Source organism: Paraburkholderia jirisanensis (genome assembly GCF_054782355.1).
On record NZ_BAAGSQ010000005.1, the window covers coordinates 62,005 to 118,813 of the forward strand.

The 56,809-nt window shown below is 64.1% G+C and carries 54 protein-coding genes and 1 pseudogene (1 of these 55 cut by a window edge); 42 read left to right on the forward strand and 13 right to left on the reverse strand.

The annotated features are described in order from the left end of the window. Positions 1 to 79 precede the first annotated feature (79 nt). A complete protein-coding gene (locus ACYVNQ_RS03585) occupies positions 80 to 661 on the reverse strand; it encodes a thioredoxin family protein (RefSeq protein ID WP_460900897.1) in 582 nt (193 codons plus the stop codon). Between the two features lie 205 nt (positions 662 to 866). Here ACYVNQ_RS03585 and ACYVNQ_RS03590 point away from each other — a divergent pair, with 205 nt between their 5' ends. From ACYVNQ_RS03590 to ACYVNQ_RS03650, 13 genes are all read left to right on the forward strand, one after another. Further along, positions 867 to 1,451, forward strand: coding sequence for a BON domain-containing protein (locus tag ACYVNQ_RS03590; protein WP_460900898.1), 585 nt, complete (start codon positions 867 to 869; stop codon positions 1,449 to 1,451). 64 nt (positions 1,452 to 1,515) lie between these two features. Then, on the forward strand, positions 1,516 to 1,800 hold the full coding sequence (locus ACYVNQ_RS03595) for a hypothetical protein (protein WP_460900899.1): 285 nt from the start codon (positions 1,516 to 1,518) through the stop codon (positions 1,798 to 1,800). 440 nt (positions 1,801 to 2,240) lie between these two features. After that, positions 2,241 to 2,447 (forward strand): hypothetical protein, encoded by a 207-nt coding sequence (locus ACYVNQ_RS03600; protein ID WP_460900900.1) that lies wholly within the window; start codon positions 2,241 to 2,243, stop codon positions 2,445 to 2,447. A gap of 107 nt (positions 2,448 to 2,554) precedes the next feature. Next, entirely contained in the window at positions 2,555 to 2,845 is a 291-nt protein-coding gene (locus ACYVNQ_RS03605) for an H-NS histone family protein (protein WP_460900901.1), read from the forward strand. Between the two features lie 523 nt (positions 2,846 to 3,368). Next, on the forward strand, positions 3,369 to 3,935 hold the full coding sequence (locus tag ACYVNQ_RS03610) for a fimbrial protein (RefSeq protein ID WP_460900902.1): 567 nt from the start codon (positions 3,369 to 3,371) through the stop codon (positions 3,933 to 3,935). Positions 3,936 to 4,238: 303 nt separating this feature from the next. Next, complete coding sequence (locus tag ACYVNQ_RS03615) at positions 4,239 to 4,805, forward strand: fimbrial protein (protein WP_460900903.1); 567 nt, start codon at positions 4,239 to 4,241, stop codon at positions 4,803 to 4,805. A gap of 199 nt (positions 4,806 to 5,004) precedes the next feature. Continuing rightward, entirely contained in the window at positions 5,005 to 5,751 is a 747-nt protein-coding gene (locus tag ACYVNQ_RS03620; protein WP_460900904.1) for a fimbrial biogenesis chaperone, read from the forward strand. Between the two features lie 311 nt (positions 5,752 to 6,062). Further along, on the forward strand, positions 6,063 to 8,615 hold the full coding sequence (locus tag ACYVNQ_RS03625) for a fimbria/pilus outer membrane usher protein (protein ID WP_460900905.1): 2,553 nt from the start codon (positions 6,063 to 6,065) through the stop codon (positions 8,613 to 8,615). Positions 8,616 to 8,808: 193 nt separating this feature from the next. After that, positions 8,809 to 10,410, forward strand: coding sequence for a peptide chain release factor 3 (locus ACYVNQ_RS03630; protein ID WP_460900906.1), 1,602 nt, complete (start codon positions 8,809 to 8,811; stop codon positions 10,408 to 10,410). A 605-nt stretch (positions 10,411 to 11,015) separates the two neighbouring features. Then, a complete protein-coding gene (locus ACYVNQ_RS03635) occupies positions 11,016 to 11,729 on the forward strand; it encodes a fimbrial protein (protein WP_460900907.1) in 714 nt (237 codons plus the stop codon). A gap of 122 nt (positions 11,730 to 11,851) precedes the next feature. Beyond that, entirely contained in the window at positions 11,852 to 14,218 is a 2,367-nt protein-coding gene (locus ACYVNQ_RS03640; RefSeq protein ID WP_460900908.1) for a bifunctional acetate--CoA ligase family protein/GNAT family N-acetyltransferase, read from the forward strand. A 220-nt stretch (positions 14,219 to 14,438) separates the two neighbouring features. Further along, a complete protein-coding gene (locus tag ACYVNQ_RS03645) occupies positions 14,439 to 15,014 on the forward strand; it encodes a sigma-70 family RNA polymerase sigma factor (RefSeq protein ID WP_460900909.1) in 576 nt (191 codons plus the stop codon). Then, positions 15,011 to 15,652, forward strand: coding sequence for a DUF1109 domain-containing protein (locus tag ACYVNQ_RS03650; RefSeq protein WP_460900910.1), 642 nt, complete (start codon positions 15,011 to 15,013; stop codon positions 15,650 to 15,652). The genes ACYVNQ_RS03645 and ACYVNQ_RS03650 overlap by 4 nt, the downstream gene beginning before the upstream one ends. Before the next feature lie 126 nt (positions 15,653 to 15,778). On the opposite strand, the gene ACYVNQ_RS03655 is transcribed toward ACYVNQ_RS03650, so the two are convergent. The 6 genes from ACYVNQ_RS03655 to ACYVNQ_RS03680 all read right to left on the reverse strand — a co-directional run bounded on the left by ACYVNQ_RS03655 (position 15,779) and on the right by ACYVNQ_RS03680 (position 19,581). Then, positions 15,779 to 16,288 carry an RNA polymerase sigma factor gene (locus ACYVNQ_RS03655; RefSeq protein ID WP_460900911.1) on the reverse strand — a complete coding sequence of 170 codons (510 nt, stop codon included), beginning with the start codon at positions 16,286 to 16,288 and terminating at the stop codon, positions 15,779 to 15,781. A gap of 188 nt (positions 16,289 to 16,476) precedes the next feature. Next, positions 16,477 to 16,989, reverse strand: coding sequence for a DoxX family protein (locus ACYVNQ_RS03660; RefSeq protein ID WP_460900912.1), 513 nt, complete (start codon positions 16,987 to 16,989; stop codon positions 16,477 to 16,479). 152 nt (positions 16,990 to 17,141) lie between these two features. After that, positions 17,142 to 17,384, reverse strand: coding sequence for a hypothetical protein (locus ACYVNQ_RS03665; protein ID WP_460900913.1), 243 nt, complete (start codon positions 17,382 to 17,384; stop codon positions 17,142 to 17,144). Between the two features lie 10 nt (positions 17,385 to 17,394). Then, complete coding sequence (locus ACYVNQ_RS03670) at positions 17,395 to 17,661, reverse strand: DUF4148 domain-containing protein (RefSeq protein WP_460900914.1); 267 nt, start codon at positions 17,659 to 17,661, stop codon at positions 17,395 to 17,397. A 423-nt stretch (positions 17,662 to 18,084) separates the two neighbouring features. Then, a complete protein-coding gene (locus ACYVNQ_RS03675) occupies positions 18,085 to 18,630 on the reverse strand; it encodes a hypothetical protein (protein WP_460900915.1) in 546 nt (181 codons plus the stop codon). Positions 18,631 to 18,738: 108 nt separating this feature from the next. Next, positions 18,739 to 19,581 carry an IclR family transcriptional regulator gene (locus ACYVNQ_RS03680; RefSeq protein WP_460900916.1) on the reverse strand — a complete coding sequence of 281 codons (843 nt, stop codon included), beginning with the start codon at positions 19,579 to 19,581 and terminating at the stop codon, positions 18,739 to 18,741. 277 nt (positions 19,582 to 19,858) lie between these two features. Here ACYVNQ_RS03680 and ACYVNQ_RS03685 point away from each other — a divergent pair, with 277 nt between their 5' ends. From ACYVNQ_RS03685 to ACYVNQ_RS03725, 9 genes are all read left to right on the forward strand, one after another. After that, positions 19,859 to 20,926: a sugar ABC transporter substrate-binding protein gene (locus tag ACYVNQ_RS03685; protein ID WP_460900917.1), complete on the forward strand. Its 1,068-nt coding sequence runs from the start codon at positions 19,859 to 19,861 to the stop codon at positions 20,924 to 20,926. After that, positions 20,923 to 22,479 (forward strand): sugar ABC transporter ATP-binding protein, encoded by a 1,557-nt coding sequence (locus ACYVNQ_RS03690; protein ID WP_460900918.1) that lies wholly within the window; start codon positions 20,923 to 20,925, stop codon positions 22,477 to 22,479. Before ACYVNQ_RS03685 ends, ACYVNQ_RS03690 begins: the two co-directional genes overlap by 4 nt. Beyond that, positions 22,469 to 23,509, forward strand: coding sequence for an ABC transporter permease (locus tag ACYVNQ_RS03695; protein ID WP_460900919.1), 1,041 nt, complete (start codon positions 22,469 to 22,471; stop codon positions 23,507 to 23,509). Before ACYVNQ_RS03690 ends, ACYVNQ_RS03695 begins: the two co-directional genes overlap by 11 nt. A gap of 96 nt (positions 23,510 to 23,605) precedes the next feature. Beyond that, entirely contained in the window at positions 23,606 to 23,914 is a 309-nt protein-coding gene (locus tag ACYVNQ_RS03700; protein ID WP_460900920.1) for a UxaA family hydrolase, read from the forward strand. Between the two features lie 33 nt (positions 23,915 to 23,947). Beyond that, complete coding sequence (locus ACYVNQ_RS03705) at positions 23,948 to 25,297, forward strand: UxaA family hydrolase (protein ID WP_460900921.1); 1,350 nt, start codon at positions 23,948 to 23,950, stop codon at positions 25,295 to 25,297. An 81-nt stretch (positions 25,298 to 25,378) separates the two neighbouring features. Continuing rightward, positions 25,379 to 26,419 carry an aldo/keto reductase gene (locus ACYVNQ_RS03710; protein WP_460900922.1) on the forward strand — a complete coding sequence of 347 codons (1,041 nt, stop codon included), beginning with the start codon at positions 25,379 to 25,381 and terminating at the stop codon, positions 26,417 to 26,419. A 1-nt stretch (position 26,420) separates the two neighbouring features. Next, the gene (locus tag ACYVNQ_RS03715) at positions 26,421 to 27,266 is read left to right on the forward strand and encodes an amidohydrolase family protein (protein ID WP_460900923.1); all 846 of its coding nucleotides are present in this window, start codon (positions 26,421 to 26,423) and stop codon (positions 27,264 to 27,266) included. 13 nt (positions 27,267 to 27,279) lie between these two features. Beyond that, positions 27,280 to 28,023, forward strand: coding sequence for an SDR family oxidoreductase (locus ACYVNQ_RS03720; RefSeq protein WP_460900924.1), 744 nt, complete (start codon positions 27,280 to 27,282; stop codon positions 28,021 to 28,023). Between the two features lie 67 nt (positions 28,024 to 28,090). After that, positions 28,091 to 28,939 carry an ureidoglycolate lyase gene (locus ACYVNQ_RS03725; protein WP_460900925.1) on the forward strand — a complete coding sequence of 283 codons (849 nt, stop codon included), beginning with the start codon at positions 28,091 to 28,093 and terminating at the stop codon, positions 28,937 to 28,939. A gap of 127 nt (positions 28,940 to 29,066) precedes the next feature. On the opposite strand, the gene ACYVNQ_RS03730 is transcribed toward ACYVNQ_RS03725, so the two are convergent. Next, on the reverse strand, positions 29,067 to 29,507 hold the full coding sequence (locus tag ACYVNQ_RS03730) for a PaaI family thioesterase (RefSeq protein ID WP_460900926.1): 441 nt from the start codon (positions 29,505 to 29,507) through the stop codon (positions 29,067 to 29,069). Positions 29,508 to 29,768: 261 nt separating this feature from the next. On the opposite strand from ACYVNQ_RS03730, the gene ACYVNQ_RS03735 reads away from it, so the two are divergent. Next, positions 29,769 to 30,629: an MBL fold metallo-hydrolase gene (locus ACYVNQ_RS03735; protein WP_460900927.1), complete on the forward strand. Its 861-nt coding sequence runs from the start codon at positions 29,769 to 29,771 to the stop codon at positions 30,627 to 30,629. Between the two features lie 30 nt (positions 30,630 to 30,659). Here the strand turns inward: ACYVNQ_RS03735 and ACYVNQ_RS03740 are convergent, their stop codons facing one another. Further along, positions 30,660 to 31,784, reverse strand: coding sequence for an AGE family epimerase/isomerase (locus ACYVNQ_RS03740; RefSeq protein WP_460900928.1), 1,125 nt, complete (start codon positions 31,782 to 31,784; stop codon positions 30,660 to 30,662). A gap of 179 nt (positions 31,785 to 31,963) precedes the next feature. Between ACYVNQ_RS03740 and ACYVNQ_RS03745 the strand changes: the two are divergent. Next, a pseudogene (locus ACYVNQ_RS03745) lies at positions 31,964 to 32,035 on the forward strand (MgtC/SapB family protein); the annotation flags it as partial. On the opposite strand, the gene ACYVNQ_RS03750 reads toward ACYVNQ_RS03745, so the two are convergent. Further along, positions 32,036 to 32,653 carry a hypothetical protein gene (locus tag ACYVNQ_RS03750; protein ID WP_460901030.1) on the reverse strand — a complete coding sequence of 206 codons (618 nt, stop codon included), beginning with the start codon at positions 32,651 to 32,653 and terminating at the stop codon, positions 32,036 to 32,038. Between the two features lie 196 nt (positions 32,654 to 32,849). On the opposite strand from ACYVNQ_RS03750, the gene ACYVNQ_RS03755 reads away from it, so the two are divergent. The 18 genes from ACYVNQ_RS03755 to ACYVNQ_RS03840 all read left to right on the forward strand — a co-directional run bounded on the left by ACYVNQ_RS03755 (position 32,850) and on the right by ACYVNQ_RS03840 (position 51,154). Next, complete coding sequence (locus ACYVNQ_RS03755; RefSeq protein WP_460900929.1) at positions 32,850 to 33,983, forward strand: TIGR03032 family protein; 1,134 nt, start codon at positions 32,850 to 32,852, stop codon at positions 33,981 to 33,983. A gap of 529 nt (positions 33,984 to 34,512) precedes the next feature. Beyond that, positions 34,513 to 36,174 (forward strand): ShlB/FhaC/HecB family hemolysin secretion/activation protein, encoded by a 1,662-nt coding sequence (locus tag ACYVNQ_RS03760; RefSeq protein ID WP_460900930.1) that lies wholly within the window; start codon positions 34,513 to 34,515, stop codon positions 36,172 to 36,174. Between the two features lie 112 nt (positions 36,175 to 36,286). Beyond that, on the forward strand, positions 36,287 to 38,041 hold the full coding sequence (locus tag ACYVNQ_RS03765; protein ID WP_460900931.1) for a DUF2341 domain-containing protein: 1,755 nt from the start codon (positions 36,287 to 36,289) through the stop codon (positions 38,039 to 38,041). A 48-nt stretch (positions 38,042 to 38,089) separates the two neighbouring features. Further along, positions 38,090 to 38,494 (forward strand): ExbD/TolR family protein, encoded by a 405-nt coding sequence (locus ACYVNQ_RS03770; RefSeq protein WP_175112243.1) that lies wholly within the window; start codon positions 38,090 to 38,092, stop codon positions 38,492 to 38,494. Positions 38,495 to 38,531: 37 nt separating this feature from the next. After that, on the forward strand, positions 38,532 to 39,257 hold the full coding sequence (locus ACYVNQ_RS03775) for a TonB family protein (protein WP_460900932.1): 726 nt from the start codon (positions 38,532 to 38,534) through the stop codon (positions 39,255 to 39,257). Between the two features lie 71 nt (positions 39,258 to 39,328). Next, a complete protein-coding gene (locus ACYVNQ_RS03780) occupies positions 39,329 to 41,140 on the forward strand; it encodes a putative porin (protein WP_460900933.1) in 1,812 nt (603 codons plus the stop codon). 8 nt (positions 41,141 to 41,148) lie between these two features. Next, complete coding sequence (locus tag ACYVNQ_RS03785; protein ID WP_460900934.1) at positions 41,149 to 41,841, forward strand: hypothetical protein; 693 nt, start codon at positions 41,149 to 41,151, stop codon at positions 41,839 to 41,841. Positions 41,842 to 41,905: 64 nt separating this feature from the next. Continuing rightward, the gene (locus tag ACYVNQ_RS03790) at positions 41,906 to 42,457 is read left to right on the forward strand and encodes a YbjN domain-containing protein (RefSeq protein WP_460900935.1); all 552 of its coding nucleotides are present in this window, start codon (positions 41,906 to 41,908) and stop codon (positions 42,455 to 42,457) included. Next, entirely contained in the window at positions 42,454 to 42,942 is a 489-nt protein-coding gene (locus ACYVNQ_RS03795; RefSeq protein ID WP_460900936.1) for a hypothetical protein, read from the forward strand. Before ACYVNQ_RS03790 ends, ACYVNQ_RS03795 begins: the two co-directional genes overlap by 4 nt. A gap of 105 nt (positions 42,943 to 43,047) precedes the next feature. After that, a complete protein-coding gene (locus tag ACYVNQ_RS03800; RefSeq protein WP_460900937.1) occupies positions 43,048 to 43,941 on the forward strand; it encodes a peptidylprolyl isomerase in 894 nt (297 codons plus the stop codon). Between the two features lie 81 nt (positions 43,942 to 44,022). Next, on the forward strand, positions 44,023 to 44,796 hold the full coding sequence (locus tag ACYVNQ_RS03805; protein ID WP_460900938.1) for a hypothetical protein: 774 nt from the start codon (positions 44,023 to 44,025) through the stop codon (positions 44,794 to 44,796). A gap of 14 nt (positions 44,797 to 44,810) precedes the next feature. Continuing rightward, the gene (locus tag ACYVNQ_RS03810) at positions 44,811 to 45,230 is read left to right on the forward strand and encodes a hypothetical protein (protein ID WP_460900939.1); all 420 of its coding nucleotides are present in this window, start codon (positions 44,811 to 44,813) and stop codon (positions 45,228 to 45,230) included. 85 nt (positions 45,231 to 45,315) lie between these two features. Continuing rightward, on the forward strand, positions 45,316 to 46,809 hold the full coding sequence (locus ACYVNQ_RS03815; RefSeq protein ID WP_460900940.1) for a Do family serine endopeptidase: 1,494 nt from the start codon (positions 45,316 to 45,318) through the stop codon (positions 46,807 to 46,809). Positions 46,810 to 46,889: 80 nt separating this feature from the next. Continuing rightward, a complete protein-coding gene (locus ACYVNQ_RS03820; protein ID WP_460900941.1) occupies positions 46,890 to 47,378 on the forward strand; it encodes a YbaB/EbfC family DNA-binding protein in 489 nt (162 codons plus the stop codon). A gap of 137 nt (positions 47,379 to 47,515) precedes the next feature. Further along, on the forward strand, positions 47,516 to 49,171 hold the full coding sequence (locus ACYVNQ_RS03825) for a hypothetical protein (protein ID WP_460900942.1): 1,656 nt from the start codon (positions 47,516 to 47,518) through the stop codon (positions 49,169 to 49,171). A 275-nt stretch (positions 49,172 to 49,446) separates the two neighbouring features. Further along, positions 49,447 to 49,605, forward strand: coding sequence for a hypothetical protein (locus tag ACYVNQ_RS03830; protein ID WP_460900943.1), 159 nt, complete (start codon positions 49,447 to 49,449; stop codon positions 49,603 to 49,605). 499 nt (positions 49,606 to 50,104) lie between these two features. Next, the gene (locus tag ACYVNQ_RS03835; RefSeq protein WP_460900944.1) at positions 50,105 to 50,380 is read left to right on the forward strand and encodes a hypothetical protein; all 276 of its coding nucleotides are present in this window, start codon (positions 50,105 to 50,107) and stop codon (positions 50,378 to 50,380) included. Between the two features lie 153 nt (positions 50,381 to 50,533). Continuing rightward, positions 50,534 to 51,154, forward strand: a complete 621-nt coding sequence (locus ACYVNQ_RS03840; RefSeq protein ID WP_460900945.1) for a flavin reductase family protein — start codon at positions 50,534 to 50,536, stop codon at positions 51,152 to 51,154. Positions 51,155 to 51,350: 196 nt separating this feature from the next. On the opposite strand, the gene ACYVNQ_RS03845 is transcribed toward ACYVNQ_RS03840, so the two are convergent. The 3 genes from ACYVNQ_RS03845 to ACYVNQ_RS03855 form a co-directional block, all read right to left on the reverse strand. After that, entirely contained in the window at positions 51,351 to 53,312 is a 1,962-nt protein-coding gene (locus tag ACYVNQ_RS03845) for a methyl-accepting chemotaxis protein (RefSeq protein WP_460900946.1), read from the reverse strand. Between the two features lie 312 nt (positions 53,313 to 53,624). Then, positions 53,625 to 56,345, reverse strand: coding sequence for a heavy metal translocating P-type ATPase (locus tag ACYVNQ_RS03850; RefSeq protein WP_460900947.1), 2,721 nt, complete (start codon positions 56,343 to 56,345; stop codon positions 53,625 to 53,627). A 171-nt stretch (positions 56,346 to 56,516) separates the two neighbouring features. Continuing rightward, positions 56,517 to 56,809, reverse strand: partial view of an FMN-binding negative transcriptional regulator gene (locus ACYVNQ_RS03855; RefSeq protein ID WP_460900948.1) — the 3' portion only. Its footprint extends 352 nt past the window's final position; 293 of the gene's 645 nt are visible here — the last part of the coding sequence; the start codon falls outside the window, past its right edge; the stop codon is at positions 56,517 to 56,519.

Sequence of the window (56,809 nt, forward strand, 5' to 3'; positions counted from 1 at the left end):
ACGGCTGTAATGCGGCGCGCGGCCGCACCGGCCGCGCTAGTCCTGCATGTTAGCCCTGCATGTTAGTTAGCCCCGCATATTAGCCCTGCTGATGCGAAAGGCCGAGCAGGCCGCGAATCGCCTGTTCGGTCTGCGCATAGCTGCCCTCGCCGTAGTGGCTGTACACCAGTTTGCCGTTCTGATCGATCAGATAGAGTGCGGGCCAGTACTCGTTGCCGTACGCTTTCCACGTCGCGTACTGGTTGTCCTGCGCAACCGGGTACTCGATTCCGAATCGTTTGATCGCCTTTTTCAGGTTGCCTGTGTCGTGCTCGAACGCGAATTCCGGCGTATGCACGCCGACTACGACGAGCCCCTTGTCGTGGTAGCGCGCGTGCCAGTCCTTCACGTAAGGCAGCGTATGCGCGCAGTTGATGCAGTCGAAAGTCCAGAAGTCGACCAGCACGACCTTGCCGCGCAGTTGCGTCAGGTCGAGCGGCGCGCTATTGAGCCACGTATCGATGCCGGTGAAGTTGGGTGCGCTGGCGCCGCGCTGCAGCGCAGCCGCGGAAGTGCCTGGCCCGATGCCTGAACCGCTGCCGGAGGCGAACGCGGCAAACCCCGCGACCGCGATGACAACGGCAGCCAACATGGCAGTCCTGAGACTGGGACGATTGAACATGGCAATTCTCCTTTAAAGGTCTTCCAGAGCATTAGAGAACGCGTTTGTATCGGCGCCTTGTCTTCGGTCCGCTTTATGTGAATCGATTTGTATATGAGTGCATGTCGGGTATTTGTCATAGGAAATGCATCGAATGCGTGAGCAGCGCATCCCATTGCGCTATAAATGCGGTTGGCCGATTTAAATCGGGATGCGAGGAGGTGCCATGGCACGCCGGATCGACCGACATACTGTGGGGGTATGCGTGGCAGCCGCGCTGTTCGCCGCCGCGAGCGGACCGTTGCGTGCGCAACCGGCCGCGGCGTCAACTGCATCGTCGGCATCGGCCACGCAAGCGCGCCAGAACTGGTTCAACGACCCCTTCTTCGCATTGTCGAACACCTTTGCGGATTGTCCGGTTCCGCTCGGCCCGCTGATGACGCACGCACAAATGGAGGACGACGCGCACTATCGCGTCGAGCGCGGCACCACCTGCTGGCTCGCGCACAAATGCACGAAGCCGAATTCCTACCTGTACGACGCGCCGATTGCCGCGGCAATCCACGCGCATTTCGCCGACCCGCATACGTTCGACGGCACCAGCCTGTGGATTACCGTACAGCGCCGCTTTGTCTACGCCGAAGGCTGCGCGCCGGCGTCGTTCGACCGGCAGGCGTTGCGCCGCCAGCTCGAAGCGATTCCGGACGTCGAGCAGGTGTTCGTGCGGCTTGGCCGCGACGCGCGCGGCCCGCTTCCCTACAAGACGCTTGCCGCACCCGATCGGCCCGTCGCGCCAGGCGAAGCGCAATGACGCAATGCAACGCGCACATGGCACAATCGCGTGGTCGAATAACAAGGGGTCAATCGGGGTTTCTATGAAACGAGGTCATCACTTCGCACCGCGCCCAGTTCGCGTGTGGTTGCATGCGGCCGGCTCGGCCGCCGCACTGGCGGCGCTTGCCGCACTGGCGGGCTGCGGCAGCAGCGCACCGCTGTTCGCGTCGGATGGCAGCCCGACCACGCTGGTGCAATGTCCGAACGGCTCGGACTCTTGCGAACAGCAGGCGTCGGCCGCCTGCGGCGGCGGCGCCTATGAAGTAGTCCGCCAGACCGTGGAAAACGGCACGCGCAACCTGCTCTACGCCTGCCGGCGGAAATAAAGCGGCCATACACCTTACGCCGGCCATCGCGGGTCCGATCGAGCCGGCGCACGGATTTGCGCGATTGCCGTTTTTATCGCGATTCGCCGATGCAATTGCTTGCCGTCGCTAAACCCGCAGTCAAACGGTTGATCCGGCGTGCATAAGACGAAGCACGGCTCTTTTCAATTTCGTTATTCGTTCCTTTCTTACCGGTTGCGTGCGGCCGCGGGCCGTCGCTTTCCGTGCGGCGGCCCACCGACGGCTTTCCCGGCTGCCTCTATATTGCTTGCTAACGACGCCGCCCGCGAAATCGAGCCGACCGTTCTTTCGCGCTATTTCGGAAGAGTCTGCAACAAGAAATGAATAATTCCCTTGAAATGGCGTAGCCGGTCTATTCGCGGGCATCGCTCGTGCGCTTATAGGAATCGGCGGCACGCCGGATAAAGACGGGGATAGCGATGAATCACGACCAGATCGAAAAGGACATTGCCCATCTCGAGCAGATCATTGCGCGAGTTGCACCGGGTGACAGCATTCCTCTGTCTTATTGGCGAAACCGGATCAATTCGGTGTCCAGCGAGGTTCTGGTGCCGGCACAGATCGACCGCGTGAGGAAGCTCAGTGCGGCATTGAACGCCCTCGAAGCGAGGCAAAACAAGCGCTGAGCCGTCATCGCGCGTGTTGCATGTTGGGGGAAGCGAGGCTACCCGGCACTTTTTGGGTCTGTTACGGTCACAATGCCGTACCAAACACCGAAAGGAGAAGATGCCCGATGGCCACCTATAAGCAACTCACTGCGCAACTCGAAAAACTTCATAAGGAAATGGCTTCCGCTCGCGATAAAGAAGTGGCTCAGGCCATTGCTGAGATCAAGGAGAAGATCGCTGACTACGGCATCACTGCCGAGGAACTCGGCTTTTCCAGCAAGCGTCCGGTCGCGCGCAAGCAGGCGCTGCCGCCGAAGTACCGCAATCCGAAGACCGGCGAAACATGGAGCGGCCGCGGCCGTGCGCCGGGCTGGCTAGCCGGCAAGAATCGCGAACGCTTTCTGATCGAAGAATGAGCCGCCGGCAATTTTAAAGCGGGCCGCATTTTGGCCCGACTGTTCCACGGGTCCCGAAAGTCCTCACCTTTCTCTTTGTTTTAGCTTCGACAACGCCGCATCGGTCAACGATGCGGCGTTTTCTTTTGGTGGCGTCATAGGGCGCTGCTGCGCGTTATAGCGCCTGAATAGCGGGTTGCGGCAGCAGGTTTGCTTATGTTGCTACGGTCGGCCGCAGCGGCTCGTCAGTGGCCGCGCGAGGCGTTCGCTGCACGGCTCCCGAAAACGCTCACCTATCGACGGCACTGGTTCCTGACAATCCGTTGCCGAGGCAAGCGTCTCAATTTTTAAGAGTCGTCTTACAGATTCTTATCCCTGATGTTTTTAAGATTCTCTTCAACCTGATCACTGCTCCAACGCTTCAAGAACGCCACGGCAACGTGGCGCAACGATGGGACCGGTCAGGGTTGGTGGCGTCAGATGACGTGCGCCGACGTGCCGCCGATTTCCGGCTTCATTTGTTCGATTCTTTGGAGTGTCAAATATGAAACTGCGTAATTCCTCTCTCGCTCTCGTCGCTGCTGGTTTCGTTAGCCTGGTTTCGTTCAGCGCGCATGCCGCGGACGGCACGATTCTGATCAATGGTTCGGTATCGGATACGACCTGTTCGATCAATGGCGCTTCAAGCGGCTCACCGGCGGACATTTCGGTCTCGCTGCCGAAGGTGCAAGCCGGTTCGCTTGCTGAGGCGGGCGCGGTCGCCGGCACTTCTAACCCGAGTGACATCCGCATGACGCTGAGCGGCTGTTCCGGCGCGGCGACCAAGGCCGTGGCCCGCTTCGAAAACGGTACGACAGTGGACCAGACCACGGGCAATCTGAAAAACACGATTATCACCAGCCCTGCACAAAACGTCCAAGTGCGTCTGTTGAATGCGAACATGCAGCCGATCAACATCGTGACCGGCGCGAACAACGACCTTGCCAGCAACGGCGCCGCGATCACCGGTGGGGCGGCTGTGCTGCAGTACTACGCCCAGTATTACGCGACCGGCAAGGCACAGGCGGGCGGCGTGAATGCCTCGGTGCAATACACGATGCAATACCAGTAACGCACTCTTTGCAACTTCGATCTCTATTGCGTGGCCTTCGGGCTGCGCTATCGCGATCGCAACGGTTCATTTACATCCGTTGCCAAGGCAACCGTCTCAAATTTAAGAGTCGTCTTACAGATTCTTATATGGGTGATGTCTAAGATTCTGTTCAACCCGATCACTGCTCCGACGCTTCAAGCAACGCCGCGGTAACGCGGCCTGAACGATGAGATCAGCTGGGGCCAGTGGCGTCAGATGACGCAAACCGATACGTCGCCGATTTTTCCGGCATCAATTATTCGATTCTTTGGAGTGTCAAATATGAAACTGCGTAATTCTTCTCTCGCTCTCGTCGCTGCTGGTTTCGTTAGCCTGGTTTCGTTCAGCGCGCATGCCGCGGACGGCACGATCCTGATCAATGGTTCGGTATCGGATACGACCTGTTCGATCAATGGCGCTTCAAGCGGCTCACCGGCGGACATTTCGGTCTCGCTGCCGAAGGTGCAAGCCGGTGCGCTTGCCGAGGCGGGCGCGGTCGCCGGCACTTCTAACCCGAGCGACATCCGCATGACGCTGAGCGGCTGTTCCGGCGCGGCGACCAAAGCCGTGGCCCGCTTCGAAAACGGTACGACGGTGGACCAGACCACGGGCAATCTGAAAAACACGATTATCACCAGCCCTGCACAAAACGTCCAAGTGCGTCTGTTGAATGCGAACATGCAGCCGATCAACATCGTGACCGGCGCGAACAACGACCTTGCCAGCAACGGCGCCGCGATCACCGGTGGGGCGGCTGTGCTGCAGTACTACGCCCAGTATTACGCGACCGGCAAGGCACAGGCGGGCGGCGTGAATGCCTCGGTGCAATACACGATGCAATACCAGTAACGCACTCTTCGCGACATCGATCGTTATATGCGCGGCCTTCGGGCCGCGTTTTTCATTCGACTTTGCGTGATAAGCCCGATGCGTCTATTCTGAATGGACGATTCGATTAATAAGGTATGTCACGTCAATAAAAATTAAAGTGCGTTTGCAAATATAACGATTAATGAATTGAATTTATTCAATGCAAAGGATGAATGCGATGAAAGCACTCGTTCAAATGGCAGTCGGTTGCAGCCTGGTTACCGCGCTGTTCGCTGGAGGCGCCTCGGCCAGCGTGACGATCGGTGGTACACGGGTCATCTATCCGCTGGACCAACGCGAAGTGACCGTCAAGCTGGAAAACGACAGCAAGAATCCGTCGCTGGTGCAGGTATGGATGGACGACGGCAACGCGGAATCGAAGCCGGGCGAGACTAAAGTTCCATTCGTGATCACGCCGCCGATCTTCCGGATGGAGCCGCGCAAGACGCAAATGCTGCGGGTGATTTTCAGCGGCGATGCTACATTGCCGCAAGATCGCGAGTCCGTGTATTGGCTCAACGTGCTCGACATCCCGCCGAAGGCGGAACCGAAGGCCGACGTCAATTCCCTGCAATTCGCCTTCCGCACACGCATCAAGGTCTTTGTGCGTCCGAAAAAGCTTTCGGGCAGTGTGGACGAGGCGCCGCGTCAGCTGGAATGGAAACTCGTTGCGGCACCGCAGGGCAACGGGCAGGCGCTGTCGGTATCGAACCCGACACCGTACTACGTGTCGTTCAGTGAAATCGACGTCGTCGAAGGATCTCAGACATGGCGAAACGAAACCGGCGGCATGGTTCCGCCGCGCGGCACGGCGGTGATTGCGGTGCCGAAGCTGCAGGCCGTTTCAGGTAAGGCGACGGTACGCTTTACGGTCATCAACGACTACGGCGGCGCGTTGCCGGGCGACGCACCGCTGCGGCAATAAGGCTGGTTCAGAACGGCTTCTGCCCGCACGGGCCTATCCATACACTTCCTGTCTCTCCAAGACTCATCGCAGGCGACGGCGCTGCGCGAGCAGGCCCGAATCTCAAGGATTTATCTCGTAAGTCGGAATCGTCCTCGCTATTGATCAATCGAAAATTAGCAAAGTTGTTTGCAATTTAACGATCGCGGTTACCTGTTCGAATTCGGACGATGAAGATCACGCGCCGTCAAAATTCAATTGCAAACGTTGAATCTGATGTTTTTGTAATTGATCTCAAGCCGATTACGCGGATTGTTCTATCTGCATTCGCAGTGCTGGGCGGTGCACACACGGCAATCGCAGCTACGCCGGACTCGCAACCCGCAACCGGCGGCGACGTTCTATTCGACACGACCTTCTTGCGCACCGACCCGGGGCAGACCACAGACGTTACCCGCTTCGCGCGAGGCAACCTTGTTGCGCCGGGAATCTACTCGGTCGATATCTGGTTGAACGACGCGCGCATCGCGCGCGAGGACGTCCGCTTTATCGCCGTCGCCAAAAACGAGAATGCGCAGCCATGCTTTAGTCGCGCCAAGTTGCAGGCATTCGGCGTTGACCTCGCGAAGGCCGCAGCGGATGCAGGCGCAGCGGGCGCCGAAGCGGCGCCGACCGCAGACGCGCAAGCCTGTGTCGAACTCGCGGCGGTGGTGCCGGGCGCCACGGTCGAATTCGAATTCTCCGAACAGAAAATGATCATGACGGTCCCGCAAAAGTATCTGCGCAATTCGGCGCGCGGCTACGTCCCGCCGGAAATGTGGGAGAGCGGCGTCAATGCCGGCTTCGTCAGTTACAACGCGAACGCGTATCGCACCGATGGCCCCGGCGTGCATTCGACGCAGGAGTATCTTGGCTTGAACGCCGGCCTGAACCTCGGCGCCTGGCATTTCCGTCATCAATCGTCGCTGACCGCGGCGAGCGGACAGGCGACGAACTTCGACAACGTTGCAACCTATGTGCAGCACGATGTCGCGAAACTTCGCTCGCAGGTCACGCTCGGCGATGCATACACGACGGGGGATGTGTTCGACAGCGTGTCGTTTCGCGGCGCACAGATCGCGACCGACGACCGCATGCTGCCCGAGTCGCTGCGCGGCTATGCACCGGTGGTGCGCGGCACGGCGGAATCTAATGCACGCGTGACGGTGCGCCAGAACGGCCAGCTGATCTACGAAACCACGGTGTCGCCAGGGCCATTCGAAATCAACGATCTTTACGCAACCGGATACGGTGGCAATCTCGACGTGACTGTCACCGAAGCGGATGGTCGTACGAAGACCTTTACGGTGCCGTACGCTTCAGTCGCGCAGTCGCTGCGGCCGGGCACGACACGTTTTGCGGTAACCGCCGGTCAACTGCGCAACGACTCGCTGCAAGCGCGGCCCGTGTTTGCGCAATTCACGCTGCAGCACGGCGTCAGCAATCTGTTGACGCTATATGGGGGGGCGATTGCTTCGAACGGATACGCCGCAGCAGACTTCGGCGCTGCGTTGAATACAAAGTATGGCGCGTTTTCGACGGACCTCACGGCAGCGAACACGCAGGTGCCAGGCCAGGATGCGATGCATGGTGTGAGCCTGCGCATCGGGTACAGCAAATTCATCGATCCGACCGACACTAGCATTACGGTGGCCGCATACCGTTATTCGACGGCCGGTTATATGAGCTTCTCCAATGCTGCCGCATTGCGCGACGCAGTGCGGCATGGCGGTGATCTGAATACGATCGATCGCGAACGTGGCCGCGTGCAACTGACGCTCAATCAGAATCTGAAAGGGTATGGCAGTGTATTCGTGACGGCCTCGACGCAGCGCTACTGGAACCGCAGCGGCAGCGATAGCTTCTTTCAGGCGGGCTATTCGAACAGCTTCAAGTTTGGCACGTACACCATCACGGCCGGCCGTACGCGCAACGCGAACGGCTCGATGTCGAACGAAGTGATGCTGAGCATGACGATTCCGCTTGGACACACACCGCATGCGCCGCTATTGACCACCAATCTGTCGAATAGCGGCGATGCGTCGAATCTGCAAGCGAATCTCAGCGGCACGCTGGGTAACGACGATCAGCTGTCGTATAACGTGTATGACACGTATGCAAAGAATGCCGGTGCGGGCAGCGGCAATGCGGGCGTGAGCGGCATGTATCGTGCACCGGTGACGCAAGTGACGGCATCGGCGAGCGCCGGTGCGCATTCTGCGCAGGTCTCGGCCGGTGTAAGCGGATCGATTGTCGCGCATCCGGGCGGCGTGACGTTCTCGCAGACGGTCGGCGATACTTTTGCGATTGTCGAGGCGAAAGGGGCCGCAGGCGCACATGTGACAAGCGCACAGGGCGTGACGATCAATCGCAGCGGCTATGCCGTCGTGCCGTATCTGACGCCATATGGAATCAACACCGTCGATCTGGATACGAAGGGCACGTCGACGGACGTCGAGTTCGAATCGACCTCTGAGCGCGCGGTGCCACGGTTTGGCTCGGTGGTGATGTTGAGATACAAAACCGTGACGGGCCGCGCGGCGTTGATTCAGGCCCCGCGAGTCGCGGGCGACGCGCTGCCGTTCGGTGCGGAAGTGGTCGATCAGAATGGCCGCAATGTGGGCGTGGTGGCGCAGGACAGCCGGATTTTCGCGCGCGGCCTGGAAGATACGGGCACGCTTACGGTGAAGTGGGGCGACGAACCGGCGCAGCAGTGCACGGTGGAATACGCGTTGCCGAAGGCGAGTGGCGAGGTGGACGCGCCATATTTGTCAGTTCAGGGGCATTGCGTTGCCGGAACGGCGCCGCCGGCGCAGCCCGGTCAGGCGCCCGTCCCACGCAACTGAACGGGCGTCGCGCCGCACGGCGCCGAGCCGCACCAGTCGGCACCCGCGCCGCGTGTTTGCCACCCTGCAGGCTGCACGCGTGTATCATCCCGCTTTCGGCCGTTTTCCGCCGGATGTGTCGCGAAACTCCTCCTTTGCGACGCAATGGTACTTCTGCCCGCAGGCAGATTCGCCAAACCGGACACATCTATCCATGTCACTCTCCGAACTCAAACGCCGCCGCACATTCGCGGTCATCTCCCACCCTGATGCGGGCAAAACCACGCTGACGGAAAAGCTGCTGCTGTTTTCGGGCGCGATCCAGATTGCAGGCACCGTGAAGGGCCGCAAGAGCAACCGCTACGCCACCTCCGACTGGATGGAGATCGAAAAGCAGCGCGGCATCTCGGTGGCGAGTTCGGTGATGCAGTTCGAGTACGGCGAAGCGGTGATCAACCTGCTCGACACACCGGGCCACGAAGACTTCTCCGAAGACACTTACCGCGTGCTGACCGCGGTCGACGCCGCGGTGATGGTGATCGATGGCGCGAACGGTGTCGAAGCGCAAACGCTGAAGCTGCTTGAAGTGTGCCGCAGCCGCAAGACGCCGATCGTCACGTTCATCAACAAGCTCGACCGCGAAGTGCGCGAGCCGCTCGATCTGCTCGACGAAATCGAACAGCATCTTGGCGTTGCGGCGGTGCCGTTCACGTGGCCGATCGGTATGGGTAAGGATTTCCAGGGCGTGTACGACATTCAGCGTGACCAGGTGCGCGTATTCCGCGCCGGGCAGGACACGCTGGGCGGCGCCGTCGAGACGCTGCAAGGCATCGGCGACGAAGCGGGCGAGCAGCGCTTCGGCTACGCGTGGAGCAAGGCCAAGGACGAGGTCGAACTGATCACCGGTGCGACCCCGGCTTTCGATCGCGACCTGTTCCTCGCGGGCCAGCAATCGCCGGTGCTGTTCGGCTCGGCGATCAACAACTTCGGCGTGAAGGAAATTCTCGATGCGCTGGTCGATCTCGCACCGCCGCCTTCCGCGCGCATGACCGTGCAGCGCCCGGTGCAGCCGGACGAGCCGAAGTTCACCGGCGTGGTGTTCAAGGTGCAGGCGAACATGGACCTCGCGCACCGCGACCGGGTTGCATTCATTCGCGTGTGCTCGGGGCGTTTCGAGCGCGGCATGGCGCTGAAGGTCACGCGTTCGAACAAGATGTTCCGCGCGAACAATGTGGTGACGTTCCTGTCGCAGCGTCGCGAGACGGTCAGCGAGGCGTACGCGGGCGATATCATCGGCATCCCGAACCACGGCACGCTCAGCCTCGGCGATACGCTGACTGAAGGCGAAGATCTGCAATTCGTCGGTCTGCCGTTCTTCGCGCCGGAAATCTTCCAGACTGTCGAAGTGGTGGACCCGATGCGTTCGAAGCAACTCGGCGAAGCGCTGCGGCAACTTGGCGAAGAAGGCGCGATTCAGGTTTTCAAACCGGTTGTGGGCGGGTTGATGGTGCTTGGTGCGGTCGGGCAACTGCAATTCGAAGTGGTGTCGCACCGGCTGTCGACCGAGTACAAGGTCGATGTGCGGATGATGTCGGCACGCTACAAGATGTCGCGCTGGGTGACCTGCGACGATGCGGGTGAGTTGCGCCGCTTTATGGATGCTTACGCGGCGCGGATTGCTTACGATGCGTCGAATGCGCCCACTTATCTGGCGTCGCATATCTCCGAGATCGAAGTCGCGCAGAAAGCGTGGCCGAAAATCGTCTTCAATGAATTGCGCGAGCGTTCCGGCGCGCCGTTTACCAAATCGATTTGATGTATTCCGCGGAATTCGACGTGTAGCGTGCCTCGGGTCGGCGCAAGCTGGCCTATTCTGTGTGATAGCGATGTGGAGTCACGCTCCACGCCGCTGGACACAGGAGGCCGCTTATGGATGCTCGCCGCGCTGCCATAGCAAGTCGATGGAAATCTACCGACGACAATCAAGTCGGATTTAACGCGTTCTTGTTCACGATCGCGAATGGGGCAGCACTCGACTATCTCGCGCGAAGGCGATTTCGAAATGGTCTGGCGGGGCAACGGTGCATAAGGTCATATGCCGTTGCATTAAGGAGGCGGGGAACAATTCCGGTTGTGGCCTTGACTTGCATCGGAATGACGTTGTTTCTCCTCTGCCCTCATGCAATGGCGGGGTGCACACCTACTAAAGACCTAGGTGCCACTTCTATCACCTTGCCATCCAGCATTAGTGTGCCTTCAAACGCCGCGATCGGGACCGCAATTTACACCACCTCTGTACAAATAGCCGGCGCGACTGCCGGCTTCAAGTTTGCAACATGCAGCGGTGACGATTCAATGTATTGGGCGATCAGAGACGGGCCCGTCGTCACGGATAGAAAGGGGGCTACGTCGGTGTCTGGCGTGGGATATATCGCTATTATTTACGGCGGCAATGCGTTCGGCAACGGCAGTATAGACTCGACCTGGAAAGCGTCAACTGGGCCCGGCGGGCTTAATGCGACTTTTGTGCAGAGTATTTATGTAACGGTCCAATTTCAGGTTACCGGTCCCGTATCCTCAGGCCCGTTATCAGTCAATCCGGCCGGCGGTTCGGGAATTCCGGATCAAATCGCGGCTTTCTACGCGAACCCGAACGGCGGGAGAGTATTCAGGGTCATCCTGGCGGCAAACTCGAGCTCCATAGTTGCTTCTGCCTGTAACGTGACAACGCCCAGCATTGCAGTCCAGTTGCCAGCAGTCACGCCGCGCACGCTCACCAAAGTAGGCACGACGGCAGGTGCGCAAACCACATCGATCGATCTGACTTGCCCGTCGTCAAGCCGCGTATTCATCACGCTGACCGACAACGCCAAGCCGACGAACACTTCAAACACCCTAACGTTAAAGCCCGATTCGACGGCACAAGGCGTCGGCTTGCAAATCCTGAACGCCAACGGCCCGGTGAGCTACGGTCCCGATTCGGCCATCGCAGGCAACAAGAATCAGTGGCTTGTCGGCACTCCGAGCGGTGGCGTACTCAAGATTCCATTGACCGTTCAATACATCCAGACCGCAGCGACGGTGCGCCCGGGCACGGTGAGCGGAGTGGCGACATTTACCATGTCTTACCAGTAAATGACGTCGTGACATCAACCTGCCCCATCAAGCTCCCGTCGCCCGTTACCCCGACTCTTCGCCTATCCTGCTGAAATACGCGCGCAGCGCCCCCGCTGCGCGCCCAACCCAGCGGAGCGCCCGTGACCGTTCGCAATCTCGACGCCCTGTTTTGCCCCAAATCGGTCGCCGTGATCGGCGCCTCGCAGCGCGCCGGCAGCATCGGTGCAATGGTGTGGCGGCGCTTGCTCGAAGGCGGTTTCACCGGCCCGATGTGGGCAGTCAACCCCAAATACGACATCCTCGATGGCCACGCCGCCGTCGGCGACGCGGGCGATCTGCCCGAAGCGCCGAGCGTCGCCGTGATCTGCACGCCACCCGCCACGTGGCCGACGGTGATTCACAAGCTCGGCGGCCGCGGCACACGGGCGGCTATCATCGTCGGCGAAGCGCGCAGCGACGAAGACCGCCTGCACCTGCGGCACGCGCTGTCAGCCGCGCGCCCGCATCTGCTGCGCATTCTCGGCCCTGGCAGCCTCGGCGCCGTCACACCGGCGTTGCACGCGCATCTCGGCGCGCCTTCGTGCACCGTGAAAGAGGGCGGGGTTGCGTGGGTGTCGCAGTCGAATGCGCTGACCAATGCGGTGCTCGGCTGGGCGCAGGCGCGCGGCCTTGGCTTCTCGCACGCGGTCGCACTCGGCGATGAGGCCGACATCGATGCCGGCGACGTGCTCGACTATCTCGCGAGCGACCCACGCACGCGCGCGATCCTGCTCGAAGTGGATAGCGTGCGCGCCGCGCGCAAGTTCATGTCGGCGGCACGCGCGGCAGCGCGCAACAAGCCGGTGCTCGCGCTGCGTTCAGGGCGTCACGATCCCGCCGACGCGCTCTATACCGCAGCGTTTCGCCGCGCCGGCATGGTGCGCGTCGATTCGCTGGACGACCTGCTCGACGAAATCGAAACGCTCGGCGTGGGCCGCGTCGCAGCGGGCTCGACGGCCACCTTGATCACCAGCGACCGCGGCGTCGCGACGCTCGCGAGCGACGCGTTCCGCGCGGCCGGCGACACGCTCGCCCCCTGTGCGCACGCGCTTGCCGAACAGATCGGCGCGGTGTTGCCGCGCGCGGTGATCGGCAATCCGCTGCTGCTCGGCGGCGATGCGCGCCCCGAGCACTTCGGCGCCGCGCTCAAGGTGCTGGCGGAGCATCACGATTCGGGCACCGCCTTCGTGGTGCATGCATCGACGCACAGCGCGCCAGTGGAAGACGTCGCGCGCGTGCTGATCGAGCATCGGAAATACGCTTACCGCGGGCTGCTCGCGTGTTTCTTCGGTGGCATCGATACCTGCTTGCGCGATGCGCTGCACGAACAGGGCATCCCGGTGCACACCACGCCGCAGCGCCTCGCGCGCGCATTTGCACGGCTTGCCGACTACCGGCTCGGCCGCGAGTTGCTGATGCAGACGCCGGAGGGCTTGCCCGCGCGCGTGCCGGAGGCGGTCGATGCCGCGCAGGCGCAAGCCTGCGCGGCGCTGAAGGCGGGCCTTACCGAGCTCGACGGCGACGCCGCGGCGCGCCTCTTCGCCCACTTCGGGCTCGTCGCGCGGTCGCCGCATCAGCCGGCGGCGGAACCGGTGATCGTCGACATCACGGTGGAACTGCACGACGACGACAACTTCGGCCCGGTGTTCCGCTTTACCGCGCCATCCGACGACGGCATCGCGCCGCCGCTGCGCGTATACGGCTTGCCGCCGCTCAATCCGATCCTATCGCGCGACCTCGTGTCGAACTCCGCATACGCGCGGCACATCGATCCGGAGCCGGTGCTCGCGGCGTTGACGGCGGTATCGCAGGCGGTCTGCGATATTCGCGAGATTGTCGGCCTGAAGCTCACGCTGAGCGTGATGAAGACGCGCGTGGCCGTGGTCGAGCCGCACATTCGCCTGTCGGCAACGCGCAGCCGGTTTGCGATCGTGCCGTATCCGCGCCGCTACGAGCACGTAGTCGACTGGCACGGCGTGCCGTTGACGGTGCGGCCGATCCGCCCCGAAGACGAACTTGCGCACCGCGAATTCGTCGAGGCAATGACGCCGGATGACCTGCGCCTGCGGTTTTTCGGCGCAGTAGGTGCGTTCGATCATTCGCAACTCGCGCGCATGACGCAGATCGACTACGACCGCGAGATGGCGCTGATTGCGTCCGTGCAGCGCGACGACGGTACGACGCATACGCTCGGTGTGGTGCGCGCGATCGCGGATCCGGACAACGAGACCGCCGAATTCGCGATCGCGGTCCGCTCGGACCAGAAGGGCAAGGGGCTCGGCCGTCTGTTGATGGAAAGGATCATCGCGTACGCAAGGGCGCGCGGCACGCATTGGCTGGTCGGTGAGGCACTACGCGAAAATGCCGGCATGATCGGCCTCGCGAAAGCCCGCGGCTTCACCGTGCACACCACTGACGACCCGGCCGTGGTCGGCTTCAGACTGGCGCTCGACGAGCCCGAAGAGTGATATGCAGCGAGTAAACTTGCAGAATGCCTTCACTAAACCTGCTGCGAGCATACGGGCGTAGAGGCGCACGATCGCCATCCGGCTAGCAACAATAAAAAAGCCCGCCGCGTTGTAACCAATGCACGCTGCGCATCGAACTACGAGGCAAGTCCCGGAATTTTCGGGCAGGCCGCGAGTCGGAATTACGCAGAAACCGTCGCTGCGCAAGCAGTCACCCTTGATGACCCGAAGTACCGAAACCGCCGACCTCAACCCGGTGGAAGAGCGGCTACGCACGCTCTTCCTGGGTGCGCTCGACGGCGATTCCGCCGCGTACCGCATGTTCCTGCAAGAACTGGCCACCCACGTGCGCGCATTCTTGCGCAGGCGTTTGCCCAACCTGCTGGACGACAGCGAAGACATCGTGCAGGAAGTGCTGCTCGCGATTCACCGCGGACGCCATACCTATCGGCGCGACGAACCGCTGACCGCATGGGTGCACGCGATCGCGCGCTACAAGATGGTGGATTTTCTGCGCGCGCACGCACGGCGTGAAGCGCTCAACGATCCGCTCGACGACGTGCATGACCTGCTGGCCGAACCCTCGATCGAGCCTGCGGAAGCGCGGCGCGATCTCGGCAAACTGCTCGACCAGTTGCCCGACCGCCAGAAGCTGCCGATTCTGCACGTGAAGATCGAGGGCTTGTCGGTGGAGGAGGCTGCGCGCCTGACCGGCCTTTCCGAGCCTGCGGTCAAGATCGGCGTGCATCGTGGGCTCAAGGCGTTGGCATTGAAGATACGTGGTGGGAGAACATGAGAACCGATAACCTGATTGCAACCCTCGCGGCCGACGTTGCGCCGGTGAACCCGCGCAGCGTCGAGCGGCGCTTTGTCTACGCGTTGTTGTGCGCGGTGTGTGGTGCGCTGGTGCTGTTGCTGCCCATCTATGGCGTGCGTGCCGATCTGCCTGCGCTGATCGTGCGGCCGGCTTTCTGGGTCAAGGTCGCGTTTCCGTTGGCCTTGGCTTGCGCGGCGATTGTCGCGACGGCGCGCCTGTCGCGGCCCGGTGCCGCGCTAGGCCGCGTGTGGAGCGGGTTCGCCGCACCGGTTGCGCTGGCATCGATCGCCGCGCTCGCGGTGCTGTGGTTTGCGCCGCAGGAAGCGCGCCTGGCGCTGCTGATGGGGCATACGTGGCGCACCTGCTCGTTGAACATCGCGTTGTTGTCGGCGCCGGGCCTCGTCGCGATTCTCGCGGCGGTGCGCAGCCTTGCGCCGACGCGCCTGCCGCTGGCGGGCGCAACGGCGGGCTTGCTGGCCGGGGCGGTGGGCGCGCTCGCGTATTGCCTGCGCTGTCCGGAAACCAGTGTGCCGTTCTGGGCGACGTGGTATCTGCTCGGGATGGCGATTCCGGCTGTGGTGGGCGCGTTGCTTGGCAGGCTGGTGCTGCGCTGGTAAGCATGCCGCGATGTGTCGCGCCTGCTCGCGGTGGCAGGCGCTTTGCAGCACACCCGCATAACGGAAGCGGTACATCGAACCCCATCGCGTACCGCCTTCGCTGATCGAATATATCGATCATCCAGCCTACTTCACGCTCACGCTCTGTTCTTCCCGCAGCAGTAGCGTGCGCAACTTGCCGCGCGCTCGCGAAAGACGCGACATCACCGTGCCCATCGGCACATTCAACGCTTGCGCCACCTCGGCATAGCTCATCTCTTCAAGCCCGACCAGCAGCACCACTTCACGCTGCTCCGCAGGCAACTGCTGCAACGCGCTGTCGAGGTCGCGCATCTCGAGTTGGCGCGCATGATTGCCGTCTACGCAGAGCCCATTTTCGATCACGCATGCTTCGTCTACCGCAACGTGCTGACTGATTCTTGCCGGACGCATCACGTCGTTGACGAACACGTTGTGCATGATCGTCATCAACCACGCGGCGAGATCGGAGTTGGGGCGAAAGCGCGACGCGTAGCGCAGGCCGCGCTCGAGCGTGTCCTGCACCAGATCGTCCGCCAGTTCGCGGTTGCCGAGCAACGCACGCGCATAGCGGCGCAGGCGCGGCACGTGGTGCAGCATATCGTCGCCGACGCTCATTGTTTGATTCGCCGGTTCAAGCCGGGCTCCCGTGCTGGCGCCGTCCCTCGTTCGATGCGTCTGCAACGACGCATCGAATGCGGGGACGGCATCGTCTCTGTCGAAATCTGCGCTTCGCATGCAAGCGTCACGCGGGTTCATGCGGCGTCACGTGTGTGGCGTGTGCGCTCATGTGCACTCGTTTGCGTTTACGCAGCGGCGCGCGGCGCACGCAGCCGTTTGGCGATCCACCCATCCAGCGCAAACGGTCCGGCTCCGCCGAGCACCAGCGCAGCGAGGCAGGCCAGATACAGCAGATCCGTTTCATAGCCCGGCGGTCCGAATTGCGGGCCCGCCGCAGTGACCGCCATCAGCTTGATCGACGTGAAGCCGAACTGCAGATGCACGGTGAACGTGGCAACCGCCAGCACCACCGCCATCGGAATGCTGATGAGCGGCACGAAGGCGCCGACCAGCATCGCGAAGCCACCCGCCAGCTCGATGACGATCGTGGCCCATGCCATCAGATGCGGTGCCGGCACGTTGAGCGCATGCAGGATGTTCGCGAAAGCCTCGGGATGCTTGATGATCTTCGCGTACCCATGTGCCATGTACCCATATCCGACGATCAGGCGCAGCGGCAGCGCAGCCCAATGAGCTAGCCTTGTGCGATCCGTCAACAGGGATGCGACTGTTTCTGCCAGACGGCAAGCGTTCTTCATTGCGCGATAACCTCATAACGTGGTGTTCAAACGAACTGGAAGCGGCGCACAGATGCGGCCGTCACGGTAGTTCGTTCGCGCAATGCAACGGGTTACAAGGTCAGGCGAATTTGCTGCTGCTGCGGCTTGCGCCGCAACGCGATCAACGAGCTTCAGGAACCGAAGAAGATGTTGCAGAAGCTGACCGGGCCGGTGCATGAGCTCGCGTTCGCGTCGCGTGCATCGCTACCGGATGGGCCCGGCATCGATGCGCAGCCTGCCAGCAAGGCCACGGTCGCGGCGGCGAGCAGCACGCCTCTACTGCGGCGTGCGGTGTGGAGCAGCGTGCGCAGTGCGCGGCGTCGATGCATGCCGCGCACCGGCTGCCCATCGGTCGAGGGGGGATTGATTTGCATGCCGGAGACCTCACTGAGTGGCCATGGTGCCCGCATCCGCAGTCGCGCGGTTCTGCTGCTTGCCTTCCTTCGCAAGCGCTTGCTGCTTCAGATAGGCGACCGTGTCCTTGTAGGCGGGGCTCACTTCAGGATAGGACGCATCGGTCACGAAATCGAGGCCGTTCTGCTTGGCCTGCACGAGTTCCTGATAGACCTCGGCGCGCGTCTTGCCTTGTGCGAATACATTGGCTGAACTGAATGCTGCCAATGCCAGTGCGAACATCGCGAACTTCTTCATGGTCGTCTCCTTGACGTGTTGTGCGGTATGCAAACGGGTAAACATGGCCTGTCGCGCAGATATTCCTGACGCGTCGAAAAAGTCACGATGAAATGACGCACACGTGCAGCGGAAAAAAGTTTTTGATGAATTGCACTGCGCAGAGGGAATAACGGCGCTACTCGCGCGGTTTACGCATGCCAGACGGGGGAACCGCGAAGCGAAGTAGCTTCGCACGCGTGCGCACTGCAGGACCGCAGACGAAGTGCGTATGCAATACAAGCGGCAATATAGGCGGCGATGTAAGCGCGTTATATGCGGCGCTATCAGCGAGGAAGAGCAGCAGCGAGGAGGAGAACCGCCGGCATGATGGCCGGCGGTTCGTTCACGCGAACACTGAAGGTTCGCGCGGCAGCAAGAAAGTCAACAAATCCAGCAGCAGCGTCAGGCCGTAAGCTTCGCCGCGGCTTCTTCGATCTGTGCGCGCGAAACGGCCAGCTCTTCGAGCCACGCGTCCGCGTACACCACACCCGTTTCGCGCTCGAGCCGTGCGATCGCCGCGGCGCAGCGCGCCGCATCCTTGGGCGTCGCGATGAAGGCCTTCACCGATTGCCCATCCTTGAATGCGTCGAACAGCGGCACGCGGATTTCATCGGGCAAATTGCGCGTGGTCCATTGATACGGCTTGCCGTTGAAAGTCAGCGTGGGCGGCAGCACACGTTCTTTCTTCGCCGCGGGAATCAGCCCGAAGGTACGCGCCGCGTCGCCGATCTGCTCGGCCGAGAACAACTCGTCCGGCGTGATGTCGAACTGGCGGATATACGTTTCGATAGCCTGAGTGGCGGCGGCGCGGTCGTCGCGCTTTTGCTGCGCGCGCGCGACGATCTCGCGCAGTTCGTCGGCTTCGTCGCTGCTGATCGTGAAGCTTGCCTGCTTCTGCTGGAGCTCGGAAAAGCGCTGGAATTCGTGGTCGGACAGAAGTTTGGCCATTGCGTGTCGGTGCTTAACGGATAGAGCACACGCGCGAGCGCGCATGCGGCGGTTTCTGGAAGGGCCGCCATTCTAACGCATACGCGCGTGCGGTTGAATGCGGCGCCGTTACGCGCCTTGTCCGTCGCTGGCCTGGTTCGGCAGGTTCGCGTCGTGTGCTTCGTGCGCGCCCGGCTCGCGAAACATCGATAGCGCCTGTACCGTTTCGCGCAACATCGCGAGCGTCTGGTCGAGGGTCGGCGCGACGTATTCGTCGATGCGCTTCAGAAACGGGCAGGTCAGCGCCGCAATCGCCTGGCCCGACGACGCGAGCAGCGGCACGGTCAGGTCGGTCACGCCGAAGATCTGCTGGCTGTCTTTCTGCGAAAAGCCTTGTGTGCGAATCTCGCCGCAGGCCTGTTCGAGCGCATCGTGATCGATCGTCACTTCGCCTTTTACGGCAGTGTGTTCGGCCAGCATCTGCGCGCGCTGTTCGAGCGTCTGGAACGCCAGCAGCGTGCGCCCCGAGCCGGTATCGATCAAACCGACGCGCGCCCCGAGCCGCACCGAAATGCCCCACGTGCCCGGGCCATCCACCTGCGCGATCACCAGCAGATTGCCGCGGTCGTACACCGACAAATGGCACGACTGCTCGGCCTGCGCCACAAAGCGCTGCATCAGCGGCACCGCTTCGGAGATCAGCCGCTCCATCGGCGGGTGGCGGTGCGCGAGCGCGTACAGCTTCAGGCTCAGCGAATAGCGGTCGCCGCCCGCCGAGCGCATCACGTATTGCCGCGCCACCAGCCGCTCGAGCATCCGGTACATCTCGCTGGCATTGCGGCCGAGCAGTTTGGTGATCTCGGCGCGCGTCAAACCGCCTTTCTGCTCGGCGAGCAATTCGAGTATGTCGAGGCCCTTGTCCAGCGCGGGTGCGCGGTAGCGGTCGCTGTCGTCCTTGTCTTCGAGGTCCATTGTGACCGGCTGATGTCTGTTTGCGGGTTGCATCGATTATCTGAATATTCGGTGCGCGAGCCGCCAGGGAAAACACGGACGGCTGCTGCACTGCACATGTCTTGACTTAAAAAAGTTCGTATATGAATAATACGTTCACTGGTGAATCGATGAAATAACGATACACCGGTCAACGAGAAAGCGCAGAACAGAAGTCCCCTCATCCTTCGAGTTCCGTACAGGCGGCCGGCGTGGGGGGCTGGCAGTTCACCAAACGCAAGGTCATCAGGAGACAAGGATGAAATTCGTCAACGGGTCGCGTCCGGCGCGCCGTCTGGTTCGCTCGGCCGTCGCGGCCGCTATCGCCGCCGCGGGCGTCGTGGGTGTTGCAGGCATCGCCGGCGTTGCCATTAGCGGCGTCGCACAGGCCGCCGAGGCCGGCAAGGTCGGGCTTGGCCTGCCGCTGCTCACGTCGCCGTTCTGGCAGTCGTACAACAACTATCTGCCGAAATACGCGAAGGAAATGGGCATCGACATCCTCGCGCCCGTCAATTCGAACAACGACCCCGCGCAGCAGATCACCGACATGAACAACATGGTGAATCTCGGCGCAAAGGGCATTGTGGTCGGCCCGATCGATTCGGCGGCGATCAGCCGCGCGCTCGACTCCGCCGCGCAGAAGAACGTGCAGGTGGTCGCCGTGGACGTCGCGCCGACGCAAGGCAAGGTAGCAATGGTCGTGCGCGCCGACAACCATGCGTATGGCGAGAAGGCGTGCAAGTACATCGGCGAGCACGTGAAGGCGGGCAAGGTGGTGCAGATCGAAGGCGATCTCGCATCGGTGAACGGTCGCGACCGCTCCGAAGCGTTCCGCGCATGCCTGAAGAACTTTCCGGCCCTGTCATTGCTCGAGATTCCCGCAGGGTGGAAAGGCGACGTCGCCGCAAGCTCGCTGGACAGCCTGCTGACCGCGAATCCGGATGTGAAGGCGATCTACATGCAGGCGGGCGGTGTGTACCTCGCGCCGACGCTGCAGACACTGCGCCGCAAGCAGCTGCTGGTGCCGGCGGGGGATCCGAAGCACATCGTGATCGTCAGCAACGACGGCATTCCGCAGGAGTTCGACGCGATCCGCAAGGGCGAGATCGACGCGACGATTTCACAGCCCGCCGATCTGTACGCGAAATACGGGCTGTTTTACATGAAGGCCGCGCTCGCCGGGCAAACCTTCAAGCCGGGCCCGACCGATCACGGCAGCACCATCGTGCAACTGCAGCCGGGCGTGCTTGAAGACCAGCTGCCGGCGCCGCTCGTGACGAAGTCGAACGTCGACGACAAGAACCTGTGGGGCAATACGCTGAAATGAGCGATACGACGCACGCAACGCACGCAACGAGCTCGGCGATCGCAGGCACCGCGCCGGTCGTCGAGGCGCTCGGCGTAGGCAAGCGTTTCGGTTCGACGTTCGCATTGCGCGACGTGTCGATGCGCGTGCTGCCCGGCGAGTCGCATGCGCTGGTCGGGCGCAACGGGGCTGGCAAGTCGACGCTGGTGTCGTTGCTGACGGGCCTGCGCAAACCCGACACCGGCGAGGTGCGGTTTGCCGGCGCAGCCGCGCCGGCGATTGCCGAGCGCGACGCATGGCGCGAACGCGTGGCGTGCGTCTATCAGCATTCGACGATCATTCGCGATCTGACGGTGGCCGAAAATCTGTTTATCAACCGGCAGCCGGCCAGCCGCGGCGTAATCGACTGGCGCGCGATGCGTCGCGACGCGCGTACGCTGCTCGACCACTGGAAAATCGATGTGCGCGAAGACGCGCGCGCCGGCGATCTGTCGGTCGAAGCGCGGCAACTGGTGGAGATTGCGCGCGCGTTGTCGTATGGCGCGCGCTTCATCATTCTCGATGAGCCGACCGCGCAACTCGATGGCGATGAAATCAAGCGGCTCTTCAAACGCATTACGGAACTACAGCGCGAAGGCGTGACGTTCCTGTTTATCTCGCATCACCTGCAGGAGGTGTACGAGATCTGCCAGGCGGTGACGGTGTTGCGCGATGCGCGGCATATCGTCAGCGCGCCGGTGTCTGCATTGCCGCGCGAGCAACTGATCGAAGCGATGACCGGCGAGCGCGGCGGTCTTGCGGTGCCCGACGCCGCGGCGCGCGCGCCGCTGCCCGCCGACGCACAGGTCGCGCTAGGCGTGTCCGGTCTGTCCGGTGCCGATTACGACGACGTGTCGTTGCAGGTCAAATGCGGCGAAGTGATCGGCCTGACCGGCGCGACCAGCAGCGGACGCACCAGCGTCGCCGAGGCGATTGCCGGCTTGCGCACCTTCCGGCGCGGCGAGATTCGCGTCGCCAACGGCGCCACGCTGCCCAGCGGCGATGTGCCGGCCGCACTGGCGCTCGGCATCGGCTGCGTGCCGAAAGATCGCCATCGCGAAGGCCTCGTGCTGTCGCAGTCGATTGCGGAAAACGCGTCGATGACGATCGCGAAGCTGCTTGGCCGTTTCGGCATCGCCACGCCGGCGAAGAAGAACGCATTCGGCCGCAAGATGATCGATGCGCTCGGCATCGTCGCGCCCGGGCCGGAACTGCCGGTGTCGGGGCTTTCCGGCGGCAACCAGCAGAAGGTGGTGATGGCGCGCGCGCTGGCCACCGATCCAAACGTCCTCGTGCTGATCGACCCCACTGCCGGCGTCGACGTCAAATCGAAAGAGGCCTTGTTGTCGGTGGTCGATCGTGTGCGTGAAGAGGGCAAGGCGGTGCTCGTCGTATCCGGCGAACTCGACGATCTACGCACCTGCGATCGCGTGCTCGTGATGTTCCGTGGCCGTATCGCGGCCGAATTCAACGCGGGTTGGCAGGACCACGACCTGATTGCATCTGTCGAAGGAGTCAGTCTCCATGAAGCATAGTGTGCCAGGCGCAGCCTTCGCGTCCGCGCAGGGCCAAAGCGGCACGGCGGCGCACGCCGGCCGGCCGCGCATCGAATTCGCCCGACTGCGCGACCTCGCGTTGCTGCCCGCGCTCGCGCTGTTGCTGCTGATCGGTGCATTCGTCAGCCCGAGCTTTCTGACGAAAGCGAATTTGATCAGCGTGCTCGGCGCGTCGGCGGCGCTTGCATTGGTCGTGCTCGCCGAATCGCTGATCGTGCTGACCGGCAAGTTCGATTTGTCGCTCGAGTCGACGGTTGGCATTGCGCCGGCGGTCGGCGCAATGCTGGTGATGCCGGCGGCGTCGGCCGGCTTTGGCCTTGAATGGCCAGCTGCGTTTGGCTTGCTCGCGATCGTTCTGGTCGGCGCGTTGATCGGTTTTATCAACGGCTTCCTGGTGGTGCGGCTGCGCCTGAATGCCTTCATCGTCACGCTGGCCATGCTGATCGTGCTGCGCGGCATGCTGGTCGGCGCGACCAAGGGCGGCACGCTGTTCGACATGCCGCCTTCGTTCTTCGCGCTCGCTACCACCATCGTGTTGGGCTTGCCGTTATCGGTGTGGCTCGCGGCCGCGGCGTTCGCTGTCGCTGCATTCATGCTGCGTTATCACCGCCTCGGCCGCGCGCTCTATGCGATCGGCGGCAACCCCGAAGCGGCGCGCGCAGCAGGGATTCGCGTCGAGCGTGTCACGTGGGGCGTATTCGTGCTCGGCAGCATTCTCGCTTCGATCGGCGGGCTGGTCGTGACCGGCTACGTCGGCGCGATCAACGCGAACCAGGGCAACGGCATGATCTTTACCGTGTTCGCCGCGGCCGTGATCGGCGGGATTTCGCTCGACGGCGGCAAGGGCACGATGCTCGGCGCGCTGTCCGGCGTGCTGCTGCTCGGTGTCGTGCAGAACCTGCTGACGCTCGCGCAGGTGCCGTCGTTCTGGATTCAGGCGATCTACGGCGCGATTATTCTCGGCTCGTTGATGGTGGCGCGCATCGCGAGCGGCGAAGGGCAGAACTGATTGAAAGGGCTGTACCCGATGGGCGACAACCCGCGGGTATAGCCCACGCGCAGCAACCCGCGAGTAACCATTTTTGCAAACACGCCGACCAACACCATGACAGACCCCCGTTTGATCCTGCTGAGCCCGCAGGACAATTGCCTTGTCGCTGCCGCGCGGCTCACAGCCGGCACCGAACTCGACATCGAAGGCGAGCGCGTGACGCTCGCGAAGACCATCGATCTCGGCCATAAGGTCGCGCGCCGCGCGCTCGTCAAAGACGAAAAAGTGCTGCGCTACGGTGCGGTAATCGGCCACGTGACCGCGGACGTCGTACGCGGCGAGCACCTGCACACGCACAACCTCGAAAGCGACTACCTGCCGACCTACACGCACGACGCAGGCCACGCGTTCGTCCAACACTGATCCGACGCGGCTGCGCGCCGCGCACCCCACACCATGACCGACATTTCCGTAGCAACGGCAAGCGCAACTGCAGCAGCCTCCGCAGCAACCGCGGCCGCCACCGCGCAGCCCGTTCTGCAAGCCTATCTGCGCAGCGACGGCCGCAAGGGCATCCGCAATGTGATCGCGGTCGCGTACCTGGTCGAATGCGCGCATCACGTGGCGCGCGAGATCGTCACGCAGTTTCGGGCGCCGCTCGATGCGTTCGACGATCCGTCATTCGCGCAGGAACCGCCGGTGCATCTGATCGGCTTTCCCGGCTGCTACCCGAACACCTACGCGGAAAAGATGATGCAGCAGTTGTGCACGCATCCGAATGTCGGCGCGGTGCTGTTCGTGTCGCTCGGCTGCGAGAGCATGAACAAGCACTATCTGGTCGACGTGGTGCGCGCCAGCGGCCGGCCGGTCGAAGTACTGACGATCCAGGAAAGAGGCGGCACGCGCAGCACGATCCAGCATGGCGTCGACTGGGTGCAGCAGGTGCGTGGCGAGCTCGCCCGGCAACCGAAAGTGCCGATGGCGTTGAGCGAACTGGTGATCGGCACCGTCTGCGGCGGCTCCGACGGCACCAGCGGCATCACCGCGAATCCGGCAGTCGGGCGCGCGTTCGACCGGATGATCGACGCGGGCGCGACCTGCATCTTCGAAGAAACCGGCGAACTGGTCGGCTGCGAGTTTCATATGAAAAGCCGTGCCGCACGGCCGGAACTCGGCGACGAGATCGTCGCGTGCGTCGCCAAGGCGGCGCGCTACTACTCGATTCTCGGGCACGGCAGCTTCGCGGTCGGCAATGCGGATGGCGGCCTGACCACGCAGGAAGAAAAGTCGCTCGGCGCGTACGCGAAAAGCGGCGCATCGCCGATCGTCGGCATCGTCAAACCGGGCGACGTGCCGCCCACCGGCGGCCTCTATCTGCTCGACGTGGTGCCCGACGGCGAGCCGCGCTTCGGCTTTCCGAACATCAGCGACAACGCGGAAATCGCCGAACTGATCGCGTGTGGTTCGCATCTGATCCTGTTCACGACCGGGCGCGGCTCGGTGGTCGGTTCGGCGATTTCGCCGGTGATCAAGGTGTGCGCGAATCCGGCGACTTACCGCAACCTGTCAGGCGATATGGACGTCGATGCCGGGCGCATTCTCGAAGGCCGCGCGACGCTGGAAGAGGTCGGCCTCGAAGTGTTCGATACGACGGTGGCCGTCGCACAGGGCAAGCCGTCGAAATCCGAAACGCTCGGCCACCAGGAGTTTATCCTTACGTACAAGACCTTCGAGCCGGTCGGGCCGGCTTGCCTGCCGTCGCGCGCGGCGCTGCCGCAGCGGGTGGTCGAGATCGCGCCGCACTAGCAGTGGCCGCGGCCCACGCGGCCCAAGCGGTTGGTAAGCGGCACATGACCCGCGACGCACAAGACACAGGAGACGTGACGAATGGCATCCGCAAACGATTCGAAAGTCGCGCGGCGCCGCGCGATCGGCCGCCGCGCGCTGCAGGTGAGCGGCCTCGGCCTCGGCACCGCGCCGCTCGGCGGGCTGTACCGCGACCTGACCGACGAAGAAGCGCAAGACACCGTCGATGCCGCATGGGACTGCGGCGTACGCTTTTTCGACACCGCGCCGCACTACGGCCATACGAAGGCGGAACACCGGCTCGGCGACGCACTGCGCCGCTACCCGCGCGAAGATTACGTGCTGTCGACCAAGGCCGGCCGCCGCTACGTGCCGCGCAAGAACGCGTATGACGGCAGCGAGGGCTGGCAAAATCCGTTGCCGTTCGAGGCGATCTACGACTACACGCACGACGGCATCCTGCGTTCGTTCGAGGATAGCCAGCAGCGTCTGGGTATCGTCGATATCGATATCCTGTTGATTCACGACATCGGCCGCGTCACGCACGGCGACAAGAATCCGCTCTACTGGAAGCAGCTGACCGATGGCGGCGGCTTTCGCGCGCTCGACGAACTGCGTTCGGCGGGCGTCGTGAAGGCGGTCGGGCTCGGCGTCAACGAAGGCGCGGCGATCATCGAAATGATGGTCGAGTTCGAGATCGACTGCGCGTTGCTTGCGGGCCGCTATACGCTGCTTGAACAGGACACGCTGAACGATCTGCTGCCCAACTGCGAGAAGCACAACGTCAGCATTCTGCTGGGCGGCGCATTCAATTCGGGGATACTCGCGCGCGGCGTAGCGGGCGACCTGAAGTTCAACTATGGCGCCGCGCCGCCGGAGGTGATCGCGCGCGTCGAGCGTCTCGAAGACGTGTGCCGCGCGCATGGCGTGCCGCTCGCGGCTGCGGCGCTGCAGTTTCCGTATGCGCATCCAGCGGTCGCGACGGTGTTGACCGGCGCGCGCAGCGCGGACGAAGTACGCGAGAACGTCGAATCGTTCGAGCGGCCGATTCCGGCCGCGCTGTGGCAGGCGTTGCAGGACGAAGGCTTGATCGTCCGCCACGCGCCGCTGCCGAAGGATTGATATGACGGCGCCGCAAATCGATGCACACCAGCATTACTGGGATCCGGCCCGTGGCGACTATGGCTGGCTCACACCCGAGCTCGAGCCGCTCTACCGCGTGTTCGGTCCGGCCGACCTCGCGCCGCTGCGCGCGCATGCGGGCATTGCGCGAACCGTGCTGGTGCAGGCCGCGGCCAGCGTGGCTGAAACCCGCTACCTGCTAGAGATTGCGCGCGGTGAGGCGTCGGTCGCGGGCGTGGTCGGCTGGGTGCCGCTGCTCGACGCGGATGCGCCCGCGCTGATCGCCGAACTCGCGCGCGAGCCGAAATTCAAGGGCGTGCGGCCGATGCTGCAGGACCTGCCCGACGACGAGTGGATTGCCAACCCCGCGTTGAAGCCCGCTATCGACGCGTTGATCGCACACGACCTCGCCTTCGATGCGTTGATCTTCACGCGTCACGTTGCGGCGCTCGAAACGTTCGCGCAACGCTTTCCAGCACTGCGCATCGTGGTCGATCACGGTGCGAAGCCGCCGATCCGCGACGGCGCCGCCGGCTGGCACGCATGGGCCGAAGGCATCACGCGGCTCGCGCGGCTGCCGCATCTGCATTGCAAGGTGTCGGGTCTCGCGACCGAAGCGGCCGCGGCCTGGACCGAGACCACGTTGCGTCCGTATGTCGATCACCTGGTCGCGGCGTTCGGACCGGCGCGGCTGATGTGGGGCAGCGACTGGCCGGTGCTGAACCTGAATGGCGACTATCTGCTGTGGCATGCGGTGGCGACGTCGCTGCTGGACGCGCTGCCCGATGCGCAGCGCGAGGCGGTGTTCGGCGCGAACGCCGCGGCGTTTTACCACATTCAAACTTAACTGGAGCCGTTAGATGACACAACGACTGGCCGGCAAAACGGCCTTGATCACCGCCGCCGGACAAGGCATCGGTCTCGCCACCGCCGAGCTCTTCGCGAGCGAGGGCGCGCGCGTGATCGCCACCGACATCAAGCTCGATGCGCTCGCTGGCAAGCCGGTCGAAGCGCGCAAGCTCGACGTGCGCGACGCCGCGGCGATCAATGCGCTGGCCGCCGAACTCGGCCCGCTCGACGTGCTGTTCAATTGCGCGGGCTATGTGCACGCCGGCTCGATTCTCGAAGCCAGCGAAGAAGACTGGGACTTCGCCTTCGACCTGAACGCCAAGGCGATGTACCGCACCATCCGCGCCTTCCTGCCCGGCATGCTGGAGAAGGGCGGCGGCTCGATCATCAATATGTCGTCGGCGGCGTCGAGTGTGAAGGGCGTGCCGAACCGCTTTGTATATGGTGCATCGAAAGCGGCCGTGATCGGCCTGACCAAGGCGGTCGCCGCCGATTTCGTCACGCGTGGTGTACGCTGTAACGCGATTTGCCCGGGCACGGTGGCTTCGCCGTCGCTCGAACAGCGAATCGCCGCGCAGGCCAGCGCCCAGGGCGCGAGCGTCGACGCGGTGCAGGCCGCCTTCGTCGCGCGCCAGCCGATGGGCCGCATCGGCAAGCCGCAGGAGATCGCCGCACTCGCGCTCTATCTGGCGTCCGACGAATCCGCGTTTACCACCGGCCATGCGCATGTGATCGACGGCGGCTGGTCGAACTAGTCTGCGCCGCTGAAACTGCTTTGAACCTCGCTTTGAACTTCTATCGAACTTACAGGAAAGCGCCACGATGAAACTGCTTCGTTACGGACCGAAAGGTCAGGAAAAGCCGGGCCTGCTCGATGCGCAAGGCAAAATTCGCGATCTGTCGAAGGTGATCGACGACGTCGACGGCAGCACGCTGTCCGATGCGAGCCTCGCGGAGCTGCGCGCGCTCGATCCGGCTTCGCTGCCGCTGGTCGAAGGCAATCCGCGTATCGGGCCGTGCGTCGGCAAGATCGGCAAGTTCGTCTGCATCGGCCTGAACTATGCGGATCACGCGGCTGAGTCGAACCTGCCGGTGCCGCCGGAGCCGGTCGTGTTCAACAAGTGGACCAGCGCGATCTGCGGCCCGAACGACGACGTCGAGATTCCGCGCGGTTCGAAGAAGACCGATTGGGAAGTCGAGCTGGGCATCGTGATCGGCAAGGCGGCCAAATACGTCGACGAGGCCGACGCGCTCGACTACGTGGCCGGCTACTGCGTGATCAACGATGTGTCGGAGCGCGAATGGCAGATCGAGCGCGCGGGCCAGTGGGACAAGGGCAAGGGCTTCGACACGTTCGGCCCGATCGGCCCGTGGGTCGTCACGCGCGACGAAGTCCCCGATCCGCAGAACCTGAAGCTGTGGCTCGAGGTGGATGGCCACCGCTATCAGAACGGCAGCACCAAGACGATGATCTTCGGTGTGAAGAAGCTGGTGTCGTATCTGTCGCAGTGCATGAGCCTGCAGCCGGGCGACGTGATCTCGACCGGCACGCCGCCGGGCGTCGGCATGGGGGTGAAGCCGCAGGCGGTGTACCTGAAGGCTGGTCAGACCATGCGTCTGGGCATCGAAGGGCTCGGCGAGCAGCAGCAGAAGACTTATGCGGCGGAATAGGGCGGCCCGATACGGCAGCTCAATGAGGCAGCTCAATGAGGCAGCTCAATGAGGCAGCTCAATGAGCCAGCCCGATAACGCGGCGCAATAGCGCATCGCGGGCGGCAGGCGGCGGCAGCGCTGCCGCCTATTTCCCTTCCTGCGGCAGGCTCTCGAAACCATCGCCGATCTTGTTGATGGTGCCTTGCGCGACTGCGACGAGGCGCTCGCGATCCCCATCCGTGACATACACGCTGCACTGGCAGGTCGCCTGATGGCGGCCCGCATACACCACCTGCGCGCGCGCCATCAGAATGCCGCTCACCGCCGGCCGCAGGTAATTGATCTTGTACTCGCCGGTAATCACCCTGGGCCCCAGCGCCAGCGCGCCGGCGAAGGTCAGCGCGTTGTCCGCCAGATAGCTGATCACGCCGCCATGGACGAAGCCGTGCTGCTGACGCAGCTCGTCGCGGATCGGCAGGCACAGCGTCAGCTCGTCGGCGCCGACGTACATCAGTTCGGTGCCGAGCAGGGTGCTGAACGGCTGCGCATGCAATGCGCCGCGCGCCCGGTCCAGTAGGTCGGTCATCTCGATTCCTTCGGGCTGAGCCCGCTGTGACGCTTCACCCACTCTAGGAAGCGCCGCGCGCTGCCGTCAAGGTAATACGGAAAAAATCGCGATGTAATTGTTGTGAAAAGTAACGTAAATGGGAGGGTGGCCGGGTTAACCGCAGGCAGCAGCACGATATGAAAGATTTCGGCGCCGTGTTTGAGATTTCCTGTTCGTGTTGGCGGCGCGTCGATAGCTCGGTTATCTTTGCAAAAGACTAAAGCTCTCACGAGGTCACCGATGAAACCCTCGATCGACGCGTTCCACGACCCGGTGACGGGGACGCTCAGCTATGTCGTTCATGCCGGCCACGGCTCGCCGTGTGCGATCGTCGATCCGGTGCTCGACTACGATGCGCGCTCCGGGCGCACGTCGACGCAGTGCGCCGACCGGATCGTCGATTTCGTGCGCGAGCAGCAACTGCAGGTGGCGTGGCTGCTCGAAACGCATGCGCATGCCGACCATCTGTCGGCGGCGCCTTATCTGCGCAAACAGCTGGGCGGCACCACCGCGATCGGCGAACACATCCGCGCGGTGCAGAAGATCTTCGGACCGGTATTCAACTTCGAGCCGGCATTTCAAGCCGATGGCTCGCAATTCGATCATCTGTTCGTTGCCGGAGAAACGTTCCGGGTCGGCGAACTCGAGGCAACGGTGCTGCACGTGCCAGGCCATACGCCGGCCGACGTCGCTTATGTGTTCGACGGCGCGGTGTTTATCGGCGATACGTTGTTCATGCCGGACGTCGGCACCGCGCGCTGCGATTTTCCGGGCGGCGATGCACGCACGCTGTATACGTCGATTCGCCGCTTGCTCATGCTGCCCGGCGATACGCAGCTTTATATGTGTCACGACTATCCGCCCGGCGGGCGAGCCGTGTGCTCGCACGCGACGGTGGCCGACCAGCGGGCACGCAATATCCATGTGAACGAGGCCGTCGAAGAGCACGTGTTCGTCGCGATGCGCACCGCGCGCGACGCGACGCTCGGCATGCCGACACTGCTGATTCCATCGATCCAGCTGAACATCCGCGCGGGCGTCGAGCCGCCGCCGGAAGGCAACGGTCTGCGTTATCTGAAGACGCCGCTCAATGTGCTTTGACGGCGCTGTGGTCGGCCGCGTGACACGCGTTCATAGCGCCGCGTAGGCGGTCGCGAGGTGGTACGGCGTGGTAGACGGCATGTCGTCGCGCGCCACCTCGCCTGATGGCGTCTTGCATTCGAACCAGCCTTGCGGGCGCAGGAAGCGCTCGCTAAAGCGTGCGATCTGCTGCGGCAGCAGCGCGCGCACCTGCGCGTCGCCATGCACCGCAAGCGCGCGCAGATACTCGGATTGCGCCCAGATGCGCTGCGTCGCATCCTGGAGGCTGCCGTTCATGTCGAGCGCCGCGGCCACGCCGCCCGTCAGCGGGTCCACGCCTTGCTCCTGTGCGAACAGGAAAGCGCGCGCGAGCGCTTCGCGCAGCCCCGTTGCATCGAACAGCGCGCCTGCCTGTTGCACCAGCCAGAACCATTCGAACTGGTGGCCGGGCTCGAGTCGATTGTCGTCGCCATTGCGCTGCAACTGCGGCAGAAGCGGCAATTCGGCGACGCAGCCGGTGGGTTGATGCACGAACACGCGAGCGATCGCGTTGCCAAGCCGTTCGAGCGCGGTATCGAACGCGGCATCGTGCGTCGCGTTGCGCGCCGCGAGCCACGCTTCGGTCAGATGCATCAGCGGGTTCTGCTGCAAGCCGCTGGTGACGGTCGCGAAGTCCGCGCTCAACGCGGCATGCAGCAGGCCGCTGGCCGGCGCGTCGTTGCGCACCGCAAAACGCGTTTCGATCAGATCCGACGTGTGCAGCACGGTATCGAGCGCGTCGTGGTTGCCTGAGCGCGCAGCATATTCGGCGCACGCGAACACGATGAAGGCATGCGTGTACAGGTCCTTCGTCGTGTCGAGCGGCGCGCCTTGCGCATCGACGCTATAGAACCATCCGCCGCGTTGGTTGTCCTGAAAGTAATGCAGCAGCATCTCGAACAGCCGCTGCGCATGAGCGGCGGCGCCGGCCTGTGAAAATACGAACAGCTGGCGCGCGCAGGCCATCGCGCGATAACGCACTGCCGGCATCGGCGTGCGGCCGTCGCCGGCAACGGCTTCGTAGGGCAGGCCGAGTGCTTCGTTGAAGCCCGGCCCGCGCCAGATCGGCAGGACGACATGGGCGAAATGCTCGTGCAGCGAAGCGGCGCCGGCGGTCGTCGAAGCGGGTGGTCTCATGATGTTGGTTAGCAATGGAGCAGTAGTGCGGGAAGCCGTACGAAAAGTCATGCGCCACCGCGGTTCGGCGGCAGGCGGCGGCTGAATAACCCGCTATGGTACGCCGCCCGGCGCACCGATGGGCTAGCGCGGCCGGGGCGGTCGACCGGACCGGTCAGAAATCAACCAGAAAAAGGGGGGAAGCCACGCGGGTCGCGGCGCAAGTGGTATCCGGCAGCGGCTTTCTCGGGGCGGGCTCGATCCTGCTGCGTTCAATTCGAATCTGGCGTGCGCACCTCGGATTGCGCGTTGCGCGCTCGATCGAGCGATACCGTGCCGCGCGAAATGCGGTACCACGCGGGCACTTCGAACGCGAGCCACGCATGCAATATGCATGCATGCACGAACGACAGCATACAGAACACCACGGTCGCGCCAAACGCCCATTGCAGTTCGGTCAGGGTGCCTGCCGGGCTAGCCGCGCGGTGTGTGCCGGCTGACGGCAGCAATGGGCCGATCACGTTTTGCAGCACGCCGGTGCCCCACACCAGCAGCAGAAACAACGCGCCGCCCGCCAGCGCGCTGATGCCGAAATAGCGCAGCGCGACCTGCACGCGGCTGCCGTAGGGCTTGCGATGATGCCGCTGGTTCGCATCGACGATCGCGAGCACGTTGGTGGCTGCCACCACGGCCATCGTCGACGGCCAGAAGTACGGGCTGTCGCTATGCGCATCGATTAGCAGCAGCACGCCGATCACGAAAAAAGGCGGCGCGAGCAGCGTGCTGGCGAGCCACGATGCCCCCTGCCACACATGCCATGGCGTGCGCCAGCGCAGCTCCCGCGGCGCGTGGCGCGGGTCGGCGATGCGAATCGGTTGGTTCAGGCTCATCGTTACGTTCATCCGGATTGATCGTCTCTTGCCTGCTTAGACGTAACGAACTTCGATAACCCGCACGTTTTTATGCATGAAAGATGGCACGCGGGTTTTGTCACAAGCCTGACTCAAAACTTAAGCTACCTTGAAAAAAGACCCATCCAGAGTTTCAGGCTCTGGATGCAGCACACGCGAATAAAAAGGAAAGGTAGTGGAGCAGTCCCTGCACGACGCGGCCGCAGCCGCGCCCCAAACCGGCGCTGACGAAGCGCCGTTGATCAACCTGCGCGATACGGGCCGCTTTCTCGAAGTGCTGGCGGCGCTCAAGTGTTCGCTAGCCATCAGCCGGCGTCCGTCCGGTGTTGCGCTGATCGGCGTCGAGCATGGTGTGCCGACGCTGTCGGCCTGTCTGCTGCCGCGTTCGATGGGACTTGCGGTGGGCGGCAAGCGGCTGGCGATCGCGACCAATCACGAGCTGATGATCTTCGCCAACGTGTCGACGCTCGCGCCGCTCTATCCCGAGCGGCCCGATTATTACGACGCGATGTTCGTGCCGCGCATGTCGTTTTACACCGGCGATCTGGACCTGCACGACATGGCGTTCGACAAGCAGATCGTGCTCGCTGTGAATACGCGCTACTCGTGCATCAGCGTGATCGACGGGTACTTCAATTTCACGCCGATCTGGCAGCCGCCGTTCGTCACCGAGTTCGCGCCCGACGATCGTTGCCATCTCAACGGCATGGCGTTTCACGACTCGAAAGTACGCTACGTGACGGCGCTTGGCGAAACCAATACCCCGTTCGGCTGGCGCCAGAGCATGACCGATGGCGGCATCGTGATGGAAGTGCCGTCGGGGCGCATCGTCGCGAGCGGGCTGTCGATGCCGCATTCGCCACGCATCATCGATGGCCAGCTGTACGTGCTCGAAGGCGGCCGTGGTGCGCTGCTGCGCATCGATCCGGCAAGCGGTGCAAAGCATGTGGTGGCGACGCTGCCGGGCTTCACGCACGGGCTGGCCGAATATCGCGGCGTGCTGTTCGTCGGCCTGTCGAAGCTGCGCATGAAGCGCGGCCCGCAGGGCTTGCCGATCGAAGCCGAAAGCGACGAACTGGTGGCCGGTGTGGCAGCACTCGACCTGAAGAGCGGGGAGTTGCTCGGCATCCTCGAGTTTTACAACGGTGTCGAAGAAATCCTCGATGTGCAGGTGCTGCCGGATGTGCTGCGCGGCGAAATCCTGAATCCGCGCCAATGGGCCGACATGCCGTCGATCGCGACCATGCGCGGCGGCTTCTGGCAAAGCCGGCCGCGCGAAGAAGACGAAGACGCGCTGAAGGCACAGTGACGCGTGCGACGGCTATGCCGATAGCCGTCCCGGTGCCGATGCACCGACACGCGGCGACGAAAGTGTGCGGGTTTGTGCGGGTCATAACGTCTCAATAGGCAAGGGCGGCAAGATTGTCCGCCTGCGCCCAGGCGGCCATGCATCAGCCGCGCCGCCGTCGACAAAAAAATAATGCGGTTTATTGCGCCTCGTTGCGTCTATGCAATTAGAAGCGTCGCGCGAATGCAGCATGAATCTTCGACGACGGGCGCCGAGCGTTGGAACCTGAGATATCCGGGGCCCGCCGTGTCGCCGTTCGTCATGATGCGATGCGCGGGCAAAACCGGTAGTAAGGCGAGGCACCGTTCGCAAAGATCGAACGGGTTTGCGCCGATCGGGCAGAACAGAAAAATGTAGTGCGAGTGAGACCAACTTAATTATTTAGGAATACCGAGCCTCTGTCATAAAAGTGACCTCAAATGCGGGTAAGGAGCGGGGGCCGGGCCGGGATCACAACGCTGAAAAATTTTAGGCAATCAAGGGGTGGCGCATGACGCCGGTAGTAGACGGGGAATCGGGTAACCGGATTGGGCAGTGCCTTGCAGGTGCATTGCTGGCAGGCGGCTTGACGCTTGCGCTGGGCGCGCGCGCCGAAGGCCAGGTCGCCGCACAGACGGCTGCGAGCGCGGCGCCGGCCGCTGCGCCTGCGGCAGCCTCGATGCCGGCGAAGTTCGATGTCAACGAATTCATCGTGCGCGGCAATACCACGCTGCCGGGCATCGAGATCGAAAAAGCGGTGTATCCGTTCGAAGGACCGGGCCGCACGCTGGACGATGTGAATGCGGCGCGCGATGCGTTGCAGAAGGTGTATCAGGACAAAGGCTATCAATCGGTCGTCGTCGAATTGCCTGCGCAGCAGGTGAAGGGCGGCGTGATTCTGTTGCAGGTGGTCGAGGCCAAAGTGGGACGCGTACACGTCGACGGTGCGAAGTACAACTCGCCGCTGGTGATCCGCGATTCGGTGCCGGCGCTTGCCGAAGGCACCGTGCCCGATTTCACCGCCGCGCAGGCGCAGTTGACCGATCTGAACAAATCGCAAGACCGCCAGGTGATTCCGGTGCTCAAGCCGGGCGCGTTGCCGCAGACCGTCGACGTCGATCTGAAGGTGGACGATCACAGCCCGCTGCACGGCAGCATCGAACTGAACAACGAGCGCAGCCCCGATACCGCGCTGCTGCGCACGGTCGTGTCGCTCAGCTACTCGAACCTGTGGCAGCTCGGGCATGTGATCTCGGGCAGCTACCTGGTCGCGCCGCAGCACCCGCAGGATGCGGAAGTCTATTCGTTCTCGTATCTCGCCCCGCTGCCGGATTCGAACTGGAGCCTGATCGCGAGTGCCTATCACTCGAACAGCAACGTCGCGACGGTGGGCGGTACCAACGTGCTCGGCAAGGGGACGTCGTTCGGCGTGACCGCGCTGTACACGCTGCCTTCGACGGACACCTACGCGCAATCGGCCAGCGTCGAAATCGACCACAAGCATTTCGACGAAAACGACATCCTGGCGGGTACTTCGTCCGCGGTGCCGGTCACGTACCTGCCGGTCACCTTCGCCTACAACGGCCAGCTCAATCGCAAGAACTCGCAGACGGCGTTCACCGTGTCGGTGACCACCAATATCCGCGGCGCGAGCAGCAGTGCAGACGACTTCGACAACAAGCGCTTCGACGCCACCGCCGACTTCGTGTACGGCAAGTTCGACGTCAATCACACGCAGCACTTCGACCACGACGTCCAGTTGAACGGCCACGTGAGCGGCCAGATCTCGAACTCGCCGCTGGTGTCGAGCGAACAGTTCGCGGCAGGCGGCATCAACTCGGTGCGCGGCTATCTGTCCGCGGAAGACACCGCGGACAGCGGCGTGATTGGCTCGGTCGAATTGCGCAGCCCGTCGGTCGCATCGTACTTCGGCACGTCGCTCGTCAACGAATGGCGCTTCCACGTGTTCGTCGATGCAGCGCATTTGTGGCTGCTCAGCCCGCTGCCGGAACAGGAGTCGAGCTTCAACCTGGTATCGGTCGGTGTCGGCTCGCGCATCCAGTTGCTGAAGTACGCGAGCGCCGATATCGAAATGGGGATTCCGCTCAGAGCCGGAGTCAATACGAAAGCCTATAGCCCGCGCTTCGATTTTTATGTGCGCGCGAGCTTCTGACCAGTTTCTTTAAATGATTTGCGCCGGTCGCGTGATCGGCCGGTTTTTCGGGGGATTTGACGTGGATCGAACTGTAAAGCGAGCGTGGTTGGGTTTAGTGATGGCGACCTGCATGGCGCTGCCTGGCGTGGCGAATGCCTGGTGGCAGAACGACTGGTCGTTCCGCAAGTCGATCACGGTCGACACCACACCGAAGGGCGGCAACGTCGCCGAATCGGCGGGCCGTGTGCCGCTGTTGATCCGTCTGCACTCGGGCAACTTCCAGTTCGACGGGTTGCAGGATAACGGCACGGATATCCGCTTCGTGGCGGCCGACGACAAGACGCCGCTGAACTATCAGATCGAGCAGTACGACGCGGTGCTGGGCGTCGCACTGGTGTGGGTCGACGTGCCGCAGTTTCCGGCTGGCGCCGCGCAGAACATCTGGATGTACTACGGCAACAAGAAAGCACCGGACGGCGCGAAGCCCGCTGAAACGTTCGATGCCGACTACACGCTGGTCTATCACTTCGACGGTGCGTCGGGCACGCCGCCCAAGGACGTGACTGCGTACGGCAACAACGCGCAGAGCGCGCCGGCGCGCATCGCCGAAGACGGCATCGTCGGCAAGGCCGCGCAGTTCGACGGCAAGACGCCGGTCAACCTCGCGGCCAGCCCGTCGCTTGCCATGGCCGCTGGCGGCAAGTTCACCTTCAGTGCATGGGTGAAGCCGGCCGCGCTCGCGCCGCAAACGCTGCTGTATGCGCGCCGCGATGGCGCGAACGCATTGCTGGTCGGCATCGACAACGGCGTGCCGTTCGCCGAGGTGGACGGCGGCGCCGCGCCGGTGCGCGCGACGGCCACCGCGCCGATCGCGGCTGCGCAGTGGTCGCATATCGCGTTCACGGCCGACGGCACCAATCTGACGCTGTACGTCGGCGGCCATCAGGTGGCACAGGCGGCGGGCACGCTGCCCGCGTTGAATTCGGCTGCCGCTATCGGCGGCGACGTTGCCGGCGGAAACGGTGCGGCCTATACGGGTGAAATCGACGAACTGCGCCTGTCGAAGGTCGCGCGTTCGCCCACGCTGATCGGTCTCGACGCGATGAGCCAGGGCGCCGAATCGAAGCTGGTCGCCTACGGCGCCGACGAAAAGCAGTCGGGTTTCGGCTTCGGCTACTTCGGCGTGATCGTGAAGTCGGTGACGGTCGACGCGTGGGTGGTGATCTCGATCCTGCTGGCGATGGCGCTCGTGTCGTGGGTTGTGATGTACAACAAGGCGCGCTATGTCGGCGCGGTCGACAAGGCCAACGCGTATTTCGTGCGCCGCTTTCGCGAAGTGGCGGGCCGTCATCTGGTCGGCCTCGCGCATGCCGACGAACGCTCCGAAGACGGCCGCCGGCTGCGTCAGTCGTCGCTGTTCCGCCTCTATAAGGCAGGCGTGTCGGAAATTCACAGCCGGGTCGACGAGAACGGCCGCACCGTCATCACCAGCGAATCGATCGAAGCGATCCGCGCGACGATGGACGCCACGCTGGTGCGCGAAAACCAGCGTCTGTCGAAGTCGATGGTGCTGCTGACCATCGCGATTTCCGGCGGCCCGTTCCTCGGTCTGCTCGGCACGGTGGTCGGCGTGATGATCACGTTTGCCGCGATTGCCGCAGCGGGCGACGTCAACGTGAACGCGATCGCACCGGGTATCGCCGCGGCGCTGCTCGCCACCGTGACCGGCCTGTTCGTCGCGATTCCCGCGCTGTTTGGCTACAACTACCTGCTGATCCGCAACAAGAACGTGACCGCGAACATGCAGGTGTTCGTCGACGAATTCGTCACGCGGCTGGCCGAAGTGCATCGCAACAGCCCCGACCACGCTGTGCTTGCCGACTGATGCAACGGCACGCGACACGCGCACAGCAATTACGGAGGGCGTAACGCCATGCAAGTTCAAGACGACGACAAGCCATACGACGACATCAACATCACGCCGATGCTCGACCTCGCGTACGTGCTGCTGATCATCTTCATCATCATGACGACCGCTTCGGTGCAGGGCATCAAGGTCGATCTGCCGAAGGCGAGTTCGTCGGCGAGTCTGGCCAAGCCGCAGACCAAGGCGATCACGGTGTCCGATTCGGGGCAGATCTTTCTCGACGCCTATCCGGTGACGATGGACGAGCTCGAGAACCGGCTGCGCACCATCAAGGCCACCACGCCGGATGCGCCGATCGTGCTGAAGGGCGACTCGGCGGTGGCGTACCAGAAGGTGATGGACGTGCTCGATCTGCTGCGCCGGCTCGATCTGACCCAGGTGGGTCTCGTCACAGGCAAGCAGAAATCATGACACGCGTGTCAAGTAACCACGGCTGGAGGTCGCGCTGATGGAAATGACTTACGACGGCGGCGGCAGCGGCGATCCGGACGACGAGCGCAAGGGTGTGCGGCGCTTCGTCAAACCCGTTGTCGGCGTGCTGGTGCTGCTCGGCCTTGCGGCTGCGATCTGGCATTTCGCCAACGATACGGCGGGCATCAAGCGCGCGGAAGCGCCGCGCGTGACCACGGTGATTCCGGTGCCACCGCCGCCTCCACCGCCGCCGCCGAAGATAAAGCCGCCGCCCGAGAAACAGCAGGAAGTGCAGACGCCGGTGCCGAAACCTACGGCCGCGCCGAAGCCGACCGAAGCGCCGAAGCCGATGGACAACGCGCCGAAGCAGATGTCGATGAACGCCCCGGCGCAGGCCGGCGCCGACAACTTCGGGATCGCGGCCGGCGACGGCTCGGGGATGGCCGGCAACGGTACCGGCAGTGGCGGCTTCGGTAACGCGAGCTACCAGCAATACCTCGTGTACCAGTTGCAGCAGGTGGTCGAGCGCGACAAGCAGGTGCAGGACTCGGGGCAGGGCGCGCGCTTCCGGGTCAGCGTGAACCTGTGGATCGCACCGTCGGGCCACCTCGACAAGGTGACGATCGGGCAGTCCACCGGTGACGAGAAGCTCGATGAGGCCATCGTCAGCTCGCTGCAGACGCTCGGCAAGCTCGACGAACCGCCGCCACCGTCGTGGACCTATCCGGTGCGGCTCAATTTGCAGGGGCGTCAGCCGGGCTGATGCGAATCGAACCACATGAGCGGGCCAAGCGGGGGCCGGCAGAAAAAACAGCAGTCAAGCGGAGAATCAGAATGATTCAAAAGATGGTGATACGGGGTGAGCAGCGCGCGGGGAGAAGCTTGCGCCGCTCGCGAATCAGTTGTGCAGCGCTGGCGGCATTGGGGATCGCGCTGGCATCGCAGGCGCAGGCGCAGTCGCTCGAAACACAGGCTGCGCAGGGTACCGCGGCGCCGACCGAGAGCGTGGTGGTCAACCTGATCAACCTGCTGGTCAAACGCGGCGTGCTGACGCAGGCGAACGCACAAGACCTGATCACGCAGGCGCAGACCGAAGCCGTACAGGCAAAGAAGGCCGCGGGGGCGCGGCCGCCGGTGCCGGTGGTGGCGAACGCGCCGACCCAGCCGGGCGACGTCGCGGTGCCGTACGTGCCGCAGATGGTGCGCGACCAGATTCGCGACCAGGTGAAGCAGGAAGTGATCGCGCAAGCGAAGAGCGAAAACTGGGCCCAGCCGAATACATTCCCGGACTGGGTGTCGCGTATCACGATCAACGGCGATATGCGTGTGCGTGACGAGTTCCATTTCTTCTCGCCGCGCAACGCGCCGGGTGTGACCGATTTCGCGGCGATCAACCGCAATGGTCCGTTCGATTTCAACCCGAACACCAACAGTACGTTCCCGCCGACGCTTAACACCACGCAAGACCGCTCGAACCTGTTCAGCATCCGCGCGCGTCTGGGCGTGACCGCGCAGGTGTCCGACCAGCTGAGCGCGGGCGTGCAGCTCGCCACCGGCAACGACGACAGCCCGGTGTCCACCACCGGCCTGCTCGGCGGCGGACTCGCGAAGAAAAGCATCTGGCTGAACCAGGGCTATATCCGCTACACGCCGACGTCGTGGGTCAACATCACGGCAGGCCGCTTCGACAATCCGTTCTTCTCGTCGGACCTGCTATACGACCCGGACCTCGAATTCGACGGTATCGCGGCGAACTTTCGCAAGGCGCTGCCGGCGGCGCCGGATATCACGCTGTTCGGCACGCTGGGTGCGTTCCCCGTGCAGTACAGCAACGACGAGTTCCCGTCGGACAACCCGCAGAAATCGGGCAGCGATACGAAGTGGATGTTCGGCGGCCAGTTCGGCGCGGAGTGGAAGATCAACGAGCAGAACCGCCTGAAGGGCGCGATTGCGTACTACGACTTCCAGAATTCGCGCGGCGAGCAGTCGGCACCGTGCGCGCTGTTCCTTGGCTCCACCAGCTGCAGCACCGACAACGACGCGCCCGCTTTCATGCAGAAGGGCAATACGTTGATCGCGCTGCGCAACATCGTGCAGGATCCGTCGCAGCCGCCGGGCTTCACGCCTGATCCGCAACTGTTCGGTCTGGCCTACAACTACCGTATCTTCGACGCGAAGCTGCAGTGGGACACGAAGATTGCCGACACCTTCAAGCTGCGCCTCGACGGTGAATTCGTACGTAACCTCGCGTACGACGAGAACAAGGCGTTCAATGCACCGGCCACGCCGGTCAACAACTTCAACAATGCGAACCCGTCCGCCACGACCGTCACGCAGGCCGACTATCGCAGCGGCGGCAATGGCTTCCTGTTCAAGGCAACGCTTGGCGAGCCGCAAACGCATGAGAAAGGCCAGTGGAATTTCTCGGTCGCGTACAAGTATCTGCAGCCGGATGCGGTGCTCGATGCGTTCACCGATTCCGACTTCCACCTCGGCGGCACCAATGCGAAGGGCTACGTGATCGCCGCGGAATATGCGGTGGCACGCGACGCGTGGGTGTCGGCGCGTTATCTGAGCGCGCGTGAGGTGTACGGGCCGCCGCAGTCGATCGATGTGCTGCAGCTCGAGCTGAACGCACGATTCTGAGGCTGATCATGCAAAAACGATTTTTGAGCGTCGCCAGAATCGCCAGCGGTTGTGCTGCGGCCGTGATGCTGTGCGCATCGCTGCCGGCGGCCGCGCAAAGCGGCAGTCTCGAAGACCGGTTGCGCACGCAACTGCGCTCGACGGTCGAACAGCTGCGGCAACTGCAAGACACCCAGGCGCAACTGCAATCCGACAAGGCGGCCGCCGAGCAGGCGCGCGACAAGGCGCAGGCCGACCTGAAGCAGGCGCAAGCGGATCTGGCCGCGGCGAAAGGCAATACCGGCGCGCAGGTCGAAGCCGAGCATGCGCTGGCAGCAGAGCGCTCGAAGCATGCTCAGGATTCACAGCAGCTTGCCAAATACAAGTCGTCGTATGAGGATTTGCTCGCGGTGTCGCGTTCGCAGGACGCGCAACGCAAACAGACGCAAGTCGATCTGAAGGCGCGCGATACGCAGCTGCAGATGTGCGAGGCGAAAAACGCACAGCTGTACAAGGTCGGCCACGACATTCTGGATGCATACGAGCACATCGGTCTCGGCACGGTTTTCAAAACGCGCGAGCCCTTTGCGCAAAGTGCGCGTGTAAAGTACGACGAGATCGCGCAGCACTATGGCGACGATCTGTACGCGGGCAAATACGATCCGAATGCAAGGCCCGCCCCCGTCGCTGCCGCATCGGCGCCGGCAGCGGATGCGAAATAAGGCAGTCATGAACGCGTCGCACCATACGCCGTCGTTCACGGCAATCGAAAACTCAGGGAACACTATGACGACTGCAGCAAAAGCAGGAACCCGAAAGCAGGCCGACGAATTGTTGATCGATGCCGTGGGCGTCGATCAGCTGGCCGATGTGTTCAAGACCGCAGGTTATCGCGTGACGCCGGCCGAGCAGAACGGCATGGTGCAGCTGATGAGCGCGAGCCAGGGTGTCGGCTTTGCGGTGCGTTTCGGCAATTCGGGCGGCGAGGCGGGCACGTTCATCGATTTCACGTTGAGCTGCGCGCTGCAGGTGCAGGGCGAGCTGCCGGCGGAGCTCGTCGCGAGCTGGAACCGTACCAAGCGCTTTGCGCGTCTGTGGGAGCAAGAGGCGTTTCTGGTGCTCGAAATGGACGTGGTGGTGGCGGGCGGCGTCAGCGAGCGCAACCTGCGTTCGCTGATCGAGCTGTGGGACCGGCTGATTCGCGAATTCCTGCTGCATCTGCGCAACCGTCCGGCGATGGCGGCAGCGCAGGCAGGCGGTAGCGCAACGCCGGATGCCTCGCTCGAATCAGGCGCGATCGTGCCGCAAGCGTCCACGCCGCAAACCGCCGAGCCATGAACCCGCGCGGCAAGCCCGGCGCGGCGGGTCGACGCGGTGCGCTGGGCGCCGCGCTGCTGGCCTTCACGCATGGCGTGTGGGCCGGCACGGGGGCGCAGCCGGTGAGCGCCGATCAGGCGCCGCAAGCGTGGCTGGTTTATGCGCAGCGGGTGTCGCAAACGCTGCAGACCGCGCTGGCCGGCGATAGCGATACGGCGCGCCGCTTCAACGCGTATTTCGGCTACTGGGTCAATACGGATCGCGGCGCGCTGCCTGTCGTGCAGGCCGACGGTACGCCGCTGCCGTTCGAGCCGCCGACGCTGAAGGTGCGCGTGTGGGTCGAGCGTAGCGGGCAGGTCGAGCGCGTCGAGTTCGAACCGGTTGGCGATGAGGTTGCCGATGCGGATCTGCGCTCGCTGCTGCTCGCGCAATCGGCGGGGGCTGCGCCGCCGCGCCGGATGAAACAGCCGATGGTCGTGCGGCTGACGCTCGGCGCCGAGTTTTGAAGGCCGCGGCAAGGTAGGCAAACAGGAATCGATGCCGTGTGTGCGCCCGTGCGTGATATTCGTGACGGGCGGCCGGCGAACTTTTTCAGCAGTGGGAGCAGGACGGTGAAGAAATTTGCATGGGTGGCAAGCAGTGCGGTGTTGATGCTTTCATGCGCGGCGCATGCTGCGGATAGCGACGTGATCGCACGTGCAGGCAAAGCGTCGGTGACGCAGGCCGATATGACGAGTTTGCTCGGTTCGCTGACGCCGGATGTGCGGGCGCGGCTCGCCGCTGATCCGACGCGGCTCGATCAGCTGGTGCGCGCGAAACTCGCGGCTTCGGCCGTGCTCGCTGAAGCGCACGACAAGGGTTGGGACAAGCAGCCGCAAGTGGTCGCGCTGATCGACGAGGCAAAGCGCGACGTGGTGGTGCGCAGCTATCTCGCTTCGGTGTCGACGCCGCCCGCCGACTATCCGTCCGATGCGGACATTCAGGCGGCATACGACCAGAATCAGCAGGTGTTCATGCAGCCGCATGCGATGCGCATTGCGCAGATTTTTGTCGCGACGCCCGCGGGTGCCGATGCGGCAACGCTCGACAAGGCGCGCAAGCACGCGGCCGATCTGGCACGCCAGGCGCGTGCGTCCGGTGCCGATTTCGCGGCGCTCGCCAAGGCCAATTCCGACGAGAAGCAAAGCGCAGCCAATGGCGGCGATATGGGTTTCCTGCCGGACGGCATGCTGATGCCCGAGATTCGCAAAGCAACTGACGGTATGAAAACCGGCGACGTGGCCGGCCCGATTCAGACCACGGCGGGCTTCCATGTGATCAAGCTGACCGACACGCGCGCGCAAAGCGTGCGGCCGCTGTCGACGGTGAAAGAGCAGATCCGCGCGCAGCTGCGCCAGCAACGCGAGCAGCAGAACGCGTCGGCTTATATGGCGAAGCTCGCAAGCCCGTCCGAATCGCCGATCGACGAGGACGCGCTGAAGAAAGCGCTGGCCGCGGTGCATTGAGCGCGGTTCGCTGTCCAGCGCATCACGGCATAACCGCATAACCGCATAACCGCATCACGACACGCCAGAAGGGGCGACGACGTGGACGACAGCTTCGCGCAACGTGCGCATGCATTCGACGACGGCAGCATCGGTGCCGACGGTTTTGTCGTCGTCGGCGCGCGGTACGGGTTGGGTCCCGGCGCCGGCCCGCATTGCCCGGTCTGTTTCGGCGAACTGACGCCGGTGGCGGGCAGCGGCGGGCGCTTCCGGCATCGCGATGAGGATGACGAAGCGCGCTGTGCGTTATCGACCCATTCGTATCAGCCGGAGGCGCCGCGCCTTCGCCGGATGCGCGAGCCCGTGCTCGAGCGCGAACAGCGCAGCGTCTTCATCGAAAACTGGCCGCGCCACTTTCAGGCGATGCGCCGCGCCGCGCCGACCATGACGGTGCGGCGCTTCAGCTATCTGGTCGGTTATGCGGACGTGATGAACCTCTGGTCGTATCCGGCGCTCGAACAACATGACCTGCCGTACGTGCTGCTGACGCAGGCGCAATTCATGCGCGCCGGTGCGATGGGCGGCAAGCCGGTCTGGGTGCGTTTCTGCTTCGACGCGACGGTGCGCGACGTCGGCGACCTGTGGACGCAACAAGGGTCGCATGCGCGATTCTTCCGGATGATGTACAGCGCACCGCGCGATACGCCGTTTCCGACTTCGAAGGAATTGATCCACTATGAAACGGTGCGTCGCGACACCTCCTTCCTCGAGACTGCTCCGCCGTGGATAAAACGGGCCGATGTGAAGGAGTTCGAGCGCTTCGCGATCGCCGGTGCACTGCCGGCCGATGTGCAGCGCGCCACGGGGACACTCTGAGAGGGCCTTGTGATATGAAACAGCATCGGGAGATTCGTTGGTGGGTTGGCGTGTTGCTGGTGGCGAGCGGCATGCTGTGTGCCGATGCGGTGTCGGCGCAGGACGGGCAGCCGGATGGCACTGCAGCAGCGACGGCAGGCGCGGACGGTGCGGCCCGCGCAGCGGCACCGAAGAGCGGCAAGCGCGTGTGCGTGAATGCGGAGTTGAACGGCGCGCAGGCGCTTTCGTATGATTGCCTGAGCCAGCAACTCGCACCGACACCTACCGCGACCGCCGGCAGTGTGGGCAATCCGGCCGAGGCGCAGGTCAAGGCGCCGTCGAATCAGGTGGGCACCTTCAATTACTCGGCGGAAAGCATCCGCTTCGGCAATCAGTGGGGCAAATCGGTGACGCCGCAACGGCCGGCGCCGACGCCGGTCGTGCCGGTCAAGTAGCGCAACGGTTGGATTTGGCTCACCTCGCGCACATCAGGCCTTTCGTCGCCGCGTAGCCCGCGCGGCCCTATCATTCGACGCATTTATGACAGTTGTGACAAGAAAGAACGGGCGGGGTGACGGACGGGGCAGGCGGTGGTGCAGCGGCGCGCAGGGGGCGGCGCGCCGCGTGTTGCCGTGCGCGACGTTGTGTGTGCTGCTGGCTGCGCTGTGTTGCGCGCCTGCGGCGCGCGCCGCCGCTGCCGATGCCGCCACATCGCAGATGCAGGCCGTCGCCGCAGCGCCGACGATTGCGCTGCCGAACTTCGCGTCGCTCGTCAAACGTTATGGGCCCGCGGTCGTCAATATCAGCGTGACGCGCGAAGTGCAGCAGATGGGTGTGCAATTGCCGCCCGGCGTGTCGCCCGGCAATCCGCTTGCACCGTTTCTCGCACGCCGCGTGCTCGGCAATCGCGAGGAAGTGAGCCTCGGCTCAGGTTTCATCGTCAGCGGCGACGGCTACATTCTGACCAACCGGCATGTGGTCAACGATGCGAGCGTGGTCGACGTGAAGCTCACCGACAAGCGCGAGTTCAAGGGCCGCGTGGTCGGCAGCGATGCGCTTTCGGATGTCGCGCTGGTCAAGATCGAAGCGAGCGATCTGCCGGCGGTGGTCGCGGGCAACCCGGACCGGCTCGACGTCGGCGACTGGGTGATGGCGATCGGCTCGCCATACGGCTTCGCGAACACCGTCACGTCGGGCATCGTCAGCGCGAAATCGCGTTCGCTGCCGGGCGAGGCCTACATCCCGTTTATCCAGACCGACGTGCCGATCAATCCCGGCAATTCCGGCGGCCCGCTGTTCGATATGCGCGGCCGCGTGATCGCGATCAATTCGATGATCTATTCGAAGACCGGCGGCTATCAGGGGCTGTCGTTTGCGATTCCGATCGACGTCGCACTCGACGTGAAGGAGCAGTTGCAAAAGAGCGGCCACGTGAGCCGAGGCTGGCTTGGCGTCAACGTGCAGGAGGTGAGCCAGGCGCTGGCGCGCTCGTTCGGTTTGCCGAAGCCCGACGGCGCGCTGATCAGTGCGGTCGACGCGCGCGGTCCGGCGGCGCAGGCCGGCTTGCAGGCGGGCGATGTGGTGCTCGCGGTCGATGGCCACGAACTCGACGTGGCGGCCGATCTGTTGACTACCGTCGCGAAGCTCAAGCCGGGGCAGCACACCGATCTGCTGGTGTGGCGGGCGGGGCAGCCGCAGCATCTGAATGCCGCGGTCGGCGAGCTCGACAGCAATGGAGGCGCGCCGGCCAGCACGGCCACGGCGGCGCCGGCGCGGCTCGGCATCGTGGTGCGGCCGCTGTCGACGGTCGAGCAGCAGCGGGTCGGGGTGGATCATGGTCTGCTGGTCGAGCAGGTGACGGGGCGCGCGTCGCGTATCGGTCTGAAGCCGGGAGATATTGTGCTGTCGGTCAACGAGACGGCGGTCGCGACGCTCGACCAGCTTGCCGACCAGTTGCGTGAGATGCATGGCAACGCGGCACTGCTGGTGCAGCGGGGCACGACACGTCTTTATCTGCCGGTCGATCCGGCCTGATGCGAACGCGCGCGGCGGGTGCGCCGCGGCGCGTGCTTCGATTCGAATATGAGCGGGCCGCTGGCCTCGGGGGAATTGAAATGGAAAACGGAAAGCGCAGGGTGTTGGCTCGGCTCAGGGTTGTGCTTGGCTTTGCTATGGGGGTGGTCGGCGCGGGCATGCTCGTTTCGAGCGCAGGCGCATTCGCGCAATCGGCGCCGGTGCCGGCCGCATGGATCAGCTATGCGCAGCTGGTCGGCGAACAGTTCCAGAGCTCACTCGAAACCCAGGGCGCGGCTGCCGACCAGCTGCACACGTACCTCGAGCAGCGCATCGTGCATCCGCCTGGCGATGCGCCGCCGGCCGCGATCGTGGTTCGTGCGTGGCTCGGCGCGGATGGCGCGGTCACGCGTCTCGCGTTCGATTCGCTCGGCGATGCGCAGGCCGACGCGAATCTGCGCGCGCTGCTGAGCGCGCATCCGATTACAGCGCCGCCGCCGGCCGATATGCGCCAGCCGCTGCGTGTGCGCTTGCGGCTCGAGGAAAATCCCGAGGCAGCGCCGCAACAGGGGGCCGGTGCGGCTTCGTGACGGCAGTGGGGTGATGAGCGCCCGCGTTTCCGTAGTGTTTCTGCCGGCTTCGTCGATGTCAGGGTCGAATCGGCGCGCCATGTCGTCCATAATAGCGGCGCTCAGCCCGGAGAGCCGGGAACACTATGGAACAGAAGATGGCAGATCCCGCAGCACCCAAAGCTTCCCGCCCTTCCCGTGCCGCTTCACAGAAGCCGCGCGACACCGCAGTATCGACCGAAACCGAAAACAAGCTGGCCCGCGCTGCGCGTTCCGCGCAACGCCTGGCCGAACTGAGCGACGTGCCGCGCGACGACAGCACGCTCGACCTGTTCCCGGACGAAGCCGCACAGGCCACGCTGCAGGCGTTGAGCATCGACGTGCGGCAAAGGACGCTGAAGGGCTTCGAGTTGCCGGATGAAGTGATGGCTGTGGTCGAGGCGGTGGCCGGCAATGGGGGGGCGGGGGCGTTGGGTGTCCAGGCGGGCGCGGGTGCACGGAGCGCGCGCCGGGCTACGCGCGATGCGAAAACCGATCAGGCCGTGAGCGCTGCGGAAGATGCGCTGCCGGGAGCGGGCGTGGCGGACGGGCAGGTTGTTCTGGAGGTGGCGCATGAGCCGGTAGTGGCGGCGCTATCGCCAGTGGCGCAAGAGGGTGCGGCGGGTGTTGCGCAGGGCAGGCAGCAACATGATGGCGATGCGCCGCATTCTGTGGCCAGTGGCACGGCGGATGCCGAAGGCGCGGCGGCCGCCGGCAATGCGGCAGGCACCGCTAGTGTCCCGACTGCCGCGGCTTCAGGGAGTTCTGGAAACCTCGACATCGCCGACGATACCGGCGATGCGAAGACCGTCGACCCGTCGATCGCGCCGGCGATTGCGGCTGCATCCGTGATGCGCAGCGTCGCGGCGCTACGGCAGTCGGCCAGCGATACGGACGCCGGCGGCGCCGCAGCGGCCAAACCGGGCGTGTCGCCGCCGCGCTTCTCGTCGACGCTCGAAAGGCGCGCTACGGTATCGCGCGATACCGGCAAGGTTGGGCCCGTAGTGGAAGAGGTATTGAGTGCCACTGGAGCTAACGACGTCGCGTCGGCGGCGTTGGCTGCGTCTACTGCGGCGCCGGTGTCAGCCGTTGTGCCGGGCTCAACGGTGTCAGGCAGGTCAGCCGATGCAGCGGGCTCAACGGCATCAGGCAGCCCGGCGATATCAACTGCGTCGACAGACACGGCGGCTTCAGCCACGTCGACGGTTTCTTCAGCGTCGCCGTCTTCTGCTGCCCGCCACAGCGCAACCGCATCGGCGCCCCCGTATTTTCCGCCGTCGTCGGCCGCGCGCGCGTCATCCCATGGTGCCGCGCAAGCGACATCGCGCACGACGCCGGAGCTCGAGCATGCACGCGCCGCCGCGTTCGCCGATACGGTCGATGCGTTGTACGGCGTGATTGCCGATCAGCGACGGGCCGCCGTCGATCATTCGCGGCGGATGAAATGGATGCTGTCGATCGTCGTTTGCGCATTGCTGATGACGGTAGCGATCGGCGTGGCGCAAACGCTGCTGCTGCTGCGTTTGACGCGCAACACGCTGTTCCAGCAACAACGTGTCGAGCAGATGCTGCTGGGCCAGCAGGCGACGCTGGCTACGTTGATGCAAACCCGCGAGTCCGCTGCCGAGCCGGCGGTGATTGGCGTGCCGGCTGCCCCGGCGGCTCCCGCGCCTGCTACTGCGGCGCCGGCCGCACCGCGGCAGTCCGCGGATCAGCATGCCGTCGCGAAAACCACCCACGCGCACAAGCACAAGCCCGCCGTCCGCCCACATTGATCGACGCTGGTAGCAACCGGCGCGGCAGTGCTGCCGCCGCCGGCTTGTCCACCGCCCAGCGTGGTCCGGCGCCCGTAGCGCCCCTATAACAACGAAAAACCGTCAGAGCCCACCCAACATGCCATGTTGCATTGATGCAACGCACCAACGCATGAAAACCTTGGCGTCTCAACGAGTTACAAAAAAATTGTGCAGCGCACTAGACGCGCTATAGGGAAAACCCTATACTCGCTTCTTAAGGGAAAACCCTAGCCAACCACACACCGGGAGTCGCCATGAACTTTCTTTTCGCCCTGTTCCAAAAGGTCAGCGATCTCTTCGCGTCGCCGCATCTGCCGCTCGATTCGGATTATTCGTTCGAAGCGCGCCAACGCGAAGCTGAGCGCCTGCGCCGCTCGCAAGCCACGCTGTTCGGCGTTCGCCTGACGGACTGATCTTGGGGCCGTCCCGCCGCGCGGCACACGCGCCAAGGCCGTCCAGATGTAGTTCAAGTGCCCGGTAACCCCGGGCACTTTGCTTTTCCAGCGATGAAAACTCGAAAAGCGGCGAAAAGCCCGAACGGACCGCGCCGCTAACCGGCGTTGCGCTCCGCCGTGCCGTCCCGGTGCAGTCCTGTCAGGACCGCCCGCCGTGGCCCTTATTCAGCATGCGTTCAGCTTTCGTCTGCTTTCTTGTCCGAAAGGAATGTAACCGCCGCTGACAGCATTGAAATCATTCTCAGAGCGCCTGCTCCGCGCTTTTATCTTGAAAAACGGGCTGTTGCGCTTAATAGGGCTGCATGGCGCCTACCAAATCTGAAATGCGCGCTTACAAGTCCTCACGTTTGTATATCGGCCGCGTCGCTACAGTTGTTCTCAAGCGCAGGGGCAACGGGCTCGAGCCCAACGGACAACCCGCCCTGCGCCAGCAACATTCCTCTACGGGAGCACAATCATGAAAGCACTTAGCAAAGCATCGCGTACCCTGATGGCCACCTTGATCGCCGGTGGCGCACTGCTCGCAGCAGGTAGCGCCTCCGCGCAAAGCTACTACAGCGAGCCGCAAATGATTCCGGTCGGCGTGAGCATCTCGCTCGGCTGGCACGGCGACCGCTACTGGGACGGCCACCGCTACTACGCGCATGACGAGTGGATGCGCCGTCACCCGCACGATTTCGACCCGCATCACCACAACGACCACGATCACGACCACGACGACCATCGTCGCTAATGGTCCGCGGCGCATCACTGCCGCGCACGACGTCTCAGGATGGCCGGCCGCTCACCAGCGGCCGGCCATTTTTGCATGCGAGTCACAAAACGCGCGCTGCGCTATGCTGGGCACCTTCGTCAGACCGACCACCCCCAGCCCGCAGGAACCCGCATGAACGACGACGTCCACTTCTACGATCCAATGAACGGCCACGGCCTGCCGCACGATCCGTTCAAAGCCATCGTCGCGCCACGCGTGATCGGCTGGATTTCGACGCGCGCCGCGAACGGCCAGGTGAATCTCGCGCCCTACAGTTTCTTCGGCGCGTTCGCGACGTTTCCGCCGATCATCGGCTTTTGCAGCGAGCCGTATAAGGACAGCATCCGCAATATCGAGGAAACCGGCGAATTCGTCTGGAACCTCACGTCGAAGACGCTTGCCGAGCGCATGAACCGGACTTCGGCGCCGGTGCCGCCGGAGGTCGACGAGTTCGAGCTGGCCGGCTTGACGCCGGTTGCCGGGCACAACGTGGCGGTGCCGCATGTCGGCGAATCGCCCGCCGCGCTCGAGTGCAAGCTGCTGCAGGTGGTACGCCTGCATTCGCTCGACGGCAAGCCGATGAATAACTGGCTGGCGCTCGGCCAGGTGGTCGGCGTGCACATCCAGAAGGCTTATCTGACGGACGATGGCCACTTCGATACGCTTGCCGCGCAGCCGGTGATGCGCGCGGGATACCGCGGCGACTACGCGGAGATCGGCGAGATGTTCGAGATGTTGCGGCCGAGGGTGTAGACGGAGCGTCGCAAGCGGCGCGTGACAGAGAGGGATCACGCGCCGCGCGCGTCGCGCTCCACGCTGCGGAAAAAATCTCTACGCGATTTGCGCCGCGCACGCAGCGCCTCAATCTGCGAGCGAGTGTGCGCGCATCAGCCCAGTACGCATCAGCCCCGCGCACATCAGCTCCGCGCGCGTCACCTCAACCCTCGCGCTACGCCTGCAGCTTGAACACACTGACCGCATCGCTAAGCCGGTCCGCCTGCTCACGCAACTCGGCGGCCGCATGTTCGGCCTCGACCACCAGCGCGGCATTCTGCTGCGTCGCCTCGCCGATCTGCGTGACGGCGAGATTCACCTGCTCGATGCCGCCCGACTGTTCGCGCGAAGCGACGCTGATCTCGCCGATGATCGTCTGCACCTGGCCCACCCGCTCGACGATGCCGCGCATCGTCACGCTGGCTTCCTCGGCGATCCGATAGCCGCTTTCGACCTGCGCGCTCGAGGCTGCGATCAGCCCGTCGATTTCCTTTGCCGCCGCGGCGCTGCGCTGCGCGAGCGCGCGCACTTCCGAGGCGACGACCGCGAAACCCCTGCCGTGCTCGCCGGCGCGCGCCGCTTCGACGGCAGCGTTCAGCGCGAGGATATTGGTCTGAAACGCGATGCCTTCGATCACCGACGTGATGTCGGCGATCTTCTTCGACGACTGGCTGATCTCGCCCATCGTCGACACCACGCGTTCCACCGCGCGCCCGCCGTCCACCGCAGCGGCCGACGCGTTGCTGACCAGCGTATTGGCCTGCGCCGCGTGCCCGGCGTTCTGCTGCACCGTAGACGTCAACTCCTCCATGCTCGCGGCCGTCTCTTCGAGGCTGCTTGCCTGGGTCGCGACCCGCGCGGCGATATCGCCGCTGCCACTCGCGATCTGCGCGGTGCCGTGCGTCATGTCGGCCGCCGCGCTGCGCACCTGCGTGACGATCCGCGCGAGGCCTTCGCCGATACCGTCGATCGACTGCATCAGGCGGCCGATTTCGTCGCTGCGGCCGCGTCCATCGGCGACGCGCACGCTCAGATCGCCGGCCGCGAAGCGCTCGGATGCCATCGCGGCCTGCTCCAGCGGCCGGCTCACGAGGCGCCTCACCGCCAGCAGAAACAGCACCGCGAACAGCGCAACCAGCGCAAAGCCGATCAGCAGAAAGCGGGTACGGGTGGCGTTCACTTCGGCGAGCACTTCGTCGCGTTTCGCGACGCCGCCGAGCAGCCATTGCCACTGCGGCACGGTGACGAACGACACGATCTTGTCGCTCGTGCCAGTTTCGCCGAGCGTCGCGTCGGTCGACGTGTAGGCGAGGCTGCCTTCCTTCGCATCGAGCATCTGCCGGTAGGGCGCGTTGCTGTCATCGGCGCTTTGGCCCGCCGCGGCGGGATGCACGATGAACTTGCCGCGCTCCGCGCCGTTCGACGCATTCAGCACGAAGTAGTAGCCGGTGTCGCCGATCTTCAACTGGCGGATACCGTCTTCGACTGAGCGGATCTGTTCGTCGACATCGACGCCGACGAACAGCGCGCCGATCACGCGGCCGCTCGCGTCGACGATCGGCTTGTATTGCGTGATATAGCGCTTGCCGAACAGCGGCGCGAGGCCGGTGAAGGTGCGGCCCGCCAGCACCGGCGCATAGGCCGGGCCTTTGCGGTCGAGCAGCGTGCCGATCGCGCGCGTGCCGTCCTGCTTCTTCAGCGAGGTCGTGACGCGCACGAAATCGTCGCCGCTGCGTGCGAACACGGTCGCGATCGCGCCGCTTTGCGCGAGAAACTGGTCGGGGATCGAGAAATCGAGGTTCAGTGCCTTGTCGCCGGCTTTGAAGGTCGGCGTCGCGACACCGGCGATGTCGATTTTCTGGGCCTCGTCGAGTGTGAAGTTTTTCGGCAGAAAGCTCTCGAACAAGGTCATCGAGCGGCCGACTTCGGCGGACAGCGCCTTGTCGAATAGCGCGATGGTATCGGCGATCGAGCGGTCTTTGTCGGCGATGCGCGTGAGCACTTGCTGGTTGATCTGCGCGCCGGCCGAACGCGTGACGGCCCAAGTAAAGACCGCGAAGATCGATGCCACCAGTGCACACGACAGCATGGCAAGCCTGGCGCCGACGCTTAGCCGACGCAGAGTGGGGAATTCCATGGCTGTTGCTGGCGTAACGGGGACGGGGCTGGGGTGAGCCCCGTGTCGCGAGAGTTTGCCCACGGTATAGGATCTCGCGACCTGACAACTGTTAACGGCAGCGGGTGGGGGATTCTTTAGTGAATTGAAAGCGGGGTGTAATGGATGAGGGCGCTCGGGCGGTCGACTGTTCGGCACACGCCGCATGACTTCGGATGCGCGCTCAAAAAGCTGGGTGCGGCACCCGCGCTCAAGAACCAGCGATGTCCGCCGCGTCGCGTGCCGCATGTGCCGCACGTGCCCGCACGTGGCACGCGTTCGCAAGCGCCGTCATCAACGCCGCTCGCGCCACAACCTCAGCAACAGCGCGTTGCTCACCACGCTGACGCTCGAGAACGCCATCGCCGCGCCGGCCAGCATCGGATTCAACAAGCCAAGTGCCGCCAGCGGGATGCCGATCAGGTTGTACACGAAGGCCCAGAACAGGTTCTGCCGGATCTTGTTCCACGTGCGCCGCGAGATGTCGATCGCGTCGGCAACCAGCGCCGGGTCGCCGCGCATCAGCGTGATGCCGGCCGCGTGCATCGCGACGTCGGTGCCGGTCGCCATCGCGATGCCGATGTCGGCGGCGGCGAGCGCGGGCGCGTCGTTGATGCCGTCGCCGGCCATCGCGACCACGCCGCCGCTGGCGATCTTCAGGTCGCGGATCACGCGGGCCTTGTCTTCGGGCAGCACTTGCGCGTGGAATTCGTCGATGCCGAGCGCGGCCGCGACGCTTGCCGCGCTACCGTGGTTGTCGCCCGTTACCAGCACGCTCCTGATGCCCATCTGCTTGAGGCGCGCGACGGCGGCGCGCGCGGTCGGCTTGAGGGTGTCGCCGAACGCGATCAGTGCGAGCGCGGCGGGCGGCGCGCCGGTTTCGTTGTGCGACATCAGCCACGACACGGTGTTGCCCGCGGATTCGAGCTGCCGCGCGCGTTCGACGAGCGGCGCGGGCACCTCGATGCCGAGCTCCGCGAGCCAGCGGCCGCTGCCGATCGCCAGCGTGCGGCCGCCGATGTCGGCTTCGACGCCGCGACCGGGTACGGCGCGGGCGGCGCTGGCTTCGAGCAGAACGAGCGAGGCGGCGGACGCTACTGCATTCGGGGCGGCCGAAGCCGCTGCGCTGATGGTCGTGGTCGCGTTGCTGATATCCGTAAGGGCGCCGGTGGTTGTGTCCGCGGCTACCGCCGCTGCATGATCTCCTGCTACGTCGGCAGCCACCGCGGTCCGGGCCGTTGCTGCGCGATCCGTATCGCCAGGCGTTGCGTTCGCGCGTTCCACGCCGCGTTCCACGCTACGCGCGTCGAACGCCTTCACCACCGCGCGCGCCAGCGGATGATCGCTATGCCGCTGCACGGCCGCCGCAAGCGCCAGCGCCTGATCCCGATCGACGCCCGCCACCGGCTCGAATGCCGTCACCGCAGGCTGGCCGAGCGTCAGCGTGCCGGTCTTGTCGAATGCGACCACGTCGATCCGATGCGCGATTTCCAGCGCCTGCGCGTCCTTGATCAGCACGCCGTGACGCGCCGCGACGCCGGTGCCCGCCATGATCGCGGCAGGTGTCGCGAGGCCGAGCGCGCACGGGCAGGCGATCACCAGCACCGCGACCGCATTCAGAATGGCCGTTTCCGCACTGGCACCGGCAAGCAGCCAGCCCGCCAGCGTCAGCACCGCGATGACGAGGATCGCCGGCACGAACAGTTCGCTCACGCGGTCGACCAGGCGCTGGATCGGGGCCTTTTCGGCCTGCGCCGTTTCGACGAGGCGGATGATGCGCGCGAGCGTCGTCTCCTTGCCGATCGCGGTGGTCGTAATCGTGATCGCGCCTTCACCGTTGATCGAACCGGCGGTGACCGGATCGTCGGGCTGCTTGGCCACCGGCATGCTTTCGCCAGTGATCAGCGCTTCGTCGATATGCGTGCGGCCCTCCCGCACCTTGCCGTCGACCGGAATCCGCTCGCCCGGCCGCACCGCGACGATCATGCCGACCCGCAACTGGCCGAGCGGCACCTCGTACTGCGCGTCGCCGACCACGATGCGTGCGCGGTCCGGCCGCAATGCGTTCAACGCACGGATCGCGTCGGTGGTCTGGCGCTTGGCGCGCGCTTCGAGCCATTTGCCGAAGCGCACCAGCGTGATCACCACAGCGGACGCCTCGAAATACAGATGCATCGCGCCGCCGCTCTGGGTCGCGAGCTGATACACGCTGATGCCGTACGCGGCCGACGTGCCGAGCGCGACCAGCAGATCCATGTTGCCCGCGCCGGCGCGCACCGCGCGCCACGCAGCGCGATAGAAGCGCGCGCCGAAGCCGAATTGCACCAGCGTCGCCAGCGCGAGCTGCAGCCAGCCGGGCAGGAATTCGTGCACGCCGAACGGCTCGGCGATCATCGGTGCGACGAGCGGCAGTGTGAGCAGCGCGGCAATCACCACCGCCGCCAGCTCGCGGCGCGCCGGATCGGGCGCAGCGGCGGGAGCGGTGCCGGGCGCGGCGGCTTCGTCCAGCAACGGGGTGGCCTGATAGCCCGCTTTTTTGACCGCTTCGATCAGCCGGTCGATGCCGGGCGTGGTGGCGCCGCTCAGGCGGACGTTTGCTTTTTCTGTAGCGAGATTGACCGATACGGACGCGACGCCGGGCACCTTGGCGAGCGCCTTTTCGACGCGCATCGCACAGGCCGCGCAGGTCATGCCGCCGATCGCCAGTTCGGCGACTTCGGCCGTGCCGCCGGCCGCGCCGCCGGCAGCAGATTCAGCGGCACTTGGGATCGCGTCGTAGCCGGCTTTGCGTACTGCGGCGAGCAGGCTGTCGAGCGCGACGGACGGCTCGGCCTGCACGGTGGCGCGTTCAGTCGCGAGATTGACGCTGGCGCGCCCGACGCCCGGCACTTTGGCGAGCGCTTTCTCGACACGCAGCGCGCATGCCGCGCAGGTCATCCCCTGGATGTCGAGTTCGGCGTTCGAGGTGGGGTTCGACGTGGTGTTGGCGTCGGTAGCTGCGGCAAGATCGTTCATGGTGTCTGGGCTCCTGCTGCGGTTCGGGTACCGCGGTATCAACCCAGTATCGACATTCCCATGATGGGAAGGTCAAGGGAAAAACGGAGCCCGGCGTGCGTCCGTGCAAAAAAAGCAGGCAAATGTTGGTTGCGCCCAAGCCACTCACGCGACTCAGGCCACTCAGGCCACTCAGGCTTGCCGCGGCAAACCCTCCGCCATCGCCGCCGCCACCGCCTGCTGCGCGTCGCCATCACGCTCGCCAAGTGTCCCGGCTGCGCCGCGCCGGTCTGCTTCGGCCTTGTTCTGCCCCAACTTCCACTTGCCGGTGAGCCGCGTCACCTCGATCTCGATCCCGACGATCGCCGCCAGCATCTGCGCAATATAGTCAGCCGGCGCGTCGCCCATTTTCCACGGCGCCGGTTCGCCGGCTTCCATCTTGCGCGTGAGCCGCGCGACCAGCCCGCGCACGAACGCTTCGTCGT

Excerpts from the sequence above, each read along its gene's own strand:
- ACYVNQ_RS03585 (WP_460900897.1), bottom strand. The coding sequence starts at position 661 with ATGTTCAATCGTCCCAGTCTCAGGACTGCCATGTTGGCTGCCGTTGTC.
- ACYVNQ_RS03590 (WP_460900898.1), top strand. The coding sequence starts at position 867 with ATGGCACGCCGGATCGACCGACATACTGTGGGGGTATGCGTGGCAGCC.
- ACYVNQ_RS03595 (WP_460900899.1), top strand. The coding sequence starts at position 1,516 with ATGAAACGAGGTCATCACTTCGCACCGCGCCCAGTTCGCGTGTGGTTG.
- ACYVNQ_RS03600 (WP_460900900.1), top strand. The coding sequence starts at position 2,241 with ATGAATCACGACCAGATCGAAAAGGACATTGCCCATCTCGAGCAGATC.
- ACYVNQ_RS03605 (WP_460900901.1), top strand. The coding sequence starts at position 2,555 with ATGGCCACCTATAAGCAACTCACTGCGCAACTCGAAAAACTTCATAAG.
- ACYVNQ_RS03610 (WP_460900902.1), top strand. The coding sequence starts at position 3,369 with ATGAAACTGCGTAATTCCTCTCTCGCTCTCGTCGCTGCTGGTTTCGTT.
- ACYVNQ_RS03615 (WP_460900903.1), top strand. The coding sequence starts at position 4,239 with ATGAAACTGCGTAATTCTTCTCTCGCTCTCGTCGCTGCTGGTTTCGTT.
- ACYVNQ_RS03620 (WP_460900904.1), top strand. The coding sequence starts at position 5,005 with ATGAAAGCACTCGTTCAAATGGCAGTCGGTTGCAGCCTGGTTACCGCG.
- ACYVNQ_RS03630 (WP_460900906.1), top strand. The coding sequence starts at position 8,809 with ATGTCACTCTCCGAACTCAAACGCCGCCGCACATTCGCGGTCATCTCC.
- ACYVNQ_RS03645 (WP_460900909.1), top strand. The coding sequence starts at position 14,439 with ATGACCCGAAGTACCGAAACCGCCGACCTCAACCCGGTGGAAGAGCGG.
- ACYVNQ_RS03650 (WP_460900910.1), top strand. The coding sequence starts at position 15,011 with ATGAGAACCGATAACCTGATTGCAACCCTCGCGGCCGACGTTGCGCCG.
- ACYVNQ_RS03655 (WP_460900911.1), bottom strand. The coding sequence starts at position 16,288 with ATGAGCGTCGGCGACGATATGCTGCACCACGTGCCGCGCCTGCGCCGC.
- ACYVNQ_RS03660 (WP_460900912.1), bottom strand. The coding sequence starts at position 16,989 with ATGAAGAACGCTTGCCGTCTGGCAGAAACAGTCGCATCCCTGTTGACG.
- ACYVNQ_RS03665 (WP_460900913.1), bottom strand. The coding sequence starts at position 17,384 with ATGCAAATCAATCCCCCCTCGACCGATGGGCAGCCGGTGCGCGGCATG.
- ACYVNQ_RS03670 (WP_460900914.1), bottom strand. The coding sequence starts at position 17,661 with ATGAAGAAGTTCGCGATGTTCGCACTGGCATTGGCAGCATTCAGTTCA.
- ACYVNQ_RS03675 (WP_460900915.1), bottom strand. The coding sequence starts at position 18,630 with ATGGCCAAACTTCTGTCCGACCACGAATTCCAGCGCTTTTCCGAGCTC.
- ACYVNQ_RS03680 (WP_460900916.1), bottom strand. The coding sequence starts at position 19,581 with ATGGACCTCGAAGACAAGGACGACAGCGACCGCTACCGCGCACCCGCG.
- ACYVNQ_RS03685 (WP_460900917.1), top strand. The coding sequence starts at position 19,859 with ATGAAATTCGTCAACGGGTCGCGTCCGGCGCGCCGTCTGGTTCGCTCG.
- ACYVNQ_RS03690 (WP_460900918.1), top strand. The coding sequence starts at position 20,923 with ATGAGCGATACGACGCACGCAACGCACGCAACGAGCTCGGCGATCGCA.
- ACYVNQ_RS03695 (WP_460900919.1), top strand. The coding sequence starts at position 22,469 with ATGAAGCATAGTGTGCCAGGCGCAGCCTTCGCGTCCGCGCAGGGCCAA.
- ACYVNQ_RS03700 (WP_460900920.1), top strand. The coding sequence starts at position 23,606 with ATGACAGACCCCCGTTTGATCCTGCTGAGCCCGCAGGACAATTGCCTT.
- ACYVNQ_RS03705 (WP_460900921.1), top strand. The coding sequence starts at position 23,948 with ATGACCGACATTTCCGTAGCAACGGCAAGCGCAACTGCAGCAGCCTCC.
- ACYVNQ_RS03710 (WP_460900922.1), top strand. The coding sequence starts at position 25,379 with ATGGCATCCGCAAACGATTCGAAAGTCGCGCGGCGCCGCGCGATCGGC.
- ACYVNQ_RS03715 (WP_460900923.1), top strand. The coding sequence starts at position 26,421 with ATGACGGCGCCGCAAATCGATGCACACCAGCATTACTGGGATCCGGCC.
- ACYVNQ_RS03720 (WP_460900924.1), top strand. The coding sequence starts at position 27,280 with ATGACACAACGACTGGCCGGCAAAACGGCCTTGATCACCGCCGCCGGA.
- ACYVNQ_RS03725 (WP_460900925.1), top strand. The coding sequence starts at position 28,091 with ATGAAACTGCTTCGTTACGGACCGAAAGGTCAGGAAAAGCCGGGCCTG.
- ACYVNQ_RS03730 (WP_460900926.1), bottom strand. The coding sequence starts at position 29,507 with ATGACCGACCTACTGGACCGGGCGCGCGGCGCATTGCATGCGCAGCCG.
- ACYVNQ_RS03735 (WP_460900927.1), top strand. The coding sequence starts at position 29,769 with ATGAAACCCTCGATCGACGCGTTCCACGACCCGGTGACGGGGACGCTC.
- ACYVNQ_RS03740 (WP_460900928.1), bottom strand. The coding sequence starts at position 31,784 with ATGAGACCACCCGCTTCGACGACCGCCGGCGCCGCTTCGCTGCACGAG.
- ACYVNQ_RS03750 (WP_460901030.1), bottom strand. The coding sequence starts at position 32,653 with ATGAGCCTGAACCAACCGATTCGCATCGCCGACCCGCGCCACGCGCCG.
- ACYVNQ_RS03760 (WP_460900930.1), top strand. The coding sequence starts at position 34,513 with ATGACGCCGGTAGTAGACGGGGAATCGGGTAACCGGATTGGGCAGTGC.
- ACYVNQ_RS03765 (WP_460900931.1), top strand. The coding sequence starts at position 36,287 with ATGGCGCTGCCTGGCGTGGCGAATGCCTGGTGGCAGAACGACTGGTCG.
- ACYVNQ_RS03770 (WP_175112243.1), top strand. The coding sequence starts at position 38,090 with ATGCAAGTTCAAGACGACGACAAGCCATACGACGACATCAACATCACG.
- ACYVNQ_RS03775 (WP_460900932.1), top strand. The coding sequence starts at position 38,532 with ATGGAAATGACTTACGACGGCGGCGGCAGCGGCGATCCGGACGACGAG.
- ACYVNQ_RS03780 (WP_460900933.1), top strand. The coding sequence starts at position 39,329 with ATGATTCAAAAGATGGTGATACGGGGTGAGCAGCGCGCGGGGAGAAGC.
- ACYVNQ_RS03785 (WP_460900934.1), top strand. The coding sequence starts at position 41,149 with ATGCAAAAACGATTTTTGAGCGTCGCCAGAATCGCCAGCGGTTGTGCT.
- ACYVNQ_RS03790 (WP_460900935.1), top strand. The coding sequence starts at position 41,906 with ATGACGACTGCAGCAAAAGCAGGAACCCGAAAGCAGGCCGACGAATTG.
- ACYVNQ_RS03795 (WP_460900936.1), top strand. The coding sequence starts at position 42,454 with ATGAACCCGCGCGGCAAGCCCGGCGCGGCGGGTCGACGCGGTGCGCTG.
- ACYVNQ_RS03810 (WP_460900939.1), top strand. The coding sequence starts at position 44,811 with ATGAAACAGCATCGGGAGATTCGTTGGTGGGTTGGCGTGTTGCTGGTG.
- ACYVNQ_RS03815 (WP_460900940.1), top strand. The coding sequence starts at position 45,316 with ATGACAGTTGTGACAAGAAAGAACGGGCGGGGTGACGGACGGGGCAGG.
- ACYVNQ_RS03820 (WP_460900941.1), top strand. The coding sequence starts at position 46,890 with ATGGAAAACGGAAAGCGCAGGGTGTTGGCTCGGCTCAGGGTTGTGCTT.
- ACYVNQ_RS03825 (WP_460900942.1), top strand. The coding sequence starts at position 47,516 with ATGGCAGATCCCGCAGCACCCAAAGCTTCCCGCCCTTCCCGTGCCGCT.
- ACYVNQ_RS03830 (WP_460900943.1), top strand. The coding sequence starts at position 49,447 with ATGAACTTTCTTTTCGCCCTGTTCCAAAAGGTCAGCGATCTCTTCGCG.
- ACYVNQ_RS03835 (WP_460900944.1), top strand. The coding sequence starts at position 50,105 with ATGAAAGCACTTAGCAAAGCATCGCGTACCCTGATGGCCACCTTGATC.
- ACYVNQ_RS03840 (WP_460900945.1), top strand. The coding sequence starts at position 50,534 with ATGAACGACGACGTCCACTTCTACGATCCAATGAACGGCCACGGCCTG.
- ACYVNQ_RS03845 (WP_460900946.1), bottom strand. The coding sequence starts at position 53,312 with ATGGAATTCCCCACTCTGCGTCGGCTAAGCGTCGGCGCCAGGCTTGCC.
- ACYVNQ_RS03850 (WP_460900947.1), bottom strand. The coding sequence starts at position 56,345 with ATGAACGATCTTGCCGCAGCTACCGACGCCAACACCACGTCGAACCCC.